The 55,383-nt window shown below is 73.2% G+C and carries 50 protein-coding genes and 3 pseudogenes (1 of these 53 cut by a window edge); 27 read left to right on the top strand and 26 right to left on the bottom strand.

All coding sequences use genetic code 11. From position 1 onward, the window contains the following. On the top strand, window positions 1–297 hold the end of the coding sequence (locus ACYVHU_RS23255) for a phospholipase D-like domain-containing protein (protein WP_498949497.1). 942 nt of this gene lie to the left of the window's left edge; 297 of the gene's 1,239 nt are visible here — the last part of the coding sequence; the start codon falls outside the window, past its left edge; the stop codon is at window positions 295–297. Between the two features lie 49 nt (window positions 298–346). Here the strand turns inward: ACYVHU_RS23255 and ACYVHU_RS23250 are convergent, their stop codons facing one another. The 3 genes from ACYVHU_RS23250 to ACYVHU_RS23240 all read right to left on the bottom strand — a co-directional run bounded on the left by ACYVHU_RS23250 (window position 347) and on the right by ACYVHU_RS23240 (window position 4,993). Next, window positions 347–2,620 (bottom strand): glycosyl hydrolase, encoded by a 2,274-nt coding sequence (locus ACYVHU_RS23250; RefSeq protein WP_498949496.1) that lies wholly within the window; start codon window positions 2,618–2,620, stop codon window positions 347–349. A 157-nt stretch (window positions 2,621–2,777) separates the two neighbouring features. Further along, on the bottom strand, window positions 2,778–3,506 hold the full coding sequence (locus tag ACYVHU_RS23245) for an exonuclease domain-containing protein (protein WP_078760973.1): 729 nt from the start codon (window positions 3,504–3,506) through the stop codon (window positions 2,778–2,780). Window positions 3,507–4,129: 623 nt separating this feature from the next. Next, window positions 4,130–4,993: an aldo/keto reductase gene (locus ACYVHU_RS23240; RefSeq protein ID WP_078760869.1), complete on the bottom strand. Its 864-nt coding sequence runs from the start codon at window positions 4,991–4,993 to the stop codon at window positions 4,130–4,132. Between the two features lie 399 nt (window positions 4,994–5,392). On the opposite strand from ACYVHU_RS23240, the pseudogene ACYVHU_RS23235 reads away from it, so the two are divergent. From ACYVHU_RS23235 to ACYVHU_RS23225, 3 genes and pseudogenes are all read left to right on the top strand, one after another. Continuing rightward, window positions 5,393–5,859: pseudogene (locus tag ACYVHU_RS23235) on the top strand (PPOX class F420-dependent oxidoreductase). Between the two features lie 481 nt (window positions 5,860–6,340). Beyond that, a pseudogene (locus ACYVHU_RS23230) lies at window positions 6,341–6,481 on the top strand (GMC oxidoreductase); the annotation flags it as partial. Window positions 6,482–6,594: 113 nt separating this feature from the next. Then, window positions 6,595–7,617: an alcohol dehydrogenase catalytic domain-containing protein gene (locus ACYVHU_RS23225; RefSeq protein WP_078760873.1), complete on the top strand. Its 1,023-nt coding sequence runs from the start codon at window positions 6,595–6,597 to the stop codon at window positions 7,615–7,617. Between the two features lie 27 nt (window positions 7,618–7,644). Here ACYVHU_RS23225 and ACYVHU_RS23220 read toward each other — a convergent pair whose 3' ends face one another. Further along, complete coding sequence (locus ACYVHU_RS23220) at window positions 7,645–8,580, bottom strand: helix-turn-helix domain-containing protein (RefSeq protein WP_078760874.1); 936 nt, start codon at window positions 8,578–8,580, stop codon at window positions 7,645–7,647. 125 nt (window positions 8,581–8,705) lie between these two features. Between ACYVHU_RS23220 and ACYVHU_RS23215 the strand changes: the two genes are divergently transcribed. The 3 genes from ACYVHU_RS23215 to ACYVHU_RS23205 all read left to right on the top strand — a co-directional run bounded on the left by ACYVHU_RS23215 (window position 8,706) and on the right by ACYVHU_RS23205 (window position 10,815). After that, a complete protein-coding gene (locus ACYVHU_RS23215) occupies window positions 8,706–9,101 on the top strand; it encodes an MmcQ/YjbR family DNA-binding protein (protein ID WP_078760875.1) in 396 nt (131 codons plus the stop codon). Between the two features lie 150 nt (window positions 9,102–9,251). Then, a complete protein-coding gene (locus ACYVHU_RS23210) occupies window positions 9,252–9,398 on the top strand; it encodes an MmcQ/YjbR family DNA-binding protein (RefSeq protein WP_200813555.1) in 147 nt (48 codons plus the stop codon). Between the two features lie 112 nt (window positions 9,399–9,510). Beyond that, window positions 9,511–10,815: a replication-associated recombination protein A gene (locus tag ACYVHU_RS23205; protein WP_078760876.1), complete on the top strand. Its 1,305-nt coding sequence runs from the start codon at window positions 9,511–9,513 to the stop codon at window positions 10,813–10,815. Window positions 10,816–11,179: 364 nt separating this feature from the next. Here the strand turns inward: ACYVHU_RS23205 and ACYVHU_RS23200 are convergent, their stop codons facing one another. Together ACYVHU_RS23200 and ACYVHU_RS23195 are read right to left on the bottom strand one after the other, a co-directional pair. Then, window positions 11,180–11,758, bottom strand: coding sequence for a hypothetical protein (locus ACYVHU_RS23200; protein ID WP_078760877.1), 579 nt, complete (start codon window positions 11,756–11,758; stop codon window positions 11,180–11,182). Window positions 11,759–11,761: 3 nt separating this feature from the next. After that, window positions 11,762–12,016 carry a PadR family transcriptional regulator gene (locus tag ACYVHU_RS23195; RefSeq protein ID WP_078760878.1) on the bottom strand — a complete coding sequence of 85 codons (255 nt, stop codon included), beginning with the start codon at window positions 12,014–12,016 and terminating at the stop codon, window positions 11,762–11,764. Between ACYVHU_RS23195 and ACYVHU_RS23190 the strand changes: the two genes are divergently transcribed. After that, on the top strand, window positions 11,973–12,128 hold the full coding sequence (locus ACYVHU_RS23190) for a DUF6355 family natural product biosynthesis protein (RefSeq protein WP_498949494.1): 156 nt from the start codon (window positions 11,973–11,975) through the stop codon (window positions 12,126–12,128). The two genes, ACYVHU_RS23195 and ACYVHU_RS23190, sit on opposite strands and share 44 nt — an antisense overlap. A gap of 335 nt (window positions 12,129–12,463) precedes the next feature. On the opposite strand, the pseudogene ACYVHU_RS23185 reads toward ACYVHU_RS23190, so the two are convergent. Both ACYVHU_RS23185 and ACYVHU_RS23180 read right to left on the bottom strand, forming a co-directional pair. After that, a pseudogene (locus ACYVHU_RS23185) lies at window positions 12,464–12,669 on the bottom strand (IS982 family transposase); the annotation flags it as partial. Window positions 12,670–12,815: 146 nt separating this feature from the next. Further along, a complete protein-coding gene (locus ACYVHU_RS23180) occupies window positions 12,816–12,938 on the bottom strand; it encodes a hypothetical protein (protein ID WP_268805236.1) in 123 nt (40 codons plus the stop codon). A gap of 75 nt (window positions 12,939–13,013) precedes the next feature. On the opposite strand from ACYVHU_RS23180, the gene ACYVHU_RS23175 reads away from it, so the two are divergent. Continuing rightward, entirely contained in the window at window positions 13,014–13,208 is a 195-nt protein-coding gene (locus ACYVHU_RS23175) for a hypothetical protein (protein ID WP_078760879.1), read from the top strand. Window positions 13,209–13,668: 460 nt separating this feature from the next. Here the strand turns inward: ACYVHU_RS23175 and ACYVHU_RS23170 are convergent, their stop codons facing one another. Then, window positions 13,669–13,890 (bottom strand): hypothetical protein, encoded by a 222-nt coding sequence (locus ACYVHU_RS23170; RefSeq protein ID WP_078760880.1) that lies wholly within the window; start codon window positions 13,888–13,890, stop codon window positions 13,669–13,671. 460 nt (window positions 13,891–14,350) lie between these two features. Continuing rightward, complete coding sequence (locus ACYVHU_RS23165) at window positions 14,351–15,154, bottom strand: SDR family oxidoreductase (protein ID WP_235000832.1); 804 nt, start codon at window positions 15,152–15,154, stop codon at window positions 14,351–14,353. 97 nt (window positions 15,155–15,251) lie between these two features. Here ACYVHU_RS23165 and ACYVHU_RS23160 point away from each other — a divergent pair, with 97 nt between their 5' ends. From ACYVHU_RS23160 to ACYVHU_RS23145, 4 genes are all read left to right on the top strand, one after another. Continuing rightward, entirely contained in the window at window positions 15,252–16,037 is a 786-nt protein-coding gene (locus ACYVHU_RS23160) for a helix-turn-helix domain-containing protein (RefSeq protein ID WP_235000833.1), read from the top strand. Between the two features lie 564 nt (window positions 16,038–16,601). Further along, window positions 16,602–17,633, top strand: a complete 1,032-nt coding sequence (locus tag ACYVHU_RS23155; RefSeq protein WP_078760881.1) for a class I SAM-dependent methyltransferase — start codon at window positions 16,602–16,604, stop codon at window positions 17,631–17,633. Window positions 17,634–17,985: 352 nt separating this feature from the next. Beyond that, window positions 17,986–18,966 (top strand): TIGR03557 family F420-dependent LLM class oxidoreductase, encoded by a 981-nt coding sequence (locus tag ACYVHU_RS23150; protein WP_078760976.1) that lies wholly within the window; start codon window positions 17,986–17,988, stop codon window positions 18,964–18,966. Between the two features lie 405 nt (window positions 18,967–19,371). Further along, a complete protein-coding gene (locus ACYVHU_RS23145) occupies window positions 19,372–20,463 on the top strand; it encodes a VIT1/CCC1 transporter family protein (RefSeq protein ID WP_078760882.1) in 1,092 nt (363 codons plus the stop codon). A 153-nt stretch (window positions 20,464–20,616) separates the two neighbouring features. Here the strand turns inward: ACYVHU_RS23145 and ACYVHU_RS23140 are convergent, their stop codons facing one another. After that, window positions 20,617–21,045 (bottom strand): DUF6210 family protein, encoded by a 429-nt coding sequence (locus ACYVHU_RS23140; RefSeq protein WP_078760977.1) that lies wholly within the window; start codon window positions 21,043–21,045, stop codon window positions 20,617–20,619. Window positions 21,046–21,291: 246 nt separating this feature from the next. Here ACYVHU_RS23140 and ACYVHU_RS23135 point away from each other — a divergent pair, with 246 nt between their 5' ends. Then, complete coding sequence (locus ACYVHU_RS23135; protein ID WP_078760883.1) at window positions 21,292–21,669, top strand: VOC family protein; 378 nt, start codon at window positions 21,292–21,294, stop codon at window positions 21,667–21,669. Between the two features lie 280 nt (window positions 21,670–21,949). Here the strand turns inward: ACYVHU_RS23135 and ACYVHU_RS23130 are convergent, their stop codons facing one another. After that, window positions 21,950–22,561, bottom strand: a complete 612-nt coding sequence (locus ACYVHU_RS23130) for a TetR/AcrR family transcriptional regulator (protein ID WP_078760884.1) — start codon at window positions 22,559–22,561, stop codon at window positions 21,950–21,952. 161 nt (window positions 22,562–22,722) lie between these two features. On the opposite strand from ACYVHU_RS23130, the gene ACYVHU_RS23125 reads away from it, so the two are divergent. The 3 genes from ACYVHU_RS23125 (at window position 22,723) to ACYVHU_RS23115 (ending at window position 26,610) form a co-directional block, all read left to right on the top strand. Then, on the top strand, window positions 22,723–23,124 hold the full coding sequence (locus tag ACYVHU_RS23125; protein WP_078760885.1) for a DnaJ family domain-containing protein: 402 nt from the start codon (window positions 22,723–22,725) through the stop codon (window positions 23,122–23,124). A gap of 169 nt (window positions 23,125–23,293) precedes the next feature. Further along, complete coding sequence (locus ACYVHU_RS23120) at window positions 23,294–24,586, top strand: ATP-grasp domain-containing protein (RefSeq protein ID WP_327308072.1); 1,293 nt, start codon at window positions 23,294–23,296, stop codon at window positions 24,584–24,586. Continuing rightward, window positions 24,586–26,610 carry a CocE/NonD family hydrolase gene (locus ACYVHU_RS23115; protein WP_144390026.1) on the top strand — a complete coding sequence of 675 codons (2,025 nt, stop codon included), beginning with the start codon at window positions 24,586–24,588 and terminating at the stop codon, window positions 26,608–26,610. Before ACYVHU_RS23120 ends, ACYVHU_RS23115 begins: the two co-directional genes overlap by 1 nt. Window positions 26,611–26,683: 73 nt before the next feature. On the opposite strand, the gene ACYVHU_RS23110 is transcribed toward ACYVHU_RS23115, so the two are convergent. Further along, complete coding sequence (locus tag ACYVHU_RS23110; RefSeq protein ID WP_235000834.1) at window positions 26,684–27,376, bottom strand: DUF2848 domain-containing protein; 693 nt, start codon at window positions 27,374–27,376, stop codon at window positions 26,684–26,686. An 86-nt stretch (window positions 27,377–27,462) separates the two neighbouring features. On the opposite strand from ACYVHU_RS23110, the gene ACYVHU_RS23105 reads away from it, so the two are divergent. Then, window positions 27,463–28,818, top strand: a complete 1,356-nt coding sequence (locus ACYVHU_RS23105; protein ID WP_200813556.1) for an MFS transporter — start codon at window positions 27,463–27,465, stop codon at window positions 28,816–28,818. A gap of 22 nt (window positions 28,819–28,840) precedes the next feature. Here ACYVHU_RS23105 and ACYVHU_RS23100 read toward each other — a convergent pair whose 3' ends face one another. Continuing rightward, window positions 28,841–29,470, bottom strand: coding sequence for a GntR family transcriptional regulator (locus tag ACYVHU_RS23100; protein WP_144390015.1), 630 nt, complete (start codon window positions 29,468–29,470; stop codon window positions 28,841–28,843). A gap of 86 nt (window positions 29,471–29,556) precedes the next feature. Between ACYVHU_RS23100 and ACYVHU_RS23095 the strand changes: the two genes are divergently transcribed. Then, window positions 29,557–30,348 carry a carbon-nitrogen hydrolase family protein gene (locus ACYVHU_RS23095; protein ID WP_078760889.1) on the top strand — a complete coding sequence of 264 codons (792 nt, stop codon included), beginning with the start codon at window positions 29,557–29,559 and terminating at the stop codon, window positions 30,346–30,348. 61 nt (window positions 30,349–30,409) lie between these two features. On the opposite strand, the gene ACYVHU_RS23090 is transcribed toward ACYVHU_RS23095, so the two are convergent. Then, window positions 30,410–31,372 carry a diacylglycerol/lipid kinase family protein gene (locus ACYVHU_RS23090; RefSeq protein WP_498949493.1) on the bottom strand — a complete coding sequence of 321 codons (963 nt, stop codon included), beginning with the start codon at window positions 31,370–31,372 and terminating at the stop codon, window positions 30,410–30,412. 557 nt (window positions 31,373–31,929) lie between these two features. On the opposite strand from ACYVHU_RS23090, the gene ACYVHU_RS23085 reads away from it, so the two are divergent. After that, complete coding sequence (locus ACYVHU_RS23085; protein WP_078760890.1) at window positions 31,930–32,451, top strand: globin domain-containing protein; 522 nt, start codon at window positions 31,930–31,932, stop codon at window positions 32,449–32,451. Window positions 32,452–32,515: 64 nt separating this feature from the next. Here the strand turns inward: ACYVHU_RS23085 and ACYVHU_RS23080 are convergent, their stop codons facing one another. Next, entirely contained in the window at window positions 32,516–32,785 is a 270-nt protein-coding gene (locus ACYVHU_RS23080) for a DUF6225 family protein (protein ID WP_078760891.1), read from the bottom strand. A gap of 448 nt (window positions 32,786–33,233) precedes the next feature. On the opposite strand from ACYVHU_RS23080, the gene guaD reads away from it, so the two are divergent. Continuing rightward, a complete protein-coding gene (guaD, locus tag ACYVHU_RS23075) occupies window positions 33,234–35,549 on the top strand; it encodes a guanine deaminase (protein ID WP_498949492.1) in 2,316 nt (771 codons plus the stop codon). Window positions 35,550–35,901: 352 nt separating this feature from the next. Here guaD and ACYVHU_RS23070 read toward each other — a convergent pair whose 3' ends face one another. After that, the gene (locus tag ACYVHU_RS23070; RefSeq protein ID WP_432940169.1) at window positions 35,902–36,300 is read right to left on the bottom strand and encodes a (R)-mandelonitrile lyase; all 399 of its coding nucleotides are present in this window, start codon (window positions 36,298–36,300) and stop codon (window positions 35,902–35,904) included. Between the two features lie 479 nt (window positions 36,301–36,779). Between ACYVHU_RS23070 and ACYVHU_RS23065 the strand changes: the two genes are divergently transcribed. Then, window positions 36,780–37,991 (top strand): GTP-binding protein, encoded by a 1,212-nt coding sequence (locus ACYVHU_RS23065; RefSeq protein ID WP_144390016.1) that lies wholly within the window; start codon window positions 36,780–36,782, stop codon window positions 37,989–37,991. A 314-nt stretch (window positions 37,992–38,305) separates the two neighbouring features. Here the strand turns inward: ACYVHU_RS23065 and ACYVHU_RS23060 are convergent, their stop codons facing one another. From ACYVHU_RS23060 to amiA, 7 genes are all read right to left on the bottom strand, one after another. After that, the gene (locus tag ACYVHU_RS23060) at window positions 38,306–40,012 is read right to left on the bottom strand and encodes an ABC transporter ATP-binding protein (protein ID WP_078760895.1); all 1,707 of its coding nucleotides are present in this window, start codon (window positions 40,010–40,012) and stop codon (window positions 38,306–38,308) included. Continuing rightward, window positions 40,009–41,667: an ABC transporter ATP-binding protein/permease gene (locus ACYVHU_RS23055; RefSeq protein ID WP_078760896.1), complete on the bottom strand. Its 1,659-nt coding sequence runs from the start codon at window positions 41,665–41,667 to the stop codon at window positions 40,009–40,011. The genes ACYVHU_RS23060 and ACYVHU_RS23055 overlap by 4 nt, the downstream gene beginning before the upstream one ends. Beyond that, window positions 41,664–42,761: a nitroreductase family protein gene (locus ACYVHU_RS23050; protein WP_144390017.1), complete on the bottom strand. Its 1,098-nt coding sequence runs from the start codon at window positions 42,759–42,761 to the stop codon at window positions 41,664–41,666. Before ACYVHU_RS23050 ends, ACYVHU_RS23055 begins: the two co-directional genes overlap by 4 nt. 11 nt (window positions 42,762–42,772) lie before the next feature. Continuing rightward, the gene (locus ACYVHU_RS23045; protein WP_200813557.1) at window positions 42,773–44,209 is read right to left on the bottom strand and encodes a YcaO-like family protein; all 1,437 of its coding nucleotides are present in this window, start codon (window positions 44,207–44,209) and stop codon (window positions 42,773–42,775) included. After that, on the bottom strand, window positions 44,206–45,204 hold the full coding sequence (locus tag ACYVHU_RS23040) for a CocE/NonD family hydrolase (protein ID WP_078760899.1): 999 nt from the start codon (window positions 45,202–45,204) through the stop codon (window positions 44,206–44,208). The genes ACYVHU_RS23045 and ACYVHU_RS23040 overlap by 4 nt, the downstream gene beginning before the upstream one ends. Then, complete coding sequence (locus ACYVHU_RS23035; RefSeq protein ID WP_078760900.1) at window positions 45,201–46,091, bottom strand: hypothetical protein; 891 nt, start codon at window positions 46,089–46,091, stop codon at window positions 45,201–45,203. The genes ACYVHU_RS23040 and ACYVHU_RS23035 overlap by 4 nt, the downstream gene beginning before the upstream one ends. Window positions 46,092–46,180: 89 nt before the next feature. Beyond that, a complete protein-coding gene (amiA, locus tag ACYVHU_RS23030) occupies window positions 46,181–46,291 on the bottom strand; it encodes a streptamidine family RiPP (RefSeq protein WP_268805248.1) in 111 nt (36 codons plus the stop codon). A 118-nt stretch (window positions 46,292–46,409) separates the two neighbouring features. On the opposite strand from amiA, the gene ACYVHU_RS23025 reads away from it, so the two are divergent. From ACYVHU_RS23025 to ACYVHU_RS23005, 5 genes are all read left to right on the top strand, one after another. Beyond that, a complete protein-coding gene (locus tag ACYVHU_RS23025; protein ID WP_498949489.1) occupies window positions 46,410–47,612 on the top strand; it encodes a hypothetical protein in 1,203 nt (400 codons plus the stop codon). After that, window positions 47,609–49,363, top strand: coding sequence for a prolyl oligopeptidase family serine peptidase (locus tag ACYVHU_RS23020; protein WP_498949488.1), 1,755 nt, complete (start codon window positions 47,609–47,611; stop codon window positions 49,361–49,363). Before ACYVHU_RS23025 ends, ACYVHU_RS23020 begins: the two co-directional genes overlap by 4 nt. Before the next feature lie 160 nt (window positions 49,364–49,523). Further along, the gene (locus ACYVHU_RS23015) at window positions 49,524–50,549 is read left to right on the top strand and encodes a FecCD family ABC transporter permease (RefSeq protein ID WP_078760981.1); all 1,026 of its coding nucleotides are present in this window, start codon (window positions 49,524–49,526) and stop codon (window positions 50,547–50,549) included. Next, window positions 50,546–51,382, top strand: coding sequence for an ABC transporter ATP-binding protein (locus tag ACYVHU_RS23010; RefSeq protein WP_078760903.1), 837 nt, complete (start codon window positions 50,546–50,548; stop codon window positions 51,380–51,382). The genes ACYVHU_RS23015 and ACYVHU_RS23010 overlap by 4 nt, the downstream gene beginning before the upstream one ends. Beyond that, the gene (locus tag ACYVHU_RS23005; protein ID WP_078760904.1) at window positions 51,379–52,422 is read left to right on the top strand and encodes an ABC transporter substrate-binding protein; all 1,044 of its coding nucleotides are present in this window, start codon (window positions 51,379–51,381) and stop codon (window positions 52,420–52,422) included. The genes ACYVHU_RS23010 and ACYVHU_RS23005 overlap by 4 nt, the downstream gene beginning before the upstream one ends. 176 nt (window positions 52,423–52,598) lie before the next feature. On the opposite strand, the gene ACYVHU_RS23000 is transcribed toward ACYVHU_RS23005, so the two are convergent. Both ACYVHU_RS23000 and ACYVHU_RS22995 read right to left on the bottom strand, forming a co-directional pair. Then, a complete protein-coding gene (locus tag ACYVHU_RS23000) occupies window positions 52,599–53,510 on the bottom strand; it encodes a Rossmann-fold NAD(P)-binding domain-containing protein (protein ID WP_498949487.1) in 912 nt (303 codons plus the stop codon). 270 nt (window positions 53,511–53,780) lie between these two features. After that, complete coding sequence (locus ACYVHU_RS22995) at window positions 53,781–55,001, bottom strand: PP2C family protein-serine/threonine phosphatase (protein ID WP_498949486.1); 1,221 nt, start codon at window positions 54,999–55,001, stop codon at window positions 53,781–53,783. Between the last annotated feature and the right edge of the window lie 382 nt (window positions 55,002–55,383).

The following is a 55,383-nucleotide window of genomic DNA, read 5'->3' as shown; positions in this document are numbered from 1 at the left end:
CTGCGCGGCGGGGTGGGACTGTGGCTGTTCGAGGACGCGATGGTGCACGCCAAGACCGCCACGATCGACGGCCGCTGGTCCACGATCGGCACCGCCAACGTCGACCGGCTCAGCCTCACCGGCAACTACGAGATCAACGTGGAGATCTTCGACGACGGGGTGGCGGCCCACCTGGAGGAGGTCTTCCACAACGACAGCACCAACGCCCGGGCGTTGACGATGGCCGAGTGGAACCGCCGTCCCCTTCCCGCCAAGATCGGGGAGACCATCCTGCGGCCGCTGCGGCCACTGCTGTGACCGGCGGCCCGGGGCCGGCCGCCGACGCGGCCGGCCCCGGGCCGTTGGGTCAGCCGGTGGCGACCCGTCCCGGCTCCACGGTCAGCGTCGCGCCGTCGGAGAAGGTCACCGTCAGCGGCGCCGTCCCGGCGTTGAACGCCACGTGGGTGCGCCGTCCCCCCTTCTCGAACACCGCGTAGTGCGGGGTGTCGGCGGTGACGGAGGTGTCCACCCGGCCCAGTTCGGCCAGGGTCGACACCCACTGGTAGGTGTGCGCCTTGGACTCCCCGGCCTCCGGCTCGTAGGTCTGCCACTGGGCCTCGAAACGGGCCAGCGCCGCCGGGCCGTCCGACAGCGCCAGATGGGCCCAGTGGATGTCGCGCCACACCTGGGGTTCGCCGCCGAGGCGTTCGCGCAGCGACAGGTGCATCGCCGCGGCGTGCTCGGGGTCGTGGCCCAGGTACAGCGAGGCCGCCGTGATGGGCAGGTAGTTGATCCCGTACAGTTCCTCGGCGCCGCCGGCCCACCAGATGGCGTAGTGGCCGCCGTCGCCCCAGACCATGCCCACGACGTCGTGGCCGAAGTTCTCGGGGAAGGTCTCGCCCCCCTGGTTCTGCCAGTAGGTCCCCATGGCCGATGCCTGCGTGGTGTACATGAAGACCCCGAGGTCGCGGATCTCCTCGTCGCCGATGAGGGAGCCGAGCAGCGCCGTCGCCGAGGCGAAGTGGATCCCCTCGGAGGAGGACTCCTGGTTGTTGCCCGCCGCGAACCCGGCGTGCCCCGACGCCCAGCCGTGCCCGGCGTAGGGGGAGAAGGAGCGCATCCACGGGAACATCGGGTCGTCGCGGTCGGGGTTGGCGACGTCGCGCAGCACGGTCTTCACCATGGCGCCCCAGCGGTCGTCGGAGATCCAGGCGCGGTCGTAGCGGGCGATGGTGGCCGCCGCGGTGATGAAGTAGCCGTAGTGGAAGTCGTGGTCGTTGATCTGGTCGTCGGAGCCGAAACTGGCCGGGTAGCCGGTGAGGGTGTCCCACTGCCCGTCGTAGTGGAACTGGGCGCGGTCGCCGTCGCCGCCGGCGGTCAGCCAGTCCTCCATCCTGGTCCTGATCAGGCCGAGCAGCCGGTCGCGGCCGTCGACGTAGCCGATGGAGTCGGCGATGGTGACCAGCTGGGACAGCCGGCCCAGGGCCTTGCCCGTCCAGTAGGTGTCGGTGGCGCCCTTCCACGGATCGGCCGCGCCGAGTTCCTGGTCGATGAGGGTACGCAGCCGCGCCTGGTCGGCGGAGGCGACCGTGGGCAGGTTCGGCAGGATCCCGTGGGTGGTGAGCGTCGTGGAGAAGGAACCGCCCTCCACCACGGTCATGGTGCCGCGCGGCGAGGGGTAGGTCAGCCCGGTGGACGGGGTGGTCGCCGCCCGCGTCTGGTGCGGGTACATCGCCATGAGGGTGCCGGTGCGGTCGCCCTCCTTGGCCTGGGTGGTCACCCGGTAGGTGGTGCGCAGTTCGGCGGCGCCGGGATCGTGGTCGTACTCCAGGGTGCTGCCGGTGACGAAGGAGTAGGCGTAGCCGGCGTACAGGTCGAAGTCGGCGGGGCTGGGCAGCAGCGCCACCGAGGCGTAGGAGCCGTCGGCGGTGAAGGTGGTGCCCGATCGGGTCCAGCTGCTGGAGGAGGGGGCGAAGATCGCGTAGTGGGAGTCGCCGACGGTGACGCCCAGCTTGCCGCCCTGCTCGGCGAACACCTGGGGCGGCGCCGCGAACTCCACCTCGATGGGGCCGCCGCTGACCTCGGCGTAGGCGAAGGGCAGCCCCTGCCCGATCGTGGTGCGCAGGCGGCGGGTGGAGTCCGACAGGTCGGCGGTGACGGTCCAGTCACCGTATCCGGCGACCTTGGCCCCTGAGGCGTTGAGGCCGGCGACCCCCAAGGTCAGGTCGGTGGTGTGTGGGTACTCGTACTTGGTCCCGTCGGGGATGATCACCGGTTCGGGGGTGTGGCCGATGCCCAGTCCGCCGGCGGAGGCGCGGTAGGACAGCGGGTGGGCGAAGAGGTTCTGGCCGAACCTGGCGTCGTCGTAGCGCGGGAAGATCAGCGAGGACCACCAGTCGTTGGTGACGATCGGCTGGTCGAAGTCCGCGGTGACCTGGGGGACGGCCGGGGTGCCGGATTCGGTGGAGGGACCCCGGGATCCGGCGGGCCGGGTGGTGGTGTAGCTGCCGGAGCCGACGGTGATGATGTCGGCGGCGGCCGGGGCTGCGGGGGTGAGCAGGGCCGCGACGACGAGCGCGACCGTGGCGCCGGCCGTGGCCCGCCGCAGGGCACGGGGGAGGAGGGAACGTGGGACTCGCATGGGCGGCCTCGCGAACAGGGGGGAAGTGGGGTGCCATGGCACCCCTCCGTGCAGGGAGCGCTCCCACCTCATGGGACTCGGAAGCCCCGCCGATGTCAACGGATGATGTCCGTTCTGTTACTGCTACGTTACCCTGCGTCCCTCGGTGGGGCGGGGCTCACCCGCCCACCGGCGCCGCGTGGTCCGGGGCGGGGATGAGGGGCCAGTTCCGTTCGACGAGCGCGTCGGGGTCGCGGCGGCGCAGGTAGGCCTCGAAGGAGGCCGCCTGTTCGGCCCGCCAGTCCGCCTGGGCGGTGTGCAGGTCCTCCAGGGCGCGCGTGGCGAGTTCCTCGTTGTCGGCCGCCAGGCGCCAGGCCAGCCGGGCGGCGGCCAGCGCGTCGGCGGGCGCGCCGTGGGCCTGGCCGTCGAAGGCGACGCCGTGGTGGGCGCACACGTCGGCCAGCCGGCGGCTGCCGCGCCGGAAGCGGTCCAGGTGTTTGTCGATGACGAGCGGGTCGATCACCCGCAGTGTCCCGCCGGTCAGGACGTCGCTTGGGTGGCCGTGGCGGCGGGCCTCTCGTTCCAGCAGGGTCAGGTCGTAGGGGGCGTTGTAGACGACCAGGGGGACGCCCCGGGCGGCGACCTCGGTCAGCGCGGCCAGGATCTCGCCGATCACCTCGGCGGCGGGCCGGCCGTGGGCGCGGGCGTGGTCGGTGGTGATGCCGTGGATCGCGGTCGCCTCCTGCGGGATCTCGACACCGGGGTCGGCCAGCCAGGTGGTCGGCGTCATCGCCCCGCTGGCGCCGTTGATGCGCAGCAGGGCGGCCGAGACCAGGCGGTCGGACTCGGGATCGGTGCCGGTGGTCTCGGTGTCGAAGGCGGCCAGGGGGCCCAAGTGCCAGCTCATGTGCTCTCCGGTGAGGGGACGGATCCCCATGACGCTACCCGCAGGCGGGGACGTCCAACGGGCCGCCTCGCCGGACGCGCCGTGTCCGTCCCGGGGCCGGCCGCGCGAGTCCGGCTTCTCGCCGGCGGGCCGAGGAGGGCACGGGGAGGCGGGGCCGGCCGGTGCCGGGCCGGGCGCGGACACCGCCCCGACGTTTCGCGTGGAGGGGACGGCCCGCTCGGCGGGCGGTCCGGTGGGGGACGGCGTTTCACGGGACGGGTCATGGCGCCATCGGCCGGCCACGTCGAGGCGGTTCACGGTGGTGCGGCCGGCGCGTGCCGGTGGCCGCGGCGGCGCCGACCGTGGACCAGGCCGGTCCGGTCGAGAGGACCCGAACCGGGGTTCGGGGACGTCGGCTCCGCCCCGCGTTCCCCGGAGGGCTCCGGCGGCGGGATCCACCCGTCGCGGGGGCACCGACCCCTTCCGAGCCGCACCGGACCGCTGGAAGTCCCACGATCGGCAGGGGGCCTGTCAGGCTCTTCCCGGGAGAGCGCGCCTATCGGGCCGATCGCCGGGGGTGACCGGCCCGATCCGCACAGGGACCCCGGGGTGGCCGGCGGGACTCGGCTCCACGGGGTCCTCGCTCACGCGGCGGCGTCGAGCAGGGCGAGCTGTTCGGGCGACAGCTCCAGGTCGACGGCCTGAGCCGAGTCGGTGATGCTCTGCGGGCGGGAGGCGCCCGGGATGGGGATGACGGTGGGCGACAGGGACAGCTCCCAGGCCAGGCACACCTGCTGGGGGCTCACCCCGTGTTCCGCGGCGACCTGGGCGAACACCTCGTGGCGCTGCGCGAGCCGTCCGGCGTTGGCGATCCCGCCCAGAGGGCTCCAGGGCAGGAACGCGATGCCCGAACGCGCGCACAGCTCCAGCTCGCCCCTGCTGGAGCGGAAGGCCGGGGAGAACTGGTTCTGCACCGCCGCCAGCCGGCCGCCCAGCACCTCCTGGGCGGTGCGGATCTGCCCTTCGTCGGCGTTGGAGATGCCCGCCATGCGGATCACGCCCTCGTCCAGCAGCTCCGCCAGGGCTCCGATCGTCTCCTCGTAGGGGACCCGGGGGTCCGGACGGTGGTGCTGGTAGAGGCCGATCGCCTCCACCCCCAGCCGGGCGGCCGAGGCCTTGGCCGCGGCCTTCAGATGCTCGGGACGCCCGTCCAGGTCCCACCCGCCGTCGGGGGTGCGCACGTGGCCGCCCTTGGTGGCCACCAGCACCCGGGAGGTGTCACCGCCGTAGGAGGCGAGCGCCCGGGCGACCAGCTCCTCGTTGTGGCCGATGCCGGCGCCCTTGGGCTGGTAGGCGTCGGCGGTGTCGATCAGCGTCACCCCGGCGTCCAGGGCGGCGTGGACGGTGCGGATCGCGCGTTGCGGCTCGGGTCCGCCGTCCACCGACAGTGGCATGGCCCCCAGGCCGATCGCGCCGACCTGGACCTCACCCAGGGTGCGTTGTTCCATTCGGTCTCTTCCCTTCGAATCCGTGTTCGCCGTCGGCCCCCGGAGGGATTCCCGGGACACGCTACCTCGCGCGGGACGGCGGAGCTCCCGCGGAGGTCCGATGGCGGCCGGGCCGTTCCCGGTGCCGGCCGCGCGAGCCGGGGTGATGGCCGGTTCCCCGCCGCGGGGCGCTTCCAGGTACTGTCAGGGCCTCCCGCGCCGCCCCGGCCCGTGGTGACCTGGTGGCCGGTCAGGGGGTCTTCCGCGCGCCGGGGTACGGCCGCGCGGGCCGCCGCGCGTTCGCTCCGAGGACGGGAGCGGCGTACGCCGGTCCGAGGGGCGGTCGGATAGCGTCGACCCGACGGGCGGGGGAAGGCCCGGCCGGAACCCGCGACAGGAACGCCGACGAAAGCGAACGACGTGAGTCCCAGGATCGCCACCAACACCACCGTCGACCGTGACGCGCTCATCGAGTTCATCTCCCCACGGCACAAGGCGCTGCTGATCACCCGGCGCCGCGACGGTTCCCCCAGGCGTCTCCCGTCACCTGCGGGGTGGACGGGCAGGGGCGGATCGTGGTGTCCACCTACCCCGAGCGGGTCAAGGCCCGTAACGCCGCGCGCGACGAGCGGGTGAGCGTGGTCGTGCTCTCCGACGACTTCGACGGCCCCTGGGTGCAGGTCGACGGCACCGCCGAGGTGCTGAGCGGGGAGGAGGCGGTCGAGCCCCTGGTCGAGTACTTCCGGGTGATCGCCGGAGAGCACCCGGACTGGGAGGAGTACCGGCAGGCCATGCGCCGCCAGGGCAAGGCCCTGGTGCGCGTCACCCCGCAGCGGTGGGGACCGGTGGCCACCGGCGGGTTCCCCGCGGGGCGCGCCCCCTCCTGACCCGGCCCCGGGCCGGGCCGGCCGCGCGTCCGGCCGCCACGTCGCCACTGTCGGCGACCGCGGGTCCCACGGCACCACCGGCGGGCGCGGAGTCCGTGCCCGCCCGTGCCCGCCCGTGCCCGCCCGTGCCCGCCCGTGCCCGCCCGTGCCCGCCCGTGCCCGCCCGTGCCCGCGTCGGCCCCGCGTCGACGAGTCCCGCGTGGTCGCGCAGTGCCGCCAGGGCGAGCGCGCCGTCGGGGTCAAGGGGAGGAGCGACACAGCGACCCACGCCCACGCGGGCGGGGACGAGATCGTGTCGGCCGGGGGTCGGGCGGTAGCGATGAGACCGTTCAGGCCCTGGTGGCGAAATCGGGCGCGGTCGGGCAGGCGCCTCATGGGGTACGCCGACGGCCGATCACTGCGGATCGGCCGTCGGGTGGGATAGGGGCGTGCGGGATCGGCACATCCGACCCGGAGCCGTGGTGTTCCCAGCGGCGCGGTTTGCGGTGTCGCGGACCTGTTCGTGATCGACGCCTCGGTGATGCCGGGCCTGCCCACCGCGAACCCCGATCTCACCCCCCTGGCCCTCACCGAACACCGCGCCGCCGCCCTGGCCGCCGGTCGAGGATGCCGCCGCAGGTGATGACCTCCATCGGGTAGAGGCGGACGACGACCTCGCCGGGCACGCCGCCGCGTCGGGAGCCACGGCTGTGGGTCCACATCTTCGGGGCACGAGACACGACAGAGGAGTTCGGTATGAGCCGGCCGACAGCAGCCGACGACGCCGCACCGGCGACGATGCGGGCGGTCGTCGTCACCCAGCCCGGTGGTCTGGACGCCCTTCAGGTCACCACGGTGCCGATGCCCGAGCCGCGGCCCGGATGGGTGCGGATCAAGGTGAAGGCGTTCGGCGTCAACGAGTCCGAGGTCACGACCCGAAGGGGCGAGTCGGATCCGGAGGTCACCTACCCGCGCATCCCCGGCATCGAGGGCGTCGGTGTGGTCGACCAGGCCGACGCGGACAGCGGGCTGCGCCCGGGCCAGCGGGTGGCGACCATGATGGGCGGCATGGGCCGCTCGTTCGACGGCGCCTACGCCCAGTACGTGGCCGTCCCCGCGGGGCAGGTCATCCCGTTCGAGACCGGCCTGCCCTGGGACGTCGTCGGCGCCCTGCCGGAGATGTTCCAGACCGCCTACGGATCCCTCACCACCGGTCTCGGCCTACAGGCCGGGCAGACGCTGCTGATCCGCGGCGGCACCTCCACGGTCGGGCTGAGCGCGGCCACGATCGCGAAGGACATCGGAGCCGCCGTGCTGTCCACCACCCGCAGCCCGGACCGGGCCGGGGACCTGCGAGCCGTGGGCGTCGACCATCCTCTCGTCGACAACGGCACCATCGCCGACCAGGTGCGCGAGCTGATACCGGACGGCGTCGACGCCGTACTGGAATTGGTGGGCTGCTCGGTCCTCGCCGACACCTTCCGCGCCGTCCGCCGCCACGGCACCGTCTGCTTCACCGGAGCCCTGGCGGGCCAGTGGACGGTCCCCGACTTCACCCCGTTCATGATCCCCAACGGGGTGCGGCTGACCAGCTACGCGGGCGAAGCCGGCGACCTGCCCGCGCGGGTGTTCCAGCAGCATCTGCACGCCATCGCCGCCGGACGGCTCAGGGCCCCGGTCGCGAAGGTCTACCACGGCCTGGAGCGGGTTCGCGATGCCCAGGCCGACGTCGAGACCGGCACGACGCCGGGCAAGCACGTTGTCGTCCTGAACGACTGAGAGGGCATTGGGGGCGCCGCACGCCGCTCACGGATCGGCCGTGATTGCGCGGGCCGCGAAGGCGACCGGGGTGACGCCGGTGTGGTTGCGGAAGAAACGGCCGAAGTTCGCGGGATCGGTGAAGCCGAGGTGAGCGGCCACACTCCGGGCGTCCCACCGGGCGCTTCCGAGCAGGCGCCGGGCTTCGAGGAGGCGCCGCTCGTCGATCAGGTCACGCGCCCCTTTGCCGGTGGCGTCCCGAGCGGCGCGGCTGAGGGTGCGGACCGAGCAGCCCAGCAGCTCGGCGTAGTCCGCGGCCCGGTGCAGTTCGCGGAAGTGCAGCTCCAAGGCGTCCACGAACCGGCCGTAGGTGTCCCCGCGGCCCGTGCCGGCCGTCGCCGCGCCCGCGGGGGTGATGCCGGGGGCGTTGGCAAGGCGCAGCAGCAGTGATTCGAGCAGGCTGCGCCGCAGGGCGTGGTGGACATCGAGGGGGCGGCGTCCAAGTGCCCGGTGTTCGTCGAGGAGCTGGAGTGCCGTCTGCTGGAGCCAGGCGGCGTCGTCGGGGGGCGGGCTGAGGACGGCGGGGGCCTCGTGCGCGATGAGCGGTGCCAGCAGGCGGGCGGTGCCGGGTGTCAGTACGTCCGGTTCGAAGAGGATGAACGGGCCGCGGGCGGTGCCGGGCGGATGCCAGCACTGTGCGTGTCCGGGACGCACCCACAGCCACTGGCCGGGGGCGACGGTTCGCGTGACGTGGTCGACATCGTGGAGCAGCTCGCCCTCGGTGACCGCGATGAGGTAGTGGAAGGTGGCGCGGCCTGGACGGGGCGGGTTCCACGGCCAGTCGTCGTGCTCGGCGAAGAAGTCCTCGACGGTGCTCACCTCCAGCCCGTAGGGAGTGCCCACCGGGGGCTGGAAACCATACAGCGGGATCGCGGCCGGTCCGGGCTGCCCGCCCGGCCTGGGGTGTCGCCTATCGACCATCATGTGTCCGCAGCCTACTGCCCGATTTGCCGCTTTCAACGGAAGGATGGGGGTGCCGCCGCGACCGTGTGGTGCACTGTCCGCGTCCCTCGGCGCCGACCCGCCACCACCCGAGGAAGGAGACGTTCATGAACGGACCGACCCTGCACAAGACCGCCGCTGACTGTGCGCGGGAACTTCCCGGAGCCTGGCTGGATCATCCCTTCGGTGACGACTGGGAGGTCTTCAAGGTGCGCGGCAAGGTGTTCATGCTGATGACCGAAGTCCCCGGGCGTCCCGTCGTGATCCTCAAGGCGGAGCCCGGCGAGGCCCTTGCCCTGCGGGAGCACAACAGCCACATCACTCCCGGCTACCACATGAACAAGAAGCACTGGATCACGCTGGAAGGCGGGGAAGGCGTCGATGAGTCCCTCGTCAGGGAACTCGTCACCGAGTCCTACCGGCTCGTCGTCGCTCGCCTGCCCAAGGCCGAGCAGCCCGTCGACCCCCACACCTACGGCAGCGGCGCGCGGGCGGCCCGGTGAGCGCGGCCGGGATCAGGAGTTCCCGCCGGACGCCCCTTCACCCCCGGTTCGACGTGTACACGGTCGCGGGCAAGGTGTTCCCGATCGCCACCGTCGACCCGGACGGGCAGGTCATCATGGGCAATCGCGACCGCGAACCCGCCCGCGCGCATGAACGGCTACGCCTCGATCACACCGGGCCGCTACCTCGACAGAGGCCACTGGATCTCACCCGGGCCGGGACCCGGCGTCAGCGAGGGGCCTGTCGCCGACGCGGTCGAGGATTCCTGCGACCTGGTCGTCGAACGGCTGCCGTGACGCGACCGTCCTGGTGTGGGAGGAGCGCCACAAGCGGCTGATCCCCCGCTCGCCAGTGTCCCCGTGCAAGGCTCGCCACCCCGCACACGTCCGCCACCGACCCGAGAGACCGATGGAACCGACCCTGCCGCTCTTCGACGAGGAGCCCACCCGGCCGCTCGCCGACCGCCTGCGCCCCACCCGGCTGGAAGAGGTCGTCGGACAGGACCACCTCCTGGCCCCAGACGCCCCGCTGGGCCGCATGGTCGCCCAGCGGCGTCTCAGCTCCGCCATCCTGTGGGGGCCGCCCGGCGTCGGGAAGACGACCATCGCCCGGCTCCTCGCGCACGCCGGCAACCTGGCCTTCGAACCGGTGTCGGCCACCTTCTCCGGCGTGGCCGACCTGCGCAAGGTCTTCGCCGCCGCACAACGCCGGCGCGGCATCGGCCAGGGCACTTTGCTGTTCGTCGACGAGATCCACCGCTTCAACCGTGCCCAGCAGGACAGCTTTCTTCCCTACGTCGAGGACGGCACGATCACCCTGATCGGCGCCACCACGGAGAACCCGAGCTTCGAACTCAACGGCGCCCTCCTCTCCCGCACCCAGGTCCTCGTCCTCAAACGCCTCGACCAAGCCGCGCTGTCCACGCTCCTCGACCGCGCCGAGCAGCTCACCGGCCTCCGGCTGCCTCTTGACGACGACGCCCGCGGCGCCCTGATCGCCATGGCCGACGGTGACGGTCGCTACCTCCTCAACATGGCCGAACAGCTCCAGGCCCTCCCCGACACCGAAAGCGCCCTGGACACCGCGGCGCTCGTCCACCACATCCAGCAGCGCGCCCCCCTGTACGACAAGACGCAGGAGGGCCACTACAACCTGATCTCCGCGCTGCACAAGTCGATGCGCGGCTCCGATCCGGACGCCTCGCTGTACTGGCTCGCCCGCATGCTCGACGGCGGCGAGGACCCCCTGTTCGTCGCCCGCCGCCTGGTCCGCTTCGCAAGCGAGGACATCGGCATCGCCGACCCGCACGCCCTCCGGCAGGCGCTCGCCGCCTGGGACGTGTACGAACGGCTGGGCTCCCCCGAGGGCGAGCTGGCGATCGCCCAGGCCGTCGTCTACCTCGCCACCGCGCCCAAGTCCATCGCCGTCTACCGCGGCTTCAACGCCGCACACCGCGCCGCCCGCCGCACCGGCTCGCTCATGCCGCCCGCTCACATCCTCAACGCCCCGACCCGGCTGATGAAGGATCTCGGCTACGGCGAGGACTACCAGTACGACCCCGACACCGCCGACGGTTTCTCCGGCGCCGACTACTTCCCCGACGGCATGGACCGCGAGACGTACTACCGGCCCACCCGTAACGGCTACGAAGCCCAGATCTCCGACCGCCTGCGCCACTGGGCCGCTCTGCGTGCTCGCAGACGAAGCGACTGACCGGCCGGCGCCGTGAAGAATCCGTTGTCCGGGTCCTTGCTCGCCCCTGTGTGGAGTGACGCCCTCGGCGCCGGGGGCTGCTGCACGTCCCGTGTCCGCGGAAATGAGCGGTTCTGAGAGGACGCGAACCCCCGCCGGACCGTGTTCGGTTCGCCCCTGAACTTCGTTCTCACATCCTCTCGTGAGACAGCTTCCGCGCGATGCCCCTCGCGACGGGTTCTGTGATATGCCCCGGCTTCCCGAACCGGCCGCCGCGGTCCGACTGTTCCGGTGAGCGTTTCACATGACTCAGCCCACGCGGTTTGGGTAATGCCAGATCCGACGCGGATACCCCTCGTAACGGAGGCCTTCTCCTGAGGCGGTGTCAGCCGTGGCGCTCACTCACTCCGGCCGGTGGCTCGGCCTCAGGGGCGAAGCCGTGCCGGGCCAGCACCGAGTCGCGGTCGAATCGGGTCACGAACTGCGCCGTCACCCAGAAGACCAGCCACAGACTTCCCGCCGCCAGCAGGCTCTCCACCACCTTGGGCGCCAGTCCCACCGTGTAGTCGTCCCCCCACGGGTCCAGCCCCGCGTACAGGGCTCCCCCGTAGGCGAGCGGCAGGCACGCCGCCATCACGACGACGAGCGCCGCCAGGCCCCAACCGAACCGGCGTACCGCGAACCAGCGTCCAACCACGTCGTCGCGGGCCCACATCCGATACCGGTAGGGGACCCGCGCCCCCAGGAAGCGGTAGGCGGCCCACGCGCGCAGCGGCGGGTGCTCGCGCACACGGGTGCGCAGGCCCGCCAAGGCCAGTCCCCGCAGTTCGGCCCGGTCCACCTCCTGCGCGCCGGGGGCGCGCAGTTCCAGCGCGGTGGCCACGATCTCCTCGCCGCGGCTCTCGCGGTAGTGGCGCGGGTACCAGCGCAGTGCCCGGCGCAGCTGCCGTTCGTAGGCGTCCATCGGTCAGGCTCCTCCTGTCTGGGGGCGGGGGCCGGGGGCGAGCAGACGGTGCGCGAGCTCGGCGAGGCGGGCCATGCGCTCGGCCTCACCGGCCAAGACCGCGTGTCCCTGGCCGGTGAGCCGGTAGTAGCGGCGGTTGCGGCCGTTGACGACCTCCTCGCCCGAAACCTCCACCAGGCCCTGATCGGCCAGGCGGTCCAGTGCCCCGTACAGGGTGCCGGCGCCGAGCTTGACCTTGCCCTCCGACAGTCGGCGCATCGACTACACCTTCCCCAAGGGAGACCGCGAGCGGTGCCTGCCTCCGGGGCGCAGCGACATCGGTGGCGCCAGGGAAGTCACCAACGCCTGGTACACAGGCAGGACCTGCTGACCCGACGGGGTGGTGTGGTTTGGGAAAACAAGGCGTTCACCCTGACGCCGCGGCGCCCGCGCGACGGTTCGCGCGGGCGCTGCTTTTTCCTGAACCTGACCTCCGATAAGTGAACCTTGCCGACGGACAGACGGCCTGGGTTGACGAACCTGGACACGATGAAGCCTCCGGGTAACGGCACGTTACGCGGAGGCTGCCACCAGATCCTGAAGCGGTCCTCCCCGCCCCCTGCCTACCACTGAGGGCTGGATCGTTGATGGGATTGTTGTGTGTCCTGGTCAGTGGTCGTAAGCGATCAAGGACCGTTTGGCCGGGGCATCGATCAGCCGGTCACGTCAGATCACGGCGTTGAACGCCACGATGCGCTGACATACCCGCGCCCACACCCCTCCATGGTGCGGACCGCGTACCGCTCCGGCCCGAGCTGGTTCTTCAACGTCCAAATCGCCGCTTCGATCAGCTGAGGCAACCAGGAAGGGAACACCTCCACCTCGGGTTCGTCCCCTCGGATCGGGCGAATGAGTAGATGGCCCAGATCGGCTCGACCCGCCGGACGCGGTCATGGCCGAACATCAGTGAGGTCGAAGGCGTGGGCGGTGGGGCCGCCCGCACCGGGCATGATCGCTCCGCTCGCCGCGCCGATCGGTGCGCCCCGTCCCGCGGCCTGGGCCAGGCCGCCCCAGGCGGTCAGGGGGGCGGGTTCTCGGCGTGGACGCTGGTGCGGAGGCCGGCGGCCGAGCGGGGCGGGCTGACCGGGGTGGCGAAAACCGGGCGGGTACGCTGCTGGGTGGGGAAGACCGCGGTTTTCACGGCAATGGATTCCCCGCTCGATTGCACTCTCGCGGCGTGCGTCCGCGGTTCGGGGGAACGGTGAGGTGGACGGTCATGGACAAGCCGCGTGAGCAGGACTCGTTCTCGCTGCTGTACAGGATGGGATTCCATATCAACTACGCGTTCCTGCACGTCATGGGCCCGGCGGCCCTGACCCCCGAAGCAGATCCGCGGCTCCGGGCGAAGAGGGAGTACGAGCGTCGGCGCGAACTCCACCGGGCGTGGAAGGCGCACCGGCGGTCCCGGTAGCGCGAGCGCGCACGAGGCGTTCGCTGACGCCGGGCCCGGTGCGGACAGCAGGGGGGCGGACATCCGGTCCGCCTCCGGCTTGGGATCGGACCGGTGTCCTCGGCCGGCTCGTCGCATCGACACCCGGGCCGTGCGCCGGCGTCCCCGTCACCTCAGGCCGTGGTCTGGCCGGAGGCGTACGCGGCGCCGTTGCCCGGCCGCGGCCCACGACCAGCGCGTCGGGCCGAAAACCCTGGTCACCGCGGTGACGACGGCCAGGGGGCCGGTCCGCGGGCGGTCGTGGTGGATGTCCTCGTGAGCGTGACCCCGCGGCCACGGCAGGGTGTCGCCGTAGTCCAGGAGGCGGCCACGGACCAGGCCGCCGTCGACCTCGACATGGGTCTCGGCGCGCAGGTCCAGGCCAGGGGCCGAGACCGGCAGGAGCCGTTGACCGAGTGGCCCGTGTTCTCCCTGGTCCCGATCACGGTGCGTGGTCGTTGGAGGTGTAGCGGTTCCAGGCCCCTCCGGCCTGGGTGACGACCCGGGTGGTGGCCCCGTGGTCGAACCCCAGCGTCCCGACGACGAGCGGTGCGGGGCGCGCACCGCTGTCGCGGATCGGTTCGGCGAGGCCGTGCGGGTGCGTGGGACGCTCGGCCCCGCGGCCGGGGAACAACCAGGTCGCGTCCTGGCTGGTGGTGTTCATGTCGGTCCGCTGATCCCGGGCCTGGATCGGCAGGTCGGCGGGGGTACGGGGACCAGTGCCGGCGGGCCGCCGGGACGGACGAGCGCCTGGCCGTTGGTGTCCTGGGGGATGTCGCCGGTGGTCAGCGGGGCGATGTGGCTCGCGGGTCGGGTGGAGAGCGGCATCAGGCGGACCGCCGCCCGGAGGCGTAGCGGTCCCGCGCTCTGGTCCAGGACCCGGTGAAGGAGTTCGGGGCACCGGTGCCAGCTGAACCGTGGCCCTGCGGTGATGGCCGGGCGGGGGAACCGTCCGTTCACGGCCGGTGGCCGCGTCCCCAGGTGTTGCCGGCGGGTTTCAACGCCGTCGAACGACCAGGGGAGGCAACGGGGGGTTCGGCAGGGCGCGGGGACGGGCCGGCCCGTCCCCGCGCCCGGGGTGTACGTCCGTTCGGAGATTTCGGATCTCTGGTCGCCGATGAGCGCTAGATGACCTGCTCCGTCGGGAGGATGGTGATCTCGGTGAGGTTGACGTGCTTGGGCACCGCGCTCATGAAGGCGACCGTCTCGGCGACGTCCTCGGACGACAGGACGTCGATCCGTTCGATGAGATCGGCCATGAGCTTGCTCGCGGCCGGGTCGGTGACGTGGTCGGGCAGTTCGGTGTCGACCATGCCCGGCTCGACCACTCCCACGCGGATCCCCTTGCGGCCCAATTCGGTGCGGAGCAGCCGGGTCAGCTGGGCGACGTAGGCCTTGGTCGCCGAGTAGACCTGGAAGCCCTCCAGGATCCGCACGGCGGCGATCGACGACGTCATGATGAGGTCGGCGCTTCGGCCCTCGGCCGCGGCCGCCTCCAGGGAGGGGACGAACGCCTGAATGGTGTTCATGACGCCCTTGACGTTGAGGTCGATCTGGGCGTCCCAGTCGGCCGTCGCCAGGTCGGTGATGGGAGAGATCAGCTGCACACCGGCGTTGGCGAAGACGAGGTCGGCCCGGCCCAGTTCCTCGGTGACCCGGTCGGCCGCCGCGAGGACGGCAGCGCGGTCGGTGACGTCGGTCGGCAGCGCCAGGGCGGTTCCCCCGTCGGCGCGGACGCGGTCCTCGACCTCGTCGAGCCGGTCGCCGCGACGGGCCATCAACGCCACCTTCGCGCCGAGTCCGGCCAGGCGCAGGGCGGTCGCTTCGCCGATGCCGCTGGAGGCACCGGTCACCACGGCGACACGTCCAGCGAGCGGGGTGCCGGAGATGGTTCGGGCGGAGTGCTGGGTGTCGTGTGTCGTGTCCATGTCGACCAGTGTGCGACCGGTTCCGCCGATCCGGGGGGTAGCGATACGGCCCCCCACCGGTCGGCGGCCACGCCGTGTCCGTCGGTAGGCTCACGGCATGTCACGCAGCGAGTTGGGCGAGTTCCTCATGACCCGCCGCGCCAGGGTGACGCCCGAGGAGGTCGGCATGCCCGCGGCGGGGGAGCGCCGGGTGCCCGGCCTGCGCCGCGACGAGGTCGCCGCGATCGCCGGGGTGAGCGTCGACTACTACCGACGACTGGAGCAGGGCAAGGAGACCCGCCCCTCGGAGGTGGTCCTCGCCGGCCTCTCCCGGGCGCTGCGGCTGACCGAGGCCGAGGACCGGCACCTGTACGCGCTGGCCGGCGCGGCACGCCGGCTCGACGAGGAGGCGACGGTCCGGCCGGTGCCGGCCGAGCTGTTGAACCTGATGGACTCCTGGAGCGACTCCGGCGCGATCGTGCTGGATCCGGTGCTCGACGTCCTGGCGATGAACGCCGCGGCGCGGGAGCTGTTCGCCGGGTTCGAGGAGACCGCGAACCTGCTGGAGATGGTCCTGCTGGATCCCCAGGGCCGCCGGTTCTTCGTCGAGTGGCAGGCCTCCGCCGAGGCCACCGTGGCCAACCTGCGGGCCAGCGCCGACTTCGCGGTCGCCCCGGCCCGGCTCCGGGAACTGCTCGACCGGCTCAACGCCGAGAGCCCGGAGTTCCCCGACCTGTGGGCGCGCCACGACGTGTGGCCCAAGACCCATGAGACGAAGGTGCTGCGCCACCCCGCCCGGGGCCTGCTGCGCATCGAGTTCCACGCGTTCGACGTCGCCAGCGTGCCCGGCTACCAGCTCCTGGTCTACCAGGAGAAGGGGGAGGCGACCGATGGTGGCGGCTGACCGCGGTGCGGTCGGTGTTCTTCGCCGCCTCGGGCCGGAAGGCTCCGCGGGCGTCGGCCGCTCGGACAGGTCCGCCCGCGGCGGCATCCGGTTCACGCGACCACGCCCCTCCCGGTAGCGGGAAGGGCGCTCTTCATGCCTGAATTGTCGAGGTTTCCGGTCTCCTGTAGGTGATCCCGCGACGGGCGGGAAGCCCCACTGTGGTTTCGGCTCCAGGCTGGAGGGAATCCCCACCCCCGGGAGAGCTCCAACCCGTCGCGGGGGACACGGACGTCGGCGTGGTCGACGTAGGGATCGGCCGCGGTGGGCGTGCCGGGCTGGGAATAGCCGGTGCCGTTTCCGGTGGTCCGCAGGGGCGCGCCGGCGTTGCCCGCCCGCGCGCCCCGGAACCGGGCGTCGGGGCCATAGGCGCTGGCGTCGCACAACGGACGGGTCTCCGTCCAGGACCGTGGGTGACGGGCCGGCCCCGCCGCCCCACGCCCCGGGCGAGGCCGTCTCCTCTCCGGCCGGAACCATGACCGCCCAGGCCCGGCCGCCCCGCCCTCCCCGCGAAGGAGCAGGAGCATGACCGAACCGCCATCGGACCGCTACGGTCTCGCCCACCTGTCCCCGGTCGAACGAACGCTCGTGGTGACGTTGATCGGCCGGGCGCGGGACGAGCGCCGGTCCGTGCCGTTCCTCGGTGACCCGGTGCCCGCCGCGCTGCTGGAGCGCCTGGACGTCGACCCCGGCCGTGTCGGGGTCGGTGGCACGGTGGCCCTCGCCACGGCCCTGCGCAGCGTCATGCTCGACCGCGCCGTGCGATCCTTCCTGGCGACCCACCGCGACGCGGTGGTGGTCGAACTCGGAGCCGGGCTGGAGACCCGCCGCCACCGGATCCGGCCGGGTTCCGAAGTGGACTGGTACGACGTCGAGTTGCCCGCGGCCGCGGAGTTACGCCGTGCCCTGCTGCCCCCTGAGCCCCTGTCGCCCGAAGGCGCCCGCGCGCACCTGGTGGCGGCCGACGTCACCGCCGCCGGCTGGCTCGCCGGCCTGCCCCGGAACCGTCCCACGATCGTGGTGGCCGACGGGCTCGTCGGTCTCCTTCCCCCTGACGGGGCGCGGGCGATGCTCACCGCGCTCGCCGGGCACTTCCACGACGGTGAACTGGTCTTCAACGCCTATCCGCGCCTGGTGGCCCGCACCGTCGGGGCCCAGCCCATGATGCGGCGCCTGGGAATTCCCCGCGGCTACCGGGGCTTCGGGTTCGACCAGCCGCGCGCCGTCGAGGCGCTGGCCCCCGGCCTCGTCTTCGTCGACGAGCGCTTCGGCGTCCAGGAGCGGGTGGGGGCGCTGTCGCCGCCGCTGCGGATCACGGCCGCCCTGTTCGCCCGATGGCCGGCCCAGGCCCGCAGAGGGGTGTGGGTGGTGCGCTACCGCTTCGCCGGCCCCCACCGCGAACGGCCGGGAGCCGAGGGACGGCCGGGCTGGCCGCGGAACGGGGCGCCCAGGGGGCCGTGCCCAGGGCCGGCTCGGTGGCGCGCGCGGGGCAGGGCGGGGCGGGGCCGCTGCCTGCTCCGGCCGCCCGCCACACGCCCGGCCGGGGCCGGGCGGTGACGCGAAGGGACGGTCGCCGGCCCGAGACCGGGGAGGCGGCGGCGCCATCGTCGCCGTTCCACCCCTCTGCGACACCGATGCGGCGGCGCCTTCCCTTCGACGCCGTGGGGCGGTGCCCGACGACGGCGCTCCCGGGCCGGACGCGCCGCTTGTCCACCGACCGGCGCGTCCCCGCGCGGGGGACGGCGCTCTCGGACCGAGCACGCATGCCCGGTGGGCGTGCGGGTAGCGGCGACTCGCCCCACCTCGACGGGCGCGGGGAGACCGTTTTAGGACCGCCCCGATGGCACTCGGCAGGTGCCGCCCGGCGGGACGGGGCGCCGACCTCCCGACCACACGGAACGAGGAACAGATGCAGATCGGATACAAGCTCGCCGCCGAGGCGTTCGGCCCCGACGAACTCGTCCGCCAGGCCGTCCTGGCCGAGCAGGCCGGGTTCGACTTCGTGGAGATCAGCGACCACTACCATCCCTGGCTCGACGTGCAGGGCCACTCCCCGTTCGCCTGGACCGTGCTCGGCGCGATCGCCGCCCGCACCGAGCGGATCGGCCTGGCCACCGGTGTGACCTGCCCGACCGTGCGCTACCACCCGGCGATCATCGCCCAGGCGGCGGCCACCACGGCCCTGATCTCCGGCGGGCGGTTCGTCCTGGGCGTGGGGTCGGGGGAACGCCTCAACGAGCACGTCGTCGGCCAGGAGTTCCCCGATTCGGTCCGGGTGCGCCACGCGATGCTGCGCGAGGCGCTGGAGATCATCCGGCTGCTGTGGCGCGGCGGATACCGCTCCTATGAGGGGGAGTACCTGCGGCTGGAGGACGCCCGCGTCTTCGACCTGCCCGAGGAGCCGCCGTTGATCGCCGTGGCCGCCAGCGGCGAGGTCTCGGCGCGCATCGCCGCCGAGCTCGGCGACGGCCTGTTCGCCACCGAGCCCAAGGGCGAGATCGTCGAGCACTACCGCGCCGCGGGCGGCGACGGCCCCGGCTACGCCGAGGTGCCCATGGCGTGGGCCCCCGACGAGCACACCGCCGCGCAGGCCGTCCTGGAGACGAGCCGCTGGGCGCTGACCGGGTGGAAGGTCATGAGCGAGCTGCCCAACCCCGTCAACTTCGACGCGGCCACCTCCACCGTCCGGGAGGAGGACGTGCTCGCCCAGTTCGCCTGCGGTCCCGACCCGGAGCGCTACGTCGAGTCGGCCCAGGCCTACGTCGACGCCGGCTTCGACCGGCTGGTGATGCAGAACGCCGGCCCCGATCCCGACGGCTTCATCGACTTCTACCGCAAGGAGCTGGACGGCCGCATCCGCGGGCTGACCCCGCGCGCCTCGGGGTCCTGAAATCCGGTCCGGAATCGGTGAAGCCCGGCGGGGAACCCGCGGACCGGGCGATACTCGGGAAGCCGGGGACGGCGACGGCTGGGCCTCGATGGGGCGAGGCCTCACCGCGCGTGCGTACCGGCGGGCTGTGCCCCGCGCGCGGATTGTCGTGGCATCCGGCCCCCGGCACCGACCCCGGCGAGGACGTCTGGACCCACTACGGCTTCACCGGGACCGCGACGTGGGTGTCGCCCCGGGTCGGCAGGTGGGCGCTGCTGCTCACCGACCGGATCCGCTACTCCCGCGACCCGGTGCCGATCTCCCGGCTGCGTGACGCCTTCCGCGGGCTCGTCTTCGGCCGGGCGGGCGAGGGGCAGGGGCGTCCCCGCGGGCACGGCCGGAGCTTCGGAGGCGAGGAGGGCACCAATGGCGCGGCAGGAGGAACCGGAAGGCGGCCCCGCCCCTTCCTCCTCGACCCTGCGGCGGTGGCGTCGCCGGCTCGCCGACGAGCGGGAGGCGGCCCGGACCTACCGCGCGCTGGCGGCCCGCCGCACCGGCGAGGAGCGCGAGATCCTGCTCGGCCTGGCCGCCGCGGAGGAACGCCACGTCGCGCACTGGGAGGACCTGCTCGGCGACCGGGTCGGGCCGCCGCGCCGGGGCGGGCCCCGGAGCCGGCTGCTCAACCTCTGCGCCCGCCGCTTCGGCTGGGTGTTCGTGCTGGCGCTCCTCCAGCGGGCCGAGGACCGGTCCCTCTACGAGGGCGACGCCGACGCCTCACCCGCGATGGCCGCCGACGAGCGCGTGCACGCCGAGGTGGTGCGCGGGCTCGCCGCGCGCGGGCGGGCCCGGATGTCGGGGACACTGCGCGCCGCCGTCTTCGGCGCCAACGACGGGCTGGTGAGCAACGCGGCCCTGGTCCTCGGGGTGATCGGCGGTGGAGCCGGCTCCCAGACGGTGCTGCTGACCGGATTGTCGGGGCTGCTGGCCGGCGCGCTGTCGATGGCGGCCGGGGAGTTCGTGTCGGTCAGCTCGCAGCGGGAACTGCTGGCGGCCTCCGCCCCCGGCGGGGACGCCACGGCGCCGCCGCCCGCGCTCGACGTCGACGTCAACGAGCTCGCCCTGGTCTACCGGGCCCGGGGGATGGCGGCGGAGGAGGCGCGCCGGCGCGCCGACGCGGTGCTGCGCCACGGCATGCCCGCGCCCGGCGCGCTGGGCGCGGGCGGTGGAGGCGACGAGGTGGTGGGCAGCGGGATCGGCGCGGCGGTGTCGAGCTTCGCCTTCTTCGCGACGGGGGCGGCGATCCCGGTGCTGCCGTTCCTGGCCGGTGGGGAGGGGACCGCCGCGCTCGTCGTGGCCGGTGTCCTCACCGGGATCGGCCTGCTGCTCACCGGCGCGGTCGTGGGGCTGCTGTCCGGCGCGTCCCCGTTGCGCAGGGCGCTACGCCAATTCGCGATCGGCGCCGCCGCCGCTGCGGCGACCTACCTGCTCGGCCTCGCCTTCGGCACGGCGGTCGGCTAGGCCGTGTCCCATGATCGATCGTGTGGTGGGGCGAGGAGAGACAACGGACGCGCCGTGGCGACCCGGTTCGCCAAGCCGGCGGCCCGCTACCCGGCCGGGGTGGTCATCGTGGCACTGATCCTCCGGCTCAGGGCCGACAGCTGATCATCGTGTTCAGTCCGAGTTGAACCACACCAGCACGCCTGGACCGTCCGGCGTGACCACCGGCACCCACGCCTCATCGATCTCACGGATCCGGCTCCCGTCCAGCCGCAGAGCGTGCGGCTCCTCGGTGGTTCCGTCGGATGCCCAGTAGCGGACGGCTCCGATGATCTCCCGGAGCCTGTCCCGCTCGTCATCCGGCCACCCGTGGTTCCGGGTGCCGGCACCACGGAAGTGCTTCTCGAACAGCTCGCGCAACGCGTCCAGCTCATCAGGGCCGAACAACGGCACTAAAAAGCCCTCGACCCGCCCCTGCCGGCAAGCCGTTCCGCCGTACTGCTGCTGATAGCAGACCCCGGTCTCCGCCTCGACCACCACATACAGCCAGCCGCCGGCACTCATGCCGTCAGGATCGAGGAAGACGAAGTGTCGAGAGGCCATGGCGTCAGTCTTCCGGGCCGCCCACCACAAGCTCAACGACATTTGGCCCTGCGAGATCGATCATGAGACACGGCCTACGCCGCGTGGCCGGCGGCCACGCCCGGTCGCCCGGACGAGGGCGGCCCTGAAATCGCTTCACTCGCGCTCGCCTCGTCCACTACGATCGCCGGGTTGTTCTCCCGCCGGGGCCAAGAGGTCCGCCCCTGGTCCACCCGGCGGTTCCCGGAGTGAGAGTGGGGTTCGTTCATGGCGTGTCGTATCAGTGAGCTCGTGCTCGGCTGCCGCGACCCCGAGGCGCTGGCACGCTTCTGGTGCGAGGTCCTGGACTACGTCGTACTGGACCGCGAGGAGGGCGCGGTGGAGATCGGGCCGCGCGAGGGGTTCGGCGGCCCACAGCCGACGATCATCCTCAGCCGCAGGGACGAACCGGAGAAGGGGAAGTCCCGACTGCACATCGACGTCAACGCCACCGACCGCGATCAGGACGCCGAACTCGAACGTCTTCTCGCGCTCGGTGCCCGCCCGGCCGACATCGGCCAGACGGGGGAGGAGCCGTGGCACGTCCTGGCCGACCCCGAAGGCAACGAGTTCTGCCTGCTCAAGGCCCGCCTCGACCCGCTGTGACGTTCGCGGGTCACGCCCGGTCGCGGGTGCCGCGATCGCGATGTGAGCGCGGTCTCCGGTGGCGGGTCCGTCCACGACGGCCCCGCACACCGGGGACCGCGTGGCCGCCCTGACGGGGCGGCGCGCCCCGACCAGCGGGCGCGGCCGGAACCCGGTCGCCCGTACCCGCGCGATCGGGGCGGCGGCCGGCGCGCCCAGGCGGGGCGGCGCGGACCGCCAGGCCCCGGGTGGGCGGTGCGGGCGCCGGTGGGGCGACGGGCCGGACCGGCGGAGCGGGAGGTCAGCGGTAGTACCCGTCGATCGCCCGGAGCAGGCGCCCACGGGCGGCCTCGGTCTGCTCCACCCCGACCAGCACGTAGTAGGCCAGTCCCTCGGCCAGGGCGACGAGGGAGACGGCGGCCTCCCTCGCGTCGGCGTCCTCGCGCAGCAGACCGGCGTCGCGGTCGCGTTCCAGCAGCCGTGCCAGGCGGTCGTGCAGGTGGGCGTACTCCGCTCGCAGCCGGGTCGCGATGGCCTCGTCGGTCAGGGCGAGGGCGCCGAAGGAATGGCGGACCCGCAGGTGGTCCCGTGTCGCGGCGTCGTAGGGGATCAGCTCGACGAGGACGACGGTCACGACGGTGCGAGGCGCCGCGGGCGACGCCGCTTCCGCGACCTTGCGTTCGATCCGGGCGGTGCTCAGGGCGTTGCCCCGCTCGAACGCCGTGGTGATCAGCCGGTCCTTGGTCGGGAAGTAGTGCTGGACGCGCCCCGGGGAGACGCCGGCGCGGGCGGCGACCTCGCTCAACGACACGGCGGCCGGGCCGAGGTCGGCGACCACCGCCAAGACGGCGTCGGCGATCTCGGCGCGGCGGAGTTCGTGCTGGGCCCCCGGACCGCGGGTGCGACCTCCCATGGGCACTCCAGGTAAATCGATGAGGGCATATCGGATTGACGGGGTGAGTGTATCCGGGTTAGGTTCGCGCCATCAGCAAAGCGATGAGGTCTCATTGTTTTGAGGGCTTCCGCCGCCGGAAGATCCGGACCCAACGGCGCGAGCACGGAAGGCAGGCCGACATGACCGAGCGCAAACCGCCCGGGATGGACTTCGAGTCCTGGGTCGACCGTCAGATCCGCGAGGCCACCGAACGAGGCGAGTTCGACAACCTGCCGGGCGCGGGCAAGCCCATCCCCGACATCGACCGCCGCCACGACGACATGTGGTGGATCAGGCGCAAGCTGCGCGAGGAGGGCGCCTCGCTCCTGCCACCCGCGCTCGCCCTGCGCAAGCGGGCCGAGGACGCGCTCGCCGCGGCGCAGCGGGCCGGCAGCGAGGCCGAGGCGCGCCGGATCGTCGAAGGGATCAACGAGGAGATCCGCGCGATGCTGCGGCGCCCGATTCCGGGACCACCGCTCACCCTGATGCCCTACGACGTCGAGGCGGTCCTCGCCCGCAGGCGCGAACGCCGCGACGGGTGAACGGCTCCCCGCGGGCGGCCGTTGGACGGTCTCTTCGGGGCCGTCCGACACGGGCGGACACGGGGATCCCGGCCGTTTCGCGGGACGGCCGAAGCGCGGCGGGGGATTGGCGGCCGTGACGTGGGTAGCCGCGGGGAGGACTTTGACCCCGACTGGCGAGGAGACGACCGTGCCCCCAGCGAACATCTTCGTGATCGGCATGGACGAGACCAACCTGGACACCTTACGCGACGTCCCGGGCGCCCAGGAGTACCGCTTCCACCCCCTGCTCAGCGTCGAGGAGCTCCAGCACGGGGAGATCCCCGTGGCCGACCTGATGGAACGCGCCCAGGCCGGCCTGGACGCCTTCGACGGAACGATCGACGCCATCGTCGGCTACTGGGACTTCCCCGTCAGCACCATGGTGCCGATCCTGTGCGAGCGCTACGGCCTGCGCGGCACGAGCCTGGAGTCGGTGGTCAAGTGCGAGCACAAGTACTGGAGCCGGCTGGAACAGCAGAAGGTCATCGACGAGCACCCCGCCTTCGGGATCGTCGACCTGGACGATCCCCGGCCGCCCGCGGGGGTGGGGTTCCCGATGTGGCTCAAGCCCGTCAAGTCCTTCTCCTCGGAGTTGGCCTTCCACGTCGCCGGGGAGGAGGACTTCCGGGAGGCGGTCGCCGAGATCCGCGCGGGCGTCTCCCGGGTCGGCCGCCCCTTCGAGTACTTCCTGGACCGCCTCGACCTGCCCCCCGAGGTCGCCGTCGCCGGCGGACAGGCCTGCCTGGCCGAGGCGGAACTTCCCGGCGTGCAGGCCGCGGTCGAGGGGTACGCCGTGGACGGCGAGGTCGTCGTCTATGGCGCGTTGGACTCCATCAACTACCCCGACAGCTCCGCCTTCCTGCGCCACCAGTACCCCTCGTCCCTGCCCGAACCGGTGCTGCGCCGAATGGAGGACGTCGCCAAGCGGGTGATCTCCCGGATCGGCCTGGACTCGGCGACCTTCAGCATCGAGTTCTTCTACGACCCCGACAGCGGCGCGGTCAACCTGTTGGAGATCAACCCGCGCCACTCCCAGTCCCACGCCGAGCTCTTCGACTACGTCGATGGCGTCCCCAACCACCACTGCATGCTCGCGCTCGCGCTGGGCCGCGACCCCCGGATGCCGCACCGGCGGGGGCGCTACGAGCTGGCCGCCAAGTGGTACCACCGCCGCTTCGAGGACGGCGTGGTGCGCCGGGTGCCCACCCCCGAGGAGATCGCCCGCCTCGAACGCGAGATCCCCGGGGTCAAGGTCGACATCGTCCCCGAGGTCGGCACGCGGCTGTCCGACATGCCCGGCCAGGACAGCTACAGCTACGAGCTGGCCCACGTCTTCGTCGGGGCCGACGACGAGGCCGGGCTGAAGGACAAGTACGAGCGCTGCGTCGCCGCGCTGCCCTTCGAGTTCGCCGACCCCGATCGGAGAGAGGAGGTCCGATGATCTCCACCGTCACCGACCTGCCCCACCCGATCCAGGAGGAGGAGCACGTCCGTATCCCCGTCTCCGACGGGATCCACCTGTCCGCCCGCATCTGGCGTCCGGTCTCCTCCGACCGCGACCCCGTGCCGGCGGTGCTGGAGTACATCCCCTACCGCAAGCGCGACCTCACCTCGGTGCGCGACTCCCTCCACCACCCCTACATGGCCGGGCACGGGTACGCCTGCGTGCGGGTGGACCTGCGCGGCACCGGCGAGTCCGAGGGGCTGCTCGCCGACGAGTACCTGGAGGTGGAGCAGCGCGACGCCGAGGACGTGCTGGCCTGGCTGGCCGAACAGCCCTGGTGCAACGGCCGGCTCGGGATGATGGGGATCTCCTGGGGCGCCTTCGCCGCCCTCCAGGTCGCGGCGCGGCGCCCGCCCGGCCTCGACGCCATCGTCATCTCCTCCTTCACCGACGACCGCTACGCCGACGACATGCACTACATGGGCGGCTGCCTGCTCTCGGACAACCTCGCCGAGGCCGGCACGATGTTCGCCTACGCCACCTGTCCCCCCGATCCCGAACTGGTGGGCGAGCGCTGGCGGGAGATGTGGCACGAGCGCCTGGAGGGGACCCGCCCCTGGGTCCTGGAGTGGCTGCGCCACCAGCGCCGCGACGACTACTGGCGGCACGCCTCGGTCTGCGAGGACTACGGGGCCGTGGGCTGCCCGGTCCTGGCCTCCAGCGGGTGGGCCGACGGGTACTCCAACGCCGTGACGCGGCTGCTGGAGCACCTGGACGTGCCCCGCAAGGGCCTCGTCGGCCCGTGGTCGCACAAGTACCCCCACCTGGGGGAGCCGGGGCCGGCGATCGGCTACCTCCAGGAGGTCGTGCGCTGGTGGGACCACTGGCTGAAGGACGTCGACAACGACGTGATGGACGGTCCCATGCTGCGGGCCTGGATGCAGGAGAGCGTGCCCCCCTCCACCGCCTATGAGGAGCGGCCGGGACGCTGGGTGGGGGAGCCGGCCTGGCCCTCCCCGCACATCCGGGAGCAGACCCGGCCGCTGGCCCCGCACCGGATCGCCGCGCCGGGCGAGGAGACGCCCGAGGTGGAGATGACCGTGCGCTCGCCGCTGTCGGTCGGCCAGTTCGCCGGAAAGTGGGCCTCCTACAACGCGCCCCCCGACCTGCCCTACGACCAGCGCGAGGAGGACGGCGGGTCCCTGGTCTTCGACAGCGAGATCCTCGCCGAACGCACCGAGATCCTCGGCTCGCCGGTGGTCCACCTCGACGTCGCCGCCGACGCGCCGATCGCGATGGTGGCCGCCCGCCTGTCCGACGTGGCCCCCGACGGCAGCGCCACCCGGGTCACCTACGGTCTGCTCAACCTCACCCGCCGGGACGGCGGGGACGAACCGAGCAGGCTCGTCCCGGGCCGGCGCTACCGCGCCGAGATCCGGCTCAACGGTGTCGCCCAGGCCTTCCCGCCGGGGCACCGCATCCGGCTGTCGCTGTCCACCTCCTACTGGCCCCTGGCCTGGCCACCGCCGCGACCGGTCCTGTTGAGCGTGTTCTCCGGGAGTAGCGCGCTGACCCTGCCGGTGCGCCCGCTGGCCGAGCCGGACGAGGCGCCGCTGCGCCCCTTCGGGGAGCCCGAGGCGACCCCGCCACTACAGACCACCCGGCTCGAACCGGGGGAGCACCACTGGAGGGTCTCCCGCGACCTCGTGGACTATGAGTCGGCGCTGGAGATCGTCAAGGACAACGGCCGGGTGCGCTATGACGACATCGGCCTGGAGACGGCCCGGCGCGCCCACGAGCGCTACTCGTGGATCGCCGACGACTTTGAGTCGGTGCGCGGGGAGTCCACCTGGACCATGGGGTTCTCCCGCGGCGAGTGGGACGTGCGCGCGGTGACCCACACCGTGTTGAGCTGCACGTCGGAGGAGTTCCACGTCCACGCCACGCTCGACGCCTACGAGGGCGCGCGCAGGGTGTTCTCGCGGGAGTGGAGCGAGAGGGTGCCCAGGGACCACCTCTGACGGGGCCGCGCCAGACCGGACCGCGCCCGTCCCGTCCGGTTCGCGGACGGGACGGGCGCGGGCGGTCCCGGGGTCAGCCGATGGGGTCGGGCAGCCGGCGCGTGGTGTAGTCGAGGCCGATCACGTCGCCGGTGCGCGGGTCGCCCAGCTCCACCCGCCAGCAACGGGCGAACTGGTCGACGCCCTCGCGCATCGGGATGGTCCCCGACAGCAGCACCGTGCCGGGGTGGAGCAGGTCCCGTTCGCGCAGCAGCTCGACCCAGAAGTCCGGGGCGAGCAGTTCGGCGAGGGTGCCCCGCTGGATCTCGGTGTCGGCCTTGTCCTCGCCGACCCAGGCGGTCAGGGTCAGCTCGTCGAGGTGGTCGGCGACGTCGACCAGCCGCCAGGCGCGGGTGGCGATCACGTCGGGACCGGCGTTCTTGCTCCAGGCCACCCCGTGCACCTCCAGGGCGCGGTCGGTGTGGTCGCAGGCCGCGGTGAGCAGCAGGTCCTCGGGGCGGGGGCCGGCGACGATCAGCGCCCACTCGGCCTCGCCGGAGGTGCGCTCGTGCTGGACGGGCACCTCGTCGGTCTGCATCGCCAGGTAGGGCGAGATGGGGTAGAGCGCCGGGGTGGTCTCGGGGGCGGGCACGCCGAGCAGGGCGAGTTCGGCGACGTGGGCGCGCACGTCGTCCTGGCTGCGGCCGGCGTAGCCGCCGTTGAGCAGGGTCGTGATCTCGACGTCGACCTCGACGCCGTTGTTGAGCTCAAGTTTCAGACTGGTCAAATCTACTCCCGACACTTGCGCATACCTCTTGTATACAAGCAGTATAACGACAGGTTTGCTTCTCATGAAGGAAAGGTCGGGTCGACATGACGGATTCGGGCGGGGCGACGACGGCGCCCGCGCAACGCGGCGACGTGGTGAGGGCCTTCGTGGCCAGCCTCTCCGGAACGGCCCTGGAGTGGTATGACTTCGCCGTCTACTCGGCGGCGTCCGCGCTGGTGCTGGGGCACCTGTTCTTCCCCAGCCACGACCCTCTCGCCGCGACACTGCTGGCGTTCTCCACCTACGCCATCGGCTACGTCGCGCGCCCCCTGGGCGGCTTCGTCTTCGGGCGCCTCGGGGACGTCATCGGCCGTAAGAAGGTCCTCATCAGCACCCTCATGCTGATCGGCGTGGCCACCTTCCTCATCGGCCTGCTGCCCACCCACGCCTCCATCGGCTCGACGGCGGCGGTCCTGCTCGTCCTGCTGCGCTTCGCCCAGGGCGTGGGCGTCGGCGGCGAGTGGGGTGGCGCGGTACTGCTGTCCAGCGAGTTCGGCGACCCCCGCAAACGGGGGTTCTACGCCTCGGCGGCCCAGGTCGGCCCGCCGGCGGGCAACCTGATGGCCAACGGCGTCCTGGCGCTGCTGGGCCTGCTGCTCACCGAGGAGCAGTTCCTCTCGTGGGGCTGGCGCGTGGCCTTCCTGCTGTCGGGCGTGCTGGTGCTGTTCGGCCTGTGGATCCGCGCCAAGCTGGAGGAGACCCCGGTCTTCCAGGCCATGGAGAAGGAGGGGCACCGGCCCTCCGCGCCGATCCGCGAGGTCTTCCGCGACCAGCCGCGGGCGCTGACCGCCGCCGTCCTCAGCCGGGTGGCCCCCGACGTCGTCTACGCGCTGTTCACCGTCTTCGTGCTCACCTACGCCACCCAGGAGCTCGGCTTGGAGTCGGGGACCGCGCTGGCCGCGGTGCTCATCGGGTCCGCGACGCAGGTCCTGCTCATCCCGCTGGCGGGCTGGCTGTCCGACATCGTCAACCGCCGCTTCCTCTACGGCGTCGCGGCGGTCGGGGCGGCGGTGTGGCCCTTCCTGTTCTTCCCGATGATCTCCGGCGGCTCCTTCGCCATGCTGACCGTGGGGATCGTGGTCGGGCTCCTCCTGCACTCCCTGATGTACGGTCCGCAGGCCGCGTTCGTCGCCGAGCAGTTCCACCCGCGGCTGCGCAGCACCGGCAGCTCGCTGGCCTACACCCTCGCGGGGGTCATCGGCGGCGCCATCGCCCCGTTGCTCTTCACCTACCTGCTGGCCCAGTTCGGCACCTGGATCCCGCTGGCCGTCTACCTGGCCGTCACCGCGGCGGTCACGGTGATCGGCCTGCTCCTGGGCCGCGACCCCGCGCCGCACGAGGACGACGAGGTGCTGCGGGCGGCCCGGGAGCGGGCCGACGCCTCCGTCACCACCGGCTGAGCGCGCCGGGGTGCGGGTCCGGTCAGGTGTCGATCAGGACGCGCAGGGTCGAGTCCAGGTGCGCGTCGATCGCCCGGTGGGCGGCCGCGACGTCGCCGTCGACGAGCCCGCGCAGGATCTCCTCGTGTTCCTGGAGCACCGCCTCACGGCGGTGGGGGGCGGAGAAGAGCGCGACGATCCCGGCGCGCACCTGCCGGGCCCGCAGCCCGCTGTAGAAGTCGATGAGCATGTCGTTGCCGACGGCGGTGACCAGGGCGGAGTGGAAGCGGTGGTCCCAGTCGATGAAGGCGGCCCCCTCGTCGCTGCCGCGCAGTCCGTACTGGCGGTCCAGCGCGGCGCGCATCTCGGCCTCGGGGACCACGCCACGGGCGATCGCCTGGGTCGCGGCGTGGCGCTCCACCATGCCGCGCAGTTCCATCAGCTCGCTGAGCTCACGCGCCGTCCACGGGGCCACGTAGGCGCCGCGCTTGGGGATGAGCTGGACCAGCCCCTCCGCGGAGAGCAGGAACAGGGCCTCACGGATCGGTGTGCGCGACACCCCGATGCGGTCGGCGACCTCCTGTTCGTTGATGAACCTGCCCTGGCACTCCGGATCGGCCAGGTAGACCTCCTTCAGGTAGGTGTACGCACGATCCCGCCCCGACCCGGCCACGACCCCTCCTCTTGTACACAATTCGTATGCAGGCAGCCCAGTATCCCAGCCCGCCCACCGGGCGGACACACCCGAAAGGAGCACGGATGCGTATCGCACTGTGCCAGACGAGTTCCACCGACGATCCCGCGGCCAACCTCGAATCCGTCCGCGCGGGCGTTGCCGAGGCGGCGGCACGGGGCGCCGGTCTGGTGGTGTTCCCCGAGGCCGCCATGGTCCGGTTCGGGGTCCCGCTGGCACCGCTGGCCCAGCCCCTGGACGGGCCGTGGGCCGAGGGCCTGCGCGCCATCGCCGCCGAGGCCGGCGTCACCGTGGTGGCGGGGATGTTCACCCCGGCCTCCGAGGGCAGGGTGAGCAACGTCCTGCTGGCCACCGGCGGGGGAGTGGAGGCGGCCTACCGCAAGATCCACGTCTACGACGCCTTCGGCCACCGGGAGTCCGACTCCGTGGAGCCCGGCGCGCAACCGGTCGTCATCGAGGTGGACGGGGTCCGGATCGGCCTGGCCACCTGCTACGACGTGCGTTTCCCCGAACTCTTCCGCCACCTGGCCCGCCACGGCGCGGTCGCCACCGTGCTGTGCGCCTCGTGGGGGACCGGCGAGGGCAAGCTCGACCAGTGGCGGCTGCTGACGAGGGCGCGCGCCCTCGACTCCACCTCCTGGATCCTGGCCTGTGACCAGGCCGACCCCGAGACGGTGGGGGAGACCGTCACCGGCAACGCCCCGCGCGGCATCGGCCACAGCGCCGTGATCGACCCCACCGGGCGCGTCGTGCACGAGCTGGGCGCGGCTCCCGAGACGCTCGTCGTCGACATCGACCCCGCCACCGTCACCGGCGTGCGCGAGGCCATCCCGGTGCTGGCCAACGCCCGGCTGTGACACCCCCGCTCCTCGAAGGAGCCGCCGGTGCCGGGACGGGGGCGACCGTCCCGGCACCGGTTCAGGCGGGCGACAGCAGGTTCAGCGCGCCGGGACGGACGCGCAACCGAGCGGGAAGCTCCCCCAGGTCCTCGCCGTCCCCATAGAGCGGGACCGGCCGGTCGGCCGCGATGACGACCTCGCGCGCCGTCACGATCCGCACCCCCGCCATACCGGTGTGGGTCCCTTTGCGAGCGCGCAGCATGAAGGGGACGAGCCGGTGGCGGGAAACCGCGTCCACCGTCATGACCCGCAGCACCCCGTCGTCGAGGACGGCCTGCGGGACCATGCGCAGCCCGTGCCCGTAGGTGCCGGAGTTGGCCACCGAGACGGTGTGCCCGCGCAACGTGATCGAGCGGCCGTCGAGGGTCAGGGTGTAGCGCGGGACCCGCCAGCGCAGCATCGCCCACACCGGCGCCAGCCGGTACAGCAACAGCGGGGGAAGCCCCCGGAGCTCGTTGACGAGCAGGTTCGCGGCCGAGTCGACACCGGCGTAGACGTTGCCGACCACGATGGTCCCCTCGCCCACCTCGATGACGTCCACCGCGCGCGGCCGGCCTTCGAGCAGCACGCGCGCCAGCTCCCGCGGGGAGGCGGGCAGCCCGAGCCGCCGGGCGAGGTCGTTGCCCCGCCCGGCCGGCACGATCCCCATGGTCCCGCCGGCGGCGACCACCCCTTGCGCCACGTCCCGGACCAGGCCGTCGCCGCCCACGGCGACGACGACGTCCCCGGCTTCCGCCGCGGCTTTGGCGGCCTCGGTGGCGTGCGCGGAATCGCGGGTGCGTTCGGTGCGCACCACGGCGCCGGCCCGCCGCAGCAGGCCGGCCGGCCCGGCCCAGCGCTGTTCGGCCCGGCCGTCACCGGAGACGGGGTTGACGAGCGCGGTGAACCGCCGCGCCTGGCTCCGGGCGGGGACCGGGTGCGCGGGGGCGGGCCGGGGCGGCCGGATGGGGGGCGGGGGCGTCGAGGGGGTCCCTGGTGACACGGTTCCTCACGATCCACACGACGACGCGGCGGGCTACACGTTATACCGGCCCGCCCCGGAGGCACCGCTGAGGCGGGAGCCGGTCCGGATCCGGCGCCGCGCGGCCTCCACCGTGCCCCCCCACGCCATCCCGGGGAGGCCCGGAGACGGAGGCGCACGGGCGGGCGAGTTCCCGCGCGATGTCCAGGAGTCACCAGCTCAGAGCGCGTGCGTGTTCGGTCCGGTCCGGCGCGGGTACGGGAGGGGCGCGCGACCGCTGAGAGCGGGCGAGCGCGGCCACCGGGACGCCCCGGCGGGTGCGGCGGACGGTTCCGCTCGTATCGGCCCGGCCGGGCGGGCGCGGGGGCTCCCCTGTTGCGCGAGGGAACTCCTGTCGGTTTCCGGTGGGGAAGTGGTGTACACGCCGGCGCGTACCCGTCACAGTGAGGTGGGCGCGCGGGGAACCTCGAGAAAGGACGGATGACGATGACCGAACCGCCATCGGGAACGAGGCCGGCCCGCCCCGTCCGCTGACGAGACCCACCCTCCCCACCCCGACCCCCTGGAGACCTCTCCCCGTGCAGCCCCGATCCGCCCATGAGGTGCCCCTGCCCGATCCCGCCGTGGTCGAGGCCGTCCGCCTGTCCTGTGCCGACCTGCCCAGAGGGTCCACCCGGCTGGCCGACCTGTTCTACGACCACCTGTTCGCGCTCGTCCCCGAGACGCGGTCGATGTTCCCGGCCGACATGGGGCCACAGCGCGAACGGATGGCGCACGCCCTCGTGGAGGTCGTCGACCACCTGGACCGCCCCGTCCAGGTGCGTGACTTCCTGCACCGGTTGGGGCGGCACCACCACCGGATCGGCGTCCGCCCCGAGCACTACCCCCACGTCGGCCGGGCCCTGGTGCGCGCCGTCGCCGACATCGCGCCCACCTGGACCTCCTCGATGAGCTCGGCCTGGGTGCTGGTCTACGAGTGGATCGCGGCGACCATGCTCGTCGGGGCGCGGGAGGCCGCGGAAGAGGAGACGGCACGCGCTCCCCTGGCCGCGCGCGGCCGGCACAGCCGCGCCGCGCGTCCCGCCGGCCCGCTTCCGTAGTCGGGAGGCGTTCGCGGCGCCCGCCTCACGGACGGGCGCCGCCCCGGCCCGGCCGGGGGGCGGCTCACAGGCGGTGGAAGTAGTCGCCGCTGTGGTAGTCGGCGGTCAACCGGAAGCTCTCGTCTCCGGGAACACCGCCCCGGCCGTTCTCGCGGTGACGCTCGGCGGCGGTGCACACCAGGTCGTCCCACATCACCTCCTCGCCCTCGGAGGTGGGGGCGTCGGGCACCACGATCGTCACGGGGGTGTCGTCGGGCAGGTCGCTCCCGGCCACCGCGCGGCGCAGTTCGCCGAGCGTCAGGATGACCGCCTCGTGGCGGTAGGTCCGGTCCATGATCGTCCTTTCGTGCTCTCGGGGTCGCCGTCCTGCCGTTGGCCATGCTCTCAGCAGCGGGCGCGCCGAGCAGGGATTTCCCTGGTATGGCAGGGGTGGCGTCGCGTCGGCTCCCCGAAGGCCGGGGCCGCGGTCGGGGCGCTCCGCCGGGCTCGGCGCGGACCGGGGCCGGCCGGCGTCCAGCCCCGGCGCGCGTGGACAAGCGCGGAAGGAGCCGCGGGAGGGGCTTCAGGGCCCCGACCGGAAAGCGGCAGGCAAAATCCATCCAACTTCTCCGCCGTGGATCCCCGCCCCTTTAAAGGCTTGACGAACTTCGCCGGTGCCTGGTTGCCGCCCGCCGCGGACCGGATACAGGCTACGTGACGGCCGGCGGTCTACGTCGGAAAAAGCATCGGATGGCGAGAATATCGACTTCGATCCGGAGGCGACGATGAATGGACCCGAGAATATGCTGCCGAACGAAACATCGAATGGGCTGGAGAACGCGGCCGAAGAAGGGGACGGCCGGTCGGTCGTCCCCGGTGGGTCGGGCGCGCGGACGGTGACCGCCGTCCGTGGACGGCTCGTGTGGTTCTGTGACGATCCCTTCCTCGTCGGTACCGGCGCGGCCATGCGGCACGAGAAGGACGGCCTGCTGATCTGCGTGGACGGCCGAATCGCTTACTCGGGTCCCTATCAGGATGGAATCGGCCGCGTTCCCGAAGGCGTGAAAGTCGTCGACTATCGTCACTGCGTCATCACTCCGGGATTCGTCGACTCCCATGTCCACTACACCCAGGTGGGAATGGTCGCCTCCTGCGGCGAGAAGCTGATCAACTGGCTGGACAAGTTCGTCTACCCGGAGGAAATGAAGTACTCGGATAAGAAATACGCCGAAGAGGGCGCGGAACTGTTCTGCAAGGAGCTGTTGCGAAACGGCACCACCACGGCGCTCGTCTTCACCTCGACGTACCCGCATTCCGTCGACGTCCTGTTCGACAGGGCCGCGAAATACGGCATGCGCATCGCGGCCGGCAAGGTCCTGATGGACCGGAACGCGCCGGAGGCGCTGCTCGATCGCAGCGTCGAGGAGGCGATGGAGCAGACGAGGGGGTTGATCGACAAGTGGCACAACAAGGCGGGGACGCGCAACGTCTACGCCGTCATGCCCCGTTTTCCGCTCGCCTGCACGCGCGACATGCTCACGGAGGCGGGCAGGCTGTGGGAGGAGTACCCGTCCGTGCTCATGCACTCCCACATCGCGGAGAACGCCGACGAGGTCTTCGAGGGACGCAAGCTCTTTCCCGAGTGCCGGACCTATCTCGACGTCCTCGACGACCACGGGCTCCTCAGAGCGGGCACGGTCCTGGCCCACGGAGTGCACCTGACCCTGGGCGAGCTGGACACCTGTCATCGGACCGGGGCGGCGATCGCCCACTGCCCCACCTCCAACCTCTTCCTCGGCAGCGGCCTGTTCCGGCTGCGTGACGCCACCACGCCGAGCAGGCCGGTCACCGTGGGCCTGGCCACCGACGTCGGGGGCGGCACCAGCCTGTCGATGCTGACCACCATGAACGAGGCGTACAAGGTCGGGGCGCTGGACGGCAACCCGATCGACGCGGTCCGGCTCTTCTACCTGGCCACGCTCGGCAGCGCCAGGGCGATGCGGATGGACCACCAGATCGGGTCGCTGCAACGGGGCCACGAGGCCGACTTCGTGGTGCTCGACCCGCGGGCCACCCCGCTCCTGGAGAAACGCACCCGTACCGGCGACGGCTCCATCGAAGACGTGCTGTTCGCCCTGGCGCTCCTGGGCGACGCGGAGGCGGTGGAGGCCACCTATGTCGCCGGCCGCCGCGTCCACCAGCGCGGGAGGAAGGAGGAGAAGGCGACCTGGTCGGACTTCCCCTTCGCCTGGAGCCGCTACGACTGGAAGTCCGGCTCCTGGATCCCCGACCAGGTCGTCGCCACCACGCGGGGGTGGCGGCTTCCCGCGATCGACGCCTTCGCCGGCGGGCTGCACTGCGTCTACAACGATCCGACCGACCTGTTGCACTGGACGGTGTTCACGAAGAAGGACGACCGGCCGGGCACGTGGAGCAAACCGGAGAGCCTGGGGGTGCGCTCCCACGCCAGTGTCGCGCTCGCCCCCTACCATGACCTGCTCTACTGCTTCTACTCCAGGGACGGAAAGATCTGCTGGAAGTCCCGGGACGATCAGATGGCCAAGCCGTGGGGGCCGGAGCGGGAGATCCCCGGACTGTCCTCGCAGCAGCCGCCGGCGGTGACCGCCTACAACGACGACCTCCACGTACTGGCCGTCGACGGCGAACGGCGCATGCACTGGAACACCTACCACTCCAGCACCGGCGCCTGGAGCGGGTGGGAACCGTGGAAGGACGGCAACGGCGACATCGTGAAGGGAGGCTGGCCGAGCATCGCCGCCTACGCGGGACGGCTCTACGTCGTCTACTCCCCGGGCGCGGACGCCGACGTGCGATGGACGGCCCGCGATCCCGGAGGCGAGTGGTGGCGGCACCGGGACCTGGAGGGGACCGCCGGGACCGGCCAGCCGAGGATCGCCCATTACAACGGGCTCCTCTACGCGATCGGCTCCTGGTGGGAGTCGGGTAAGTACCAGGAGATCTGGTGGGCGCAGCAGGGGGTGGACGTTCCGGAGTGGACCACCCCGCGGTCGATCACGCAGATCCGCACCGGATCGTTCTCGGGAAACGGGTTGACCGCCTACCACGGCCAGCTCTACACCGCCTACTTCACGGGGTGAGGTTCGCCCGGCGTGGCGCGCGCGGGCGGGACGGACGTTCGGCCTGGGGTGGGGTGAGCGGCGTGGGCCGGGCTTCACCCCTCGGCCCCGTCGGGTCCGCGGCCACGGACCCCGGCCGGGATCGCCGGGACCCGCGCGCCCGGGGGCGTGGGGTCTCCTATTTCGGGGGTCTCCCCGCCGGCCCGGTCCCGCTCCGCGGGCTCCGCCCTTGTTCGGCGCGGGCCCGCCCCCGGCGCGGTGGAGCGGTGCCGTGCCGCGCTGCCGTGCCGGGCGCGGCGCCGTCCGCCCGGGTTCCCCGCCCTCTCCAGCGGGGCGCCCGGAGCGGAGGGCCGACCCGGCCCCGTGGTTCGGGTCAGGCGAGATAGTCCTCGTCGCGGACGTGCTCCAGCCAGGTGGTGGTCGCGGCGGGGTCGTCGGCGTTGTCGAGCATCGCCAGGTGTTCCATGAACGAGTCGGCGGAGGCGCCGTGCCAGTGCTCCTCGCCGGGCGGACAGTAGAGGGACTGGCCCGGGTGGACCTCGACCTTCGCACCGCCCCGTGACCGCACCCAGGCGACCCCCTGCGTGATGTGCAGGGTCTGCCCGCGGGCGTGGGAGTGCCACGCGGTCCGGGCGCCCGGCGCGAAGCGCACCTTGGCCACGACCATCCGCTGTCCGTCCTCGCGGGGAAACGCGATCGGGTCCAGCCAGACGTCGCCGGTGAACTGCTCGGGCGGGTTCTTGACGGTTGGGGCACGCGGATCGATCTGCACGGGCCTGCCTCCTCTCGCGGGCGGCCACCTCGGCCGCCCCTCTGTCCACGTTAGGCAGGTGTCCTCGCGGGAGGGAGGCCCTGACGTTCCCCCGCTGGGCGCCGCGCATCCTCGCGCCCGCGAGTCCGGACACGACCAGCCGGGAGGAGACGATGGCGCCGGGGAGCGCCGCGGACACCGTCCCGCGGGCTCCCGATCGGCGCGTGCTGTGCCCGGTTCCCGTGGCCTGCGCGGGGTGGCCGGACGGGACTGCTAGCATCTGAAAACGATTTCCATTTTCAAAACGTGTCAAGGGTGACGGGCGTCGCCGGGAACCCGCGCCATGGGCCGCGCGCAACGCCCTCGCGTTCCCCAGGCCACTCGCGGCCGTCGATCCCCGAAGGGCGGACGGTGCGGAGAAGGCGCCCACGCCGGCCCCTCCCAAGGCCCGCGGCCCCTCGGCGCCGTCCCCTATGAGCCCGCGTGGAAGGACCATCCCCATGAGCGCACCCACCGACCTGCCGGTGACCGTGCTGTCCGGCTTCCTCGGAGCAGGGAAGACGACCCTGCTCAACCACCTCCTGGGCAGCCTGGACGGGCTGCGGGTCGCGGTCATCGTCAACGACATGAGCGAGATCAACATCGACGCCGACCTGGTCCGGGGCGAGGGACACCTGACCCGGACCGACGAACGCCTGGTGGAGATGACCAACGGCTGCATCTGCTGCACCCTGCGCGACGACCTGCTGGAGGAGGTGGCCCTGCTCGCCCGGCAGGGCCGCTTCGACCACCTCCTCATCGAGTCCAGCGGAATCTCGGAACCGATGCCGGTCGCCGCCACCTTCGCCGTTCCCGGCCCCGACGGGCGTCCGCTGCTGGAGGGGGCCAGGCTCGACACCATGGTGTCGGTGGTCGACGCCGCGAACTTCCTGACCGAGCTCGACAAGGGGGACGATCTCGTCGAGCGCGGACTGGACGCCTACGAGGACGACGAACGCACCGTCAGCGACCTGCTCGTGGACCAGGTGGAGTTCGCCGACGTCCTGCTCATCACCAAGACCGACCTGGTCGCCCCGGAGGAGGCCGACCGGGTGGAGGCCGCCGTACGGCGCCTCAACCCGCTCGCCCGGGTCCTGCGCGTCTCCCACGGCCGGGTCGACCCCGCCGAACTGATCGGCGCGAACCGGTTCGACCTCGAACGCGCCTCCCGGGCGCCGGGCTGGGTGGCCGAACTCAACGGCGACCACGTGCCGGAGACGGAGGAGTACGGCATCTCCAGCCTGGTCTTCCGCGCCGACCGCCCCTTCCACCCCCAGCGGCTCTGGGAGTTCGTCTCGACCGGCCTTGAGGGCGAGCAGTACGGGACCGTCCTGCGGATCAAGGGCTTCTTCTGGTTGGCGACCCGGGCGCGGACGACGGGGCTGTGGTCCCAGGCCGGGCCGGTGGCCCGGTTCGAGCCGGCCGGCGTGTGGGATCCCGCCGACGGCCTCGCCGCGGGCTACCCGCCCGAGGACCTGGTGGACGCGGAGCCGGTGCGACCCCGGCAGGAGCTGGTGCTCATCGGCACCTCCCTGCGGCACGGCCCCCTGGAGGAGGCCCTGCGCTCCTGCCTGCTCACCGACGCCGAGCTCGCCCTTACCTGGGAGACGTTCGAGGATCCCTTCCCCGAGTGGGACCTCCATGGCCCGCACGCCCACCACGCTCACGGGTGAGCCGGGCAGGCGCGAGAGGTCCCCGGAGCCGGCCGCCTTCCGTGGCGTGCCGGCAACGGGGACACGGGGCGCGTCCGCGCCGGGCGCGCCCCGTCAGCGCGGCGTGGGGAGCGGGCCGGTGGCGGGAGCGGGGGAGTCCCCGAAGACCGCCGGCCCGCAGGGAAACGCCCGTGCCTCACCCGCGCGCCTGAAGCGGAACCCCGACACCGCCCGGTCCCGGCCCGGCCACCTCGGCGCGCCCGCAGGGGCCGGCGCGGGCCTGTGCCGCACCGGTGGCGGGACGGCGAACGTCCCAGCGACGCGCCCCCGCGGCGTCAGGCACCCCCCGTCCGGCCGGCGGGGACGACACCGGTGACGCCGGTGATGTCGGTGACGTCGACCAGGCGGTCGAGGCGCGCGAGGGTCTGCGCGCGGTGGGAGGCGACGAGGACGGTGCCGGGGAACCCGGCGATGACGTCGCAGATCGCCTGCTCGGTGGCGGGGTCGAGGCTGGCGGTGACCTCGTCGACAAGGAGGATGCGCGGCCGGCGGACGAGGGCCCGGGCCAGGCAGAGCCGCGCCCGCTGCCCGCCGGAGAGACGCACACCGCCCTCGCCCAGCTCGTCGTCGAGGCCGATCCAGGCGGCGGCGCCCACGCGCTCGAGCACGGCGGTCAGGTCGGCGTCGGAGCGGGGCGCGCAGCCGCGCAGCAGGTTGTCGCGGACGGTGCCGTGGAAGAGCACGGCCTCCTGGTCGACCAGGGCGACGGCGTCGCGTAGCGCGGCGTCGTCGAGCTCGGCGACGGGAATGCCCGTGCCGTCCGGCGTGACGAGCTCGATGGTGCCCGCCAAGGGGTCCCACAGGCGTGCCGCGAGCGCGATGACGGTGCTCTTGCCTGAACCGGAGGGGCCGACCAGCCCGACGTGCTCGCCGGGGGCGAGTTCGACGGACCAGGACGTGAGCGTCGGCCGCCGGCCCTCGTAGGCGAAGGACACGTCGCGAAAGCGCAGACCGAGCGGGCCGGTGGGCAGCGGCCGTGGCCGCTCGGGAACGGAGACGACCGGGGCGCGGCCGATGCCGGTCGCGACGCGCTCGGCGCCGGCGACCAGTGGATGCAGCCGGGTGAGGGTGGCGGTGGCGTCGGAGATCGCGGCGACGCCGGCGAGGGCCAGCGCGACCAGGGCGGGCAGCTCCGCGGGCGACAGCCGCGCCTGGGCGCCCTCGGCGAGCACGCCGGCGGCGGAGGAGCTGACGGCGATGATGCCGATGACCACGGCGGTGATGACGAGCTCGCGGATGGCGGTGACCAGCTGCGACAGCAGTTCATGGCGGCGCGCGATCGCGGCGGCGCGCGCGGTGGCGGCGTCGGTCTCGGCGATGATCCGGGGGGCCAGGCCGTAGGCGAGCACTTCGCGCAGGGCGCCGAGCGCGTCGACGATGCGCGTGGACAGGGCCGAACGCTCCCGCTGCTCCTGCTCACCCAGCCGTCTGGCCGCGCGCGCCCGGTACAGCGCGCTGCTCGCCACGACGAGACCGCCGACGAGCACGACGAGCCCGGCCTCGGGCAGCAGGACGGAGGCGCTGACCAGGGAGGCGAGGAACAGGGTGAGCGAGGCGCCGAGCTGGGCGACCGTGTGGGCGTAGAAGAACTCGAGCTTTTCGATGTCGTCCATCGCGACGGTGGCCGCGTAACCGGAGTGCTCGCGGCGCCGGCCGGGGACGCTGCGCGCGTAGGCGTCGAACAACGCCATCCGCAGCCGGGCCAGCACGCGGTAGGCCAGGGCGTGCGAGACGTCCATCTCCCGCCAGGTCAAGACCGCGCGCACCAGCACGAGCCCGATGACGAGGACCCACCACAGGGGACCGGGCGGCGTCCGTTCGACGACGGCGTGGCCGACCGCCCACGCCGTGAGGACGGTGAGGCCGGCCAGGCTCAGCGCGCTCGCGGTGCCGATGAGGTAGCTCCACAGCATCCCGCGCCATTCGGGGCGCAAGACGGGCAGCAGTTCGCGGAAGGCGCGAAGCGCGGAGAAGACGTTCACGGGGCGCTCCTGTCCAGGTGCCCGGAGTCGAGGCGCAGCACGTGCGCGACCTCGGTAAGGGTCTCGGGTCGGTGGCTGATCATGATGACGACGCGGTCGCGGGCAACGCGGTGCAGCGTCTCGATGACGTTGGCGGCGCGGCCGGCGTCCAACGCGCTCGTCGGCTCGTCGACGAGGAGGACCGGGCGGCGGGCGAGCAGCGCGCGGGCCAGGGCGAGGCGCTGGCGCTGCCCACCCGACAGGCTGGTACCGGCCTCGGTGACCTCGGTGTCGAAACCGTTGGGGAAGCCCCGGATCTCGTCGAGGATTCCGGCGGCGTGGCAGGCCGCGACGAGCTCGGCCTCCGTCGCGGGGCCGGTGACGGCGAGATTGTCGCGGATGGTCCCGGCGAAGAGCACCGGGCGCTGGGAGACCACCGCGATGTCGGAGGGCCGTAGCGGCCGGCCGTCGAGCTCGATGCGCCCGGAGTGCGGGGTGAGGAAGCCGAGGAGGAGGTCGAAGAGGGTGGACTTTCCCGCCCCGGAGGCTCCGACGATCGCGCTGAGGGAGCCGCGCCGGGCGGTCAGGTCGAGGTCGCGCAGGACGTCGTCGGGGGCACCCGGGTAGCGGAAGCCCAGCCCGGTCACGCGCAGCTCCTCCGCCCGCCGCTCCGTGGGAGCCCGGTCGCCTTCGACGGCGGAGGCCGCGTGGCCGGGGGCGGTGGCGCGCTGTTCCGCGAACGCCCCGAGCCGGTCGAGGCCGGGGACCGCGGTGAGCCCGAGGAACCCGGCGTGCCAGTGCCGCGAGAGGTCGCGGACGGGCCGGAAGGCCTCGGAGGCGAGCAGGAGGATCAGGTAGACCTCGATGGAGGGGGCCTGCCCGGCGACGGCGTGGGCGATGGCGGCGGCGGAGGCGGCGACCACTCCCGCCTGGACGGCGAGGTCGGTGACGGCCGTCTCGGCCAGGGAGACGCGCATCACCCGTTCGGTGGCCCGGCGCAACGCCTCCGAGCGGGCGTCCAGCCGGCCGCGGGTGCCGGGCACGTCGCCGAGCGTACGCAGGGTGGCCATGCCCCGCAGGGATTCGAGCAGGTCGGCGCTGAGCGCCTCGTAGCTATCCCAGTGGTCGAGTCCGCGCCGGGCCGCCATCCGCTTCCACGCCATCGGCCCCAGCAGGGCGAGCACGACCCCGGCGGCGACGCACAGCCCCGCCGATGGCGAGAGCGCGAGCAGACCGGCCACGACGATCGGGCAGGTGAGGAGCAGCTGCGCGACGGCGGGGAGGTACTTCGAGACGTAGGCGTCGATGCCGTCGACACCGTCCCCGAGACTGGCGCGCATCGAACCGTCCCGGGCCGCCGTGTCGTGCAGCCGTTCGGACACCAGCGCGGCGCGCATCGCGCGGCGGCGGACCGCCTGCCTGACCCGGCCCCCCAGGCGGGCCGCGGCCGATGCCTGGGCCAGGCAGAGCACCAGCCGCAGCAGCGCGATGCCGACGATCAGCGCCAGCGCGACGAGCACGTCGTGGGCCTGTCCGCGCAGTACCGCCGACATCGACCAGGCGATCGCCACGGCCTGGGCGAGGTGGGTGAGCGAGACGAGCGTCAACAGGGTGACGCTCCATGCCAGGGTCGCGGGGAAGCGTGCCGCCTCCCGCCACAACTGGGGGACGATCATCGTGGGTCCGGTTTCTTGTCGAGGTCGGGTCCGCCGGGAAGCATCGCCAGGGCGTGCACGGTCCACCGGCCGTCCGCCGCGACGAATCCCGACACCGGGCGGCAGCGCCACTCCCGGGACAGGGCGCCCGCGTAGCACAGGCCGGCCGCGGCCCGGTGGGCCCGCCACATGACGTCGGCGATCTCGGCCGCGGGTGCCTCGGTCGCGACGGACCACGTCTCCAGCCGCCGGGCTCCGAGCACCCAGGTCTGTCCGCAGGCTCTGGCGACCTCCACGGCGTGCGGGTCGGGTGCGCGCGCCGCCCCCTCGAACTCGCCGATCGCGGGAGAGCGCCTGGCGGCCAGGGCGTCGCGGCGCTCGGGGAGGACCGTCCACGAGCCGGGCAGCTCGACGGCGGCCAGCGGGATCTCCGGGACGAGTCCGCGCGCGAGCCACCGTTCGTGCTCGGCCGCGCGCGCGACGCCGAGCAGCTCGCGCAGCCACGGTCCGGGGCCCAGCCGTACCGAGGTGGGCGCCGGCGCGCCCAGGAACTCCACGGCGGCCAGGGCGTAGGCGGTGTCCGCGATCCACAGCGGCCAGGCCCGGTGGCGGTACCGGCCGAAGCTGCGGCCCGGCTGCACGGTCAAGACCAGGTGGGTCCCTGCCACGTCGCTGTTCGCGCCGAAGGCGTCCCAGCCCGCCTCCCGCTCCCACGCCTCGTCGCGTCGAAGAAGCGCGCCGTCCTCCAGGTCGTAGACGTAGCGCCCCGCCGCCAGGGCGCCGCCGGTGCCGACGACCAGGTGGGTGTGCACCGGATAGGCCGCCCCCGCGGAGGGCACCGGCCGCTCGCGGATGCGGGTCGGCGTCCCGTCGGCCCGGCGGTGGTAGCCCCGGCCGCGCCACAGGGCGTCGAGCAGGCCGCGTTCGCGTTCGGGGACCGCCACCGGCACGGCTCCGGCCCGCCGCCAGGGGTTGGCGCGCGGCCCGGGCGGGCACGGCGGCCCCGGAATCTCGGGTCCGAACGCGCGCGCCAGCTCGGGAGGCAGGCGCGGGGAGGCGTCCGGCCGGCGCGTCGCGCCGTGCGCGGGAAGAGGCGGCGGGGTGGTACGGGGCATGGGGGGCGGCCTCACATGTGCGGGGGCGGGACGAGGGTGACATCGTCCGGACCCCCGTCCCAGGAGGTGCGCCACCCGCGTTCGATGGCCGCGTGCTCGAAACGGGGCATGCCGAGGTAGGCGAAGGCGGCGGGGGCGTTGGGGACCAGCCCGGTGACGAAGCTGCGCACCACGCGCAGCGGGGTGCGGCCGACATCGCTCGTCGTCAGGTCGCGGGTCAGGACGCGGTGGCCGCGGGCGGCCAGCCGCCGGTAGACCTCGTCCATCGACACGGCCGGGATCGCGCTGATCGGCCGGACCCCCAGGGCCGGCGCCGTGAACCGCCGGGCCTCCCCGTGGACCCGGGGGTCGAGCCAGACCTGGACGTGGGCGCCCAGGTCGATGACGTTCTCGCAGTGGGCGCCGGCGGCGTCGAGGTAGGAGGCGTCGGCGCGAAAGTCGAGGTAGAGGCCACGGGCCATCAGACCGTGTTCGACGGCGCGGAAGACCCAGCCGTCGGCGGTGGTGCAGCCCTGGGTGTAGACCCAGGTGTGGACGGCTTCGAGCACGGCCTTGCGGGCGGCCCGGACCGGATCGAGCGAGGCGGAGAACCCCGCGGCGTACAGTCCGCGCTCCTCGTCGCGCACGAGCGCCGCCACGGCGGGGGCGAACTCCGAGGGCATGGCCACCAGGGACACGTCCAGGGAGCCGCCGCGCAGGTCCTCGGCCAGACCGGGGACGCTGGCGGGGTCGATGCCGAAGGTGGGGCCGTCCAGGTGCCACCACAGTTCGAGCGCGTCGCGTTCGACGATCTCCAGGACCCCGCGGTCCCGCGCGTCGTCGAACCCCTGCCCGGTGGCGATCCCGGCGTAGTTCAGGTGGTGGACACGCGGCAGGTGCCGGAAGCGCGACTGCCTCCAGTTGAGGTAGATCAGCGAGGCGGGCATCCAGACCTCGGCACCGTCGTGGTCGCCGCAGCGCGCCCACAGCGTGGGCGTGGTCTCGGTGAGGCGCTGGTAGGGGAAACCGGCGCGGTCGTACTGCCACGGGGCGAACACCGGCAGGTCGCCCAGGTCGATCGGGCGCAGGCCCGCGGCCAGCAGTTCCGCGTGGGAGCCGACGCGCAGTTCGCCGTCGGGGAGGTCGGCGGGAAGCCAGTTCCCGCAGTAGCGCTCGATCCCCTCGGCGATCGCGGCGATCCTGGCCTGCTCGACGTCACCGAAGGAGGTGCCCAGCGAGACGCGGTCGGCGGGCCACTCGCCGAGTCGGCGCGCGTCGCAGACGGCGGCGGTCAACCCCAGGTAGGAGGGGGGCGCGCCGGTGGGGTGCGGCACGGCCCGCACCGACCGGATGATCCCGCACTCGGGATCGACCAGCGCCTCCACGGGCAGGCGGCGATCGGCCGGCCGGGTGTCCGTGTCGGTGTGGGCGGCCGGCCGGTGGCGCCGCTCGGCGTCGAGGAGGGTCAAGGTGAGCTCCTTTCGTGGCGCCAGGCCCCTGACGCGGGATCAAAGGTCGATCGGGTGCGGGGCTCGGCGGTGGCCGCGAGGACCCGGGTCCACGCCGCCGGGGTGCCGGGCAGCCCGTGCGCCGCCAGCCAGGGGTCGATGACGTGGGTCAGTCCGCCGGCGGCCCTGACGCGGGTCCGCAGGGCCTCGTCGGTGACGCCGCCGACGAGGTGGTGTCCCCACGGGCCGCTGGCGAAGTGGTTCGAAGCTCCCCAGGCCCGCGCGAGACGCCGGGCGTCGTCGTGGAAGAAGTCGTCATCGCCGCTGATCACCAGCAGCGGCGCGGCGAGGTGGCCGTAGCGTGCCGCCAGGTCGACGCGCTCGGCACTCCACAGCCGCCGCCAACCGGTCAACGCCGGCGGCGCCCAGCCCCAGCCTTCGGCGGCCTCGACAACGCCCTGGGCGCGGGCCTGCGCGGTGCGCCGGTCGAGTTCGGCCACGGGCAGCGGGGGCAGGGAGCGGCGCAGGCGCCCGTGCTCGTGCCACCACCCGATCCGGTGCCGGATCTGCGGGGCGCCCGCGGCGTCCCACGCGGTCTCGGCCAGCCCGAGCGCGGGGACGAGGACGATGATCGCCGCGACCTGGGGCGTGCCGTCGCGCGCCGCGGCGCGGGCGGCCTCCAAGGCGGTGTGGGCGGCGTAGGAGGCGCCGAAGAGGACCAGGGGCAGCCCCGGATACTCCGCGGCCAGCCGGGCGAGCGCCCGCCCGCCGTCGTCCTCCTCGTGCGTGTAGGGGGACCAGGTGCCCGCTGACCGGTACCGGCCGCGCACGTCCTGGACGAGGCAGTGGTAGCCACGCGCGTTCCACGAGCGCGCCGTCGAGGCGTGCCGCTCGGCGTCGTAGGGGGTGCGGATCACCACGAGGCCCTTGGGGCGCGCGCACTCCCACACGAGCCCGCGCAGGACGGTGCCGTCGCGCGCCGGGCAGAGGTGTTCGCGTCCCTCCTGCGCGGTCACGGCCGCCGGCCCGCCTCGCGGTCGATGGGGTGGGGCGCGTCGTAGGCCAGGACCGGGTGCTCGCTGATCGTGCCGGTCGCGGGGACCAGCTTCCACAACGTGGTGCGGTACCCCTCCAGCGCGGCCGTCCCCTGGGCCCAGGCGAGGGCCACGGTGAGCACGCGGCCGGTCAGCAGCGTGCGCGCCGCGGGCGAGGGCGCCGTGGTGGTTCCGGCCGCCCGCTGCCAGGCGTCGAACTCGCGGGGGGTGGGGCTGGCCGCCAGGCGCCGCCGGTACACCTGCTCGGCTCCGGGGTCGTCCTCGGTGAGGCAGATCGGGTCGACGAAGCAGTTCTCGCCCTCGCGGTAGGCGCGCAGCCAGGCGACGCCGTGGCCGGGCAGCGCGTCGAGCCGCTCCCAGCCGACCCGCTCGGCGGGGGAGTCCGCGTAGGCGATCACCAGGTCCCAGCCGCCGGTGTCCCGCCTGTCGGGGTCGGTCGCCTCCGCGGCGTCGCGTCCGCCGCCGACCGCGCCGTCCAGCGCGCGGAGCAGGGCCGCGCCGTCGGCGTGGCGGGTGACGGCCACGTTCCACTCGGCCAGCGCCTCGGCGAGGGCGTCGACGAGCGGGCCCGTTCCGACCAGACCGACCCTGCCCCGCGGGCGCGGCCAGCGACGCCGGGCGTCGTCGTCCTCGCGCGCGGCCATCTCCGTCCGCAGCTTCTCGGCGTAGGCGGAGGTCCTCTCATCCCCCTCCGACGCGCCGGCCAGGACCTCCGGCAGACCGGGCGGTGGGGAGTGCAGGCGCAGAAAGCGCCCCGAGGAGGTGCGGACGATCCCGGTGTCCTCACCGTCGACGAGCACGTGCGCGCCGGTTCCCGGTACACGGGCGATGGAAGGTGGTGGGGTCATGGCCGGCCTCTCGAACGGGCCCGGTCGGGCGGCGCGAGGCCGCCCGACCGGGTGTCGGTTCTCACTGACCACGTCGTGGACGACGGTGGTTAGTCGAAGGGGTTCTCGACGAGGGCGTTGGAGTGCGAAGCCGACAGGTGCGCCAGCTGCTCGGGCTCCTCGATCTCGGTAACGATCTGGGTGTCCATCTGGTCGTCCATGGCGGACTCCTCTCGCAAGGAAGGACGTGCCGGTCGTCAGGTACCGACACGTGTTCGTGGGGGACGAACGTCCCTTACCCTAGTTGAAAACGGTTATCAGTCCCAATAGTTTTGCTTCATGACTTTGCGGGAACTCTTCGTGGCCGACTACCGCGCGGGCCGCACCTACGCCGTCGAGGACGGCGCCGTGCGCGCGCTGGGCGGCGCGGTCCTGGCCGAGCACGCCGGGGTCCTCTCCCTGCCCGGCCGTGGAGAGGGACCCGCCGAACTGGCCTTCGTCGACGACCGCTCCGGCGCCCTCGTCGTCTCCGGCCCCCGCGGTGAGCGGCGCATCCCCGTGGCCATCCCCGGAGAACACCTCGCCTGCGACGCCTCGGGCCGCTACGTGGTGGTGACGACCGGACTGGGCGCGAACGCGGCGGCCTGGAGCGACGTCGTCACCCTCGTCGATCTGGACCGGGGCGAGTCCGTGCGGTTTCGCGCCCGGGTCGGCGAGCCCGGGGCGATGATCGTCCCCGACCAGGCCGACGGGGAACCGGTGATCGTGCTGCGCCACCGAGAACCCGGGGCCATCGAGGCGTTCCCGCTCTCCCGCTGCCTCGACGTCGCCCCCCACGTGCCCCGGATCGTCGGCGCCGCTATCGACGACATCGCCGATGACGGCCACGGCGATGTCGTCGACCAGCGCACCGGCATCGCGGCGACCGCGACCGGCAGGGGACTGGAACGCTTCGTCGTGGACGGCGGCGTGCCGCGCATGCTCGGCGTCGTCGCCTGGCCGGTCCCCGGACGCGCCTACTACCTGCGCCTCGACCAGGCCGCCGGCCACGCCGTGGGCGTGGTCCGGGGCGGCCCGGCCTCCCCGACGGCGTGGACCGAGTGGACGAACCACCTGGTCGACATCGACCTGACCACCGGGCGGACACGCTGCCTTCGACTGCCAGGAGGGCTCGCCTTCCGGTTCGCGCTCGGCGGCACGAGCGCCGCCGTCGCCACGATCCATCCCGACGGGGACGAGCTGACCGTCGTCGAACGCGCCGGGCCGCGGCTGAGCGTCTCGCAGCGGACACCGCTTCCCGCGATGTCGCGCCCACCGGCCCCGGGCCGGCTGCCCTGGGACCCGGTCGGCGACTCGCCGGCACAGCGGCGGGCCGTGGCCGTCGATCCGACCGGCACGACGGTCGCGGTGACCCGAGGGGGCGACGGCCAGCTGCACCTGCTGCGCGACGGCCGGCTGCACACCGTCACCATGCCCAGCCCGCTCGACGAGGGCGGGCACCTGTACTGGCACGGCGGCCACATCGACCCTGTCGGCCGGTGAAAACGGTGACCGACCTCCCCCCTCCCACCATCCCCGCCATCGACGCCGCGCTCACGACGTGGGAACGGCACGGGCGCCCGGGCCTGCCGCACAACGGGTTCGCGCTCAGCCGGCCCGCGGGGCGCCCACGGCAGGGGATCTACCGCGTGGACACCGGCGCGTTGGTGATCGAGCCCGAGGGGCACATCCTGCGCATGGCCCCCTCGCCGGACGGCCGCCGCATCTGCGTCCAACTGGCCGAACGCGCGGACGAGGACGCCGCCCTGGGACTGGTCGACGTCGCCACGGGCGCGCTGCGGCTCTACCCGGACATCCGCTGCCGCTACGACCCCATGCTCTGGCACGACGACTCCACCACCGTCGAGCTGGTCGCCGGCCGCTCCCACGGCGTCGTCGGCCTCGACGCGGACACCGGACGCTGGTCGGCCACGGCCGCGCCGCCGGGCATCCGGCTCAGGCTCTTCCCGGGAGGCGCGCGCGGGCTGTTCGCCGAAAGCCGCCCGGGCCGGCCCACCCGCCTGGTCGACCGCGCCACCGGGACCGAACTCGCCACGTTCGCCGCCATCGCCCGGGTGCTGTCCGTCGGGGATGACGTCGCCGTGGACGACGGAACCCGCCTGCACGTCCTCGACCCGCGCGACGGCACCCGGAGATGGCACTGGGGGGATCCGGCCCTGCGGATCACCTCGGCGGCCGCCCTCGACGAGGACCTCATGGTCGTCGGCGTGCGCGCCGGGCGCAGCGTCATCGTGCGGCTCGCCCACGGCGCGGTCACGGCCGAACGGGAGGTCGCCTACCAGGGCGGCCCGGCGGTCGCGACCGGGGTGAGCGCCGACGCCGGCCGGTTCCACGTCCTCGTCGAAGGCCCGGTGCTGCCCCCGCGGGTCGTGCCCGCCGACGAGCTGCTGTCCGATCGACCCGCCAGAGTCCGCCGGGCGGCCCCGGCGCGCACCGAACGGCACGCCGTGACCGCCGACGACGGCACGCGCATACCGGTCGTGGTCACCTCCCCGAGGAACGCCGACGGCCCCACGCCGTTGATCCTGACCTGCTACGGCGGCTTCGGCGTGCCGAGCCTGCCGGTGTTCGAGCCCACCGTGCCGGCCTGGATCGAGCACGGCGGACGCTACGCCATCGCGCAGGTCCGGGGCGGCGGCGAGCACGGCAGCGCGTGGCGGCGGGCCGGATACGGCCCGCGCAAGGCGCGCGGTATCGACGACCTGGCCGCCGTCGCGCGCGGCCTGGCCGAGGCCGGTCTCACCCGGCCCGACCTGCTCGTCCTGGCCGGCGCCTCCCACGGCGGGGTGCTGGCGGCCAGCTGCGCGCTGGGGACCCCGGGGCTGTGCGCCGGTGTCGTCAGCACCGCGGCGCCACTCGACCTGCTCAACCTCGACGCCCACCCGCTCGGGCGACAGTGGGCCGGCGAGTTCGGCGCCTCGGACACCCCCGAGGGGGTCGAGCGCCTGCGCCGGATCTCACCGCTGTACCGTGCCGAGACGCTGGCCCCCGGCACCACGCCTCCCCGCTTCCTCGGCATCGTGCTGGCGGAGGACTCCCGGGTGGCCGCCGACGACACCCTGGCGGTCGCCGAGGCGCTGCGCCGCGCCGGCGGTGACGCCACGGTGTGGCGCGCACCGCGCACGGGGCACGGCGGCAACCACCTCGACAGCCTGCACCGCTTCGGGGCGGCCGTGCTCGGCTTCGCCGCCACCACCACCGGATCGCCACGGACCACCCCATCGACACCGTGAGAGAGCACCCGAAACAGATGGCACAGACAACCAACGGAGACGCGCGTTGACCTCCCTCGAACGCCTTCCACCCGATGCGCGCCCGGGGGCATCGGCCTCCGCCGACCCTCCGGCCGCCCCCGCGGGCTCCCCTCGGCGGCGTGGCGCGCTCGCCGTCCGGATCCTCGTTCCGACCCTGACGCTCGTGCTGCTGACGGTGCTGCTGCTGTCGACGAGCATCGGCACGATCGCGGTGTCCCCGGCGGACGCCCTGCGCATCGTCATCGGCCATCTCGTGCCCGGGATGCCCTGGATGTCGGACGGTTCGCTGACCACGGTGCAGGACAACGCCGTCTGGCAGTTCCGGCTGCCCCGCGCGCTCCTGGCCGCGACCACCGGCGCCGCGCTCGCGCTGGCCGGCGCGCTGATGCAGGCCGTGGTCCACAACTCCCTGGCCGAGCCCTACATCCTCGGCGTCTCCGCCGGCGCCGGCGTCGGCGCGGTGTCCTTCATCGTCCTGGGCGTCGGGGTCAGCACCCTCGGGGTGGGGACCTCGGCCTTCCTGGGCGCGCTCGTGGCCACCGCCGCCGTGTACGTCCTGGCCCGCAAGAACGGCCGTATCGCACCGCAACGGCTCATCCTCGCGGGCGTCGCCCTGGGCTCCCTGTTCAGCGCCGTGACCAGCTACCTGACCATCACCACCGACGCCCAGAACGTCTTCAGCATCATGTTCTTCCTGCTGGGCTCGGTCTCCGCCGCCACGATGGGACACCTCGCCCTGCCGGTGGCGGCGCTGCTCGCCGTCGGGCTCTACGCCGCGTTCCGCGCGCGGGCGCTCAACGCCCTTCTCGTCGGCGACGACGCCGCGGCGTCGCTGGGCGTCAACGTCGACCGGCTGCGCAGCGGCACCCTCGTCGCCGCGGCCCTGCTGACCGGGTCGGTCGTCGCGGTCTCCGGCGGCATCGGCTTCGTCGGGCTGGTCCTCCCCCACATCGCGCGCATCGTCGTCGGTTCCGATCACCGCAGGATGCTCCCGGTCGCCCTCCTCGGCGGAGCGGCGTTCCTCGCCACCTGCGATCTGCTCGCCCGGACCCTGGCCGCCCCCGCGGAGATCCCGTTGGGCGTGCTCACCGCGCTGGTCGGAGCGCCGTTCTTCCTGTGGTTGTTGCGGCGCGACCGCGCCGAGAGCGTGGGGGTGGGTCGATGAGGGTGGACATCGAGAACATCGGCGCCCACCGCGGTGGGCGCCCCGTCATCACCGACGTGAGCGTCTCGGTGCCCTCGGGCACCGTGCTCGGGCTGCTCGGCCCCAACGGGAGCGGCAAGTCCACGCTGTTGCGTGTCGTGTCGGGCCTCGCGGCACCCTCGGCCGGGCGCGTGCGCTTCGGCGGCACCGACATCGCCACCCTGAACCGCAGGAAGCTGGCCCAGCACGTGGCGGTGATGGCGCAGGAGCACAGCGAGGAGTTCGAGATCCCCGTCCTCGACATGGTCCTGCTCGGACGTATCCCGCACGGCCGCGGCTACGGCCGCGACTCCGACCGCGACATCGCCGTCGCGCGGCAGGCGCTCGCCCGGGTCGGGGCCGCGCACCTGGTCGACCGCTCCTTCTCCGCGCTGTCAGGGGGCGAGCGCCAGCGCGTGCTTTTTGCCCGCGCGCTCGCCCAGGACACCCCCGTACTCGTCCTGGACGAGCCCACGAACCATCTCGACATCGCCCACCAGCTCGAACTCCTCGACCTGGTCAAGGCCACCGACCGCACCGTCCTGATCGCCCTGCACGACCTGAACCTGGCCGCGCGCTCCTGCGACGCCATCGGCGTCTTGGCCGAGGGCCGCCTGCTCTCCCACGGCACACCCGACGAGGTCTTGCACACCGACCTGATCCGCTCGGTCTTCGGCGTCGAGTCGACCGCTGTCGCCCATCCGCGTTCCGGACGGCAGCACTTCCTCTTCGACGCCCGCAGCCCGTCGAGGTCGGACAGTCACGACCCCGCTGACCAGTCCATCCCGACCCAGGAAGAAATCACCGCCCCATGACACGCACCGAGACCCGGGCCGTGCCCCGGCACCGTGCCCGCCCCCGCAACCTCCCGACCGTGTTCGCCGCGCTCGCGGTGATGCCGCTGGCCCTGACCGCCTGCGGCACCGGTGTCACCGACGCCCCGGCGGACACCAACGCCTCCGGATCGGCCGTGACGATCACGAACTGCGGCCGGGAGCTGTCCTTCGACACCGCCCCCACCAGCGTCGTCGGCATGATGCCCTCGCAGACCGAGCTGCTCATCCGGCTCGGCGTCGGGGACTCCATCGTCGGTCAGGCCCAGACCGAGGTCTCGGCGTTGCCGGACGACGTCGCCGACCAGGCCGCCGACATCCCGGTGCTCAGCACCGACGTCCCACCGGCGCGCGAGGACCTCCTCGCCGCGGCCCCCGACCTGGTCGTCTCCCCCACCGAGTACGAGTTCACCGCGGAACAGGGCTTCGCCAGCATCGACCAGCTGGAGCAGAACGGCGCCAAGGCATATGTCGCGACCGGTGGTTGCGCCGACCGCCGCAACAGCGCGGAGGTCACCGACCTCCTGACGGACATCACCAACCTCGGCGCGATCCTGCGGGTCCCCGACGCCGCCGACCAGCTCGTCCAGGACGCCGAGGAACGACTGTCCGCGGTCGAGAGCGCCATCGGCGACTCGCCGCGCCCCTCCGTCGCGCAGGTCTTCCTGGAGGGCGAATCGCTGTCGGCCATCGGCGCCGGCATCGAGGCGGACATCATCGACACCGCCGGCGGCGCCAACGTCTTCGACCCCGACGCCCCCGAGTTCGCCGAGTTCTTCGCCGCCCAGATCAACCCCGAGGAGATCGTCAGCCGCAACCCCGACGCCATCGTGTTCGGCGTGCGAGGACCCGAGGAGGAGCAGCAGACCCGCGACTACCTCCGCCGCACCTTCCCCGATGTTCCCGCGGTGAAGGACGACCTCCTCATCGCCGTCCCCTCGAGCGACCTGTTCCCCGGCACCCTGGGCAACATCGACGCGGTGGAGACGATCGCCCACGCCCTCCACCCGGACGCGTTCTGAGCCGAGGGCCCTCACGGGTCCGGCCCATGCCCGACGTCACGGGCGGGGCGGGCCGTGCCCACTGTCCGTGAACGTTCACGGCCACAAGGGCACGGCCCGCCCCACGGCCCCCGCGTGGCCCCTCTCGTCCGTCAGGCCGGGAGGGGCCACGGCGGGGCGTCCGAACAGCGGGTGGCTCAGCGGGTGCCGGTCAGGCCGCCGGTGACGGCGACGATCTCGCCGACGGTGTAGCTGGAGTCGGCGTCGGAGGCCAGGTAGACGTAGACCGGCGCGATCTCCTCCGGCTGGGCCACGCGCCCCAGCGGTCCCTGGCTGCCGAGGTGGGCCAGGCCCTCCTCGGGCATGTTCTGGTCGGCGACGTTGAGCACCGTCCAGGTCGGCCCCGGGGCGACGACGTTGGCGCGGACGCCGTCCTTGGCCAGGTGCGAGGCGATCGACTTGGTGAAGTTGACCAGGGCGGCCTTGGCCGCCGCGTAGTCGATCATGGTGTCGCCGCCCTTGAGCGCCTCCTCCGAGGCGGTCGCGATGATCGCGTCTCCGGCCTTCAGGTGGGGGCGGGCCGCCTGCACGAGGTGGAAACAGGCGTACAGGTTCACCTTGAAGGACCGGTCCCAGTCCTCGAAGGACAACTGGGACAGGTCCGTCTGGCTGTTCAGGTGGGCCGCGTTGTTCACCAGGATGTTCAACCCGCCCAGCTCCCGCACGGTCCGCTCGACGGCCTCCCGACAGAACGAGACCTCGTGCAGGTCGCCGGGGAGCAGCAGGCACCTGCGGCCCTCGGCCTCCACCGCGCGCCGGGTCTCCTCCGCATCGGGCTGCTCCTCGGGCAGGTACACGATGGCGACGTCGGCGCCCTCGCGGGCGTACAGCACCGCCACCGCGCGGCCGATCCCCGAGTCCCCGCCGGTGATCAGCGCGACCTTGCCGCGGAGCTTGTCCGCCGCCCGGTAGCGCTCGGCCCGGTAGCGGGGTCTGGGCTCCATGTCGCCCTCGTGCCCGGGATGCCGCTGACGCTGTTGGGGATAGGGCGGTCTCGGTTGCGCGACCACCTGGGGGGCGCCACCACGGGAACCGTCGTCGTCCTGCATGCCCGAGAACCTCCTGACGCCGGCGATGACGAGGCCGGCTTCCTCGTACCACCTGAGGCCAGGTGCCCAGGCGGGCCCCGGGGAAACAGGGCGGGGAGGATCGGCGCGGGCGCGTGCGACGGGCCGCCGCCGTCCCAGGGCGATCCGGTGCCACCGGCCGTCCGGGGTGGGAGCCCCGCGCGGGGGAGGGAGAGGCCGCCACGGGGGCGGTGCGGGCGCGGCGTTTCCCTCCTGGAGCGGCCGGCCCCTTCGTCCCTCCCGACGGGGGTGTCAGGGGGTCAGTTCCTCCAGGTGGCCGCCGCGCCATTCGGCCAGCAGGACGGTGGCGTCGTCGTTGAGCCTGCCGGCGTGGTGGTCGAGCACGGCGTGGACCAGGCGGCGCAGGGACTCGTGCAGGGTGAATCGGCCGGAGTGGTGGCGCATGACGAAATCGGTGAAGCGCGCCAGACCGAACTCGACGCCCTTCGCATCGCGGGCCTCGGTGATGCCGTCGGTGTAGAGCACCAGGCGGTCGCCGGGCTGGAGTTGCTCGTGGCAGACGGTGATCGGCAGCCCCAGGTCGGTTCCCATGGGCCCGGCCGGGGGACAGGACAGCTGTCGGGACCACCGGTTCGCGCGGATGAGCAGGGGTGGATGGTGGCCGCGGTTGACCCAGCCGAGCCGGCCGGTCTCCAGGTTCAGGTCGGCCAGGATCCCGGTGGCGTAGCGGCTGGAGCCGAACTGCTCGACGAGTTCCCGTTCCACCATCTGGCTGGCCTGTGTGAGGGACAGACCCTGATGGCGGGCGTTGCGGCAGGCGGCGACCGCCAGGTTGGCGGTTTGCCCGGCCGTCGTGTCGTGGCCCATGGCGTCGAAGACGCTCAGGAAGAGGGTGGTGCCGGTCACGGCGTAGTCGAAGGCGTCGCCGCCGGCCGCGTAGGCCGGCTCGGTGACGGCGCCGACGATGACGTCGTGGCCGGCGAAGGCCGGCGGCGGGGTGAGGGTCTGCTGCATCTCGGCGGCCACGTTCATCGGCGCGGTACGCACCAGACGGGCGTAGGAGTCGCTGAAGGACCGCTTGCTCAGCAGCAGCAGCGCCAACATCGAGGCGAAGCCCCGCAGCGCCTCGTGGGTCGCCGCGTCGTCGCCGGCGACGTCCGCCCGCAGCGCGCCCAACCGCTCCACCCCGTCGGTGATCGGCGCCCACCACCGCTGTAGGCCGTGCTCGCCGGTCCTGTCCGATTCGGGGATGAGGTCCACCCGTTGGTAGGCCAGACCCGGCAGTGTGCCGTCGACCGTGAATTCCAGTCCTCCCTCGCCGGCGTCGGACCCCCGTCCGGTCACCTGGCGCAGCACCCTCTCCTGGAGGTCCACCACGAAGAAGACGGTGTGGTGCAGGCCCACGGCGTCAGCGGACTCGGCCACCATCGCGGGCAGCTCCTCCAACGTCGTGGTGTGGCTGGCCAGCATCAGGTCGACGAGGGCCTTTCTCACTCGCGCGGAGTCGATCACGCTGCGATCCCCCTTCCGGTACCGGAAGCGTGACGGCCTGCCCCCTGCGGGCGCTGCGCGATCGGCCCGGTCCGGCGGCGGTGCGCCTCACCCCTACCCCGCGTCTCCCGCCGGTCACACGGGTGGCGGCGGAGAAAGCAGCCCCCACCCGTCGGCGCGGTCGCGGCTCGGCCCGGCCGTTCCCCGAGGGGGAGTCGGCGGGGCGCGGGGACGGCGTTTCGGTCCGTGCCCCTCGACCGTGCGGACCGGGGAGCCGTCGGCGAGGGCCGTGAACTCCACGGCGCTGCCCGCCGGGCCGAGTGGGACCATGGTCCACCGCTGACCGGACGTCCTCCCAAGCCCGGTACCGGACCGCTATGACCGCCGGCCGGATTGTGGGGCC

This window comes from Marinactinospora endophytica, assembly GCF_054780875.1.
This window is presented reverse-complemented; position numbering and strand designations above follow the sequence as displayed.

Excerpts from the sequence above, each read along its gene's own strand:
- ACYVHU_RS23250 (WP_498949496.1), bottom strand. The coding sequence starts at position 2,620 with ATGCGAGTCCCACGTTCCCTCCTCCCCCGTGCCCTGCGGCGGGCCACG.
- ACYVHU_RS23245 (WP_078760973.1), bottom strand. The coding sequence starts at position 3,506 with ATGAGCTGGCACTTGGGCCCCCTGGCCGCCTTCGACACCGAGACCACC.
- ACYVHU_RS23240 (WP_078760869.1), bottom strand. The coding sequence starts at position 4,993 with ATGGAACAACGCACCCTGGGTGAGGTCCAGGTCGGCGCGATCGGCCTG.
- ACYVHU_RS23225 (WP_078760873.1), top strand. The coding sequence starts at position 6,595 with ATGAGCCGGCCGACAGCAGCCGACGACGCCGCACCGGCGACGATGCGG.
- ACYVHU_RS23220 (WP_078760874.1), bottom strand. The coding sequence starts at position 8,580 with ATGATGGTCGATAGGCGACACCCCAGGCCGGGCGGGCAGCCCGGACCG.
- ACYVHU_RS23215 (WP_078760875.1), top strand. The coding sequence starts at position 8,706 with ATGAACGGACCGACCCTGCACAAGACCGCCGCTGACTGTGCGCGGGAA.
- ACYVHU_RS23210 (WP_200813555.1), top strand. The coding sequence starts at position 9,252 with ATGAACGGCTACGCCTCGATCACACCGGGCCGCTACCTCGACAGAGGC.
- ACYVHU_RS23205 (WP_078760876.1), top strand. The coding sequence starts at position 9,511 with ATGGAACCGACCCTGCCGCTCTTCGACGAGGAGCCCACCCGGCCGCTC.
- ACYVHU_RS23200 (WP_078760877.1), bottom strand. The coding sequence starts at position 11,758 with ATGGACGCCTACGAACGGCAGCTGCGCCGGGCACTGCGCTGGTACCCG.
- ACYVHU_RS23195 (WP_078760878.1), bottom strand. The coding sequence starts at position 12,016 with ATGCGCCGACTGTCGGAGGGCAAGGTCAAGCTCGGCGCCGGCACCCTG.
- ACYVHU_RS23175 (WP_078760879.1), top strand. The coding sequence starts at position 13,014 with ATGGACAAGCCGCGTGAGCAGGACTCGTTCTCGCTGCTGTACAGGATG.
- ACYVHU_RS23170 (WP_078760880.1), bottom strand. The coding sequence starts at position 13,890 with ATGAACACCACCAGCCAGGACGCGACCTGGTTGTTCCCCGGCCGCGGG.
- ACYVHU_RS23165 (WP_235000832.1), bottom strand. The coding sequence starts at position 15,154 with ATGGACACGACACACGACACCCAGCACTCCGCCCGAACCATCTCCGGC.
- ACYVHU_RS23160 (WP_235000833.1), top strand. The coding sequence starts at position 15,252 with ATGTCACGCAGCGAGTTGGGCGAGTTCCTCATGACCCGCCGCGCCAGG.
- ACYVHU_RS23155 (WP_078760881.1), top strand. The coding sequence starts at position 16,602 with ATGACCGAACCGCCATCGGACCGCTACGGTCTCGCCCACCTGTCCCCG.
- ACYVHU_RS23150 (WP_078760976.1), top strand. The coding sequence starts at position 17,986 with ATGCAGATCGGATACAAGCTCGCCGCCGAGGCGTTCGGCCCCGACGAA.
- ACYVHU_RS23145 (WP_078760882.1), top strand. The coding sequence starts at position 19,372 with ATGGCGCGGCAGGAGGAACCGGAAGGCGGCCCCGCCCCTTCCTCCTCG.
- ACYVHU_RS23140 (WP_078760977.1), bottom strand. The coding sequence starts at position 21,045 with ATGGCCTCTCGACACTTCGTCTTCCTCGATCCTGACGGCATGAGTGCC.
- ACYVHU_RS23135 (WP_078760883.1), top strand. The coding sequence starts at position 21,292 with ATGGCGTGTCGTATCAGTGAGCTCGTGCTCGGCTGCCGCGACCCCGAG.
- ACYVHU_RS23130 (WP_078760884.1), bottom strand. The coding sequence starts at position 22,561 with ATGGGAGGTCGCACCCGCGGTCCGGGGGCCCAGCACGAACTCCGCCGC.
- ACYVHU_RS23125 (WP_078760885.1), top strand. The coding sequence starts at position 22,723 with ATGACCGAGCGCAAACCGCCCGGGATGGACTTCGAGTCCTGGGTCGAC.
- ACYVHU_RS23105 (WP_200813556.1), top strand. The coding sequence starts at position 27,463 with ATGACGGATTCGGGCGGGGCGACGACGGCGCCCGCGCAACGCGGCGAC.
- ACYVHU_RS23095 (WP_078760889.1), top strand. The coding sequence starts at position 29,557 with ATGCGTATCGCACTGTGCCAGACGAGTTCCACCGACGATCCCGCGGCC.
- ACYVHU_RS23080 (WP_078760891.1), bottom strand. The coding sequence starts at position 32,785 with ATGGACCGGACCTACCGCCACGAGGCGGTCATCCTGACGCTCGGCGAA.
- guaD (WP_498949492.1), top strand. The coding sequence starts at position 33,234 with ATGCTGCCGAACGAAACATCGAATGGGCTGGAGAACGCGGCCGAAGAA.
- ACYVHU_RS23065 (WP_144390016.1), top strand. The coding sequence starts at position 36,780 with ATGAGCGCACCCACCGACCTGCCGGTGACCGTGCTGTCCGGCTTCCTC.
- ACYVHU_RS23055 (WP_078760896.1), bottom strand. The coding sequence starts at position 41,667 with ATGATCGTCCCCCAGTTGTGGCGGGAGGCGGCACGCTTCCCCGCGACC.
- ACYVHU_RS23050 (WP_144390017.1), bottom strand. The coding sequence starts at position 42,761 with ATGCCCCGTACCACCCCGCCGCCTCTTCCCGCGCACGGCGCGACGCGC.
- ACYVHU_RS23035 (WP_078760900.1), bottom strand. The coding sequence starts at position 46,091 with ATGACCCCACCACCTTCCATCGCCCGTGTACCGGGAACCGGCGCGCAC.
- amiA (WP_268805248.1), bottom strand. The coding sequence starts at position 46,291 with ATGGACGACCAGATGGACACCCAGATCGTTACCGAGATCGAGGAGCCC.
- ACYVHU_RS23025 (WP_498949489.1), top strand. The coding sequence starts at position 46,410 with ATGACTTTGCGGGAACTCTTCGTGGCCGACTACCGCGCGGGCCGCACC.
- ACYVHU_RS23010 (WP_078760903.1), top strand. The coding sequence starts at position 50,546 with ATGAGGGTGGACATCGAGAACATCGGCGCCCACCGCGGTGGGCGCCCC.
- ACYVHU_RS23005 (WP_078760904.1), top strand. The coding sequence starts at position 51,379 with ATGACACGCACCGAGACCCGGGCCGTGCCCCGGCACCGTGCCCGCCCC.
- ACYVHU_RS23000 (WP_498949487.1), bottom strand. The coding sequence starts at position 53,510 with ATGCAGGACGACGACGGTTCCCGTGGTGGCGCCCCCCAGGTGGTCGCG.